The organism is Mycobacterium sp. ACS4054, assembly GCF_001667275.1.
Classification (GTDB): Bacteria; Actinomycetota; Actinomycetes; order Mycobacteriales; family Mycobacteriaceae; genus Mycobacterium.
Genome location: NZ_LZHV01000014.1, coordinates 113,112 through 166,923 on the forward strand (window position 1 = coordinate 113,112; position 53,812 = coordinate 166,923).

Sequence of the window (53,812 nt, forward strand, 5' to 3'; positions counted from 1 at the left end):
GGGGAAGCTCAAGCCGCTCGAGACCGTCGTCGAGGGATTCGAGCAGCTGCCGACGGCGATCAACATGCTGTTCGACGGCAAGAACGTCGGCAAGCTGGTGGTCAAGCTCGGCTGAGGTCAGCCGAATTCCAGGAGGGCGTAAACCCCGCGGTACGGCTTCGCCGGCGGAAACCGCCAGAACGCGGGGTACAGCGTCCCGAAGAACAGGCCCCGCCCCGCGGGCATCGGTACGTCGTGCACCGCGCGGATTCCGGGGATGGTGCGTGGCAGCTGCGCCAGTTGACGCACCGAAAGGCTGAACGGCATCGGCGGCACACGGTAGCGCTTGGAGGAACGCAGCCCCTTTCGTGCGACCTTCTTGACCACGGTCGGCGGTAGGTCGAAGAACATCTGGCCGCCGGGAAAGCTCTTGGCGCACTGGGCAATGAGCCCCAGCGCCTCGTCGGGCCGCAGGTACATCAACAGGCCCTCGGCGGTGATGAACACGCCGTTGCGGTCATCGACCGCATCGATCCAGCTGTAGTCGAGCGCGGATTGGGCGAGATAGGTGATTCGCGGTGAATCCGGCAACAGCCGCCGCCGTAGGTCCACGACCGAGGGCAAATCCACCGAGACCCAGTTGAATTGTGGGTCGGGCAGTGCGCGGTCCAACCGCCAGAAGGACGTCTGGAAGCCCTCCGCGAGCGCGACGACGGTCGCCCGGGGGTGGGCGGTGAGGTAGTCGATGGCGCACCGGTCGACGGCGAGCGAGCGCAGCGCCATCTCCTGGCCCCGGCGGCCGAACTTCTCGAAGTCGAACTCGATGGAGTCGACGAGCTGGGTGGCCATCGGGTCATCGATGATCGCGTCGGGAAGCGCCGCTTGGTGTGCCCTTCCGTAGAGCGTGAGCAGCGCCGTCTCCGAAACGCCGGTGAGCAGCCGCGCGTCCACCTTGTTGTCGTCACCCATCACGCGAAACCGTAACCGCCGACGCCGGGTCGATGGGAATTGCGACCTCATTGCGTCGCCGCATCGGCAGCGTCCACGGCGGGTCGTAGAACCAGGCCTCCGCCTCTCCGATGGGCCGAATCCCCCTGTCCCGCAACACCTTCACCAATTCGCCGGTTCGGGAGGCGACCGCCTTGGGGCTGCGGTCGCCGCTGAACCGCAGCACCGCCACGGTCGCGGGCGGCACGGTGACGAGCCGGACCTGATCGTCGTTCGGGGCGGGCAGCGTCTCCATCGTCCACTTCGCGGGCATGAAAAAGCGGATCGTCCAGCCTGCTTCGGCGCCGGCGGACTGGACGACGGGCGCGGTCATCGCGATCTGCTGGCCGCGGCTCGGCTGCTGGCTGACGGGCGCGGTCATCGAGATCGATGAATTGTCCCGATTGCCGCCGAAGATGTAGCCCGCCAGCCGTCGGAACCCGACGTCGCGGGCGCGGTGCTGGTCCGCGTCGACGACTGTCTCGGCGGCAATGCGCGGACCGTAGTGGCGTATCTCGACGTCGTCGGTGATCCGTTGGTGCGTGTACGTCGGCTCCTCGAGGCCCACCCGCACACCAACCACCGCCAGCAGCGATTCGGCCACCTGAGTGGCGATCTTGATCGGGTTCATCATCTGGGCGTTCTCCTTCCAGTGCCGCGAACGCGGGGCGGTGCGCCTCGACCGCATCGACCCACCTTCGCCATGGTGCCGCAAGCGCGGCCTGGCCGACGCCTTCGTCGTCGCGACAACGTTGGGATCGGTAGCCCGCGTCGCGGTTTGTACTTGGCGCAACGACGACGCCAATCCGGCGGCGCCCCACGAAAGGAAGTCAGAAATGAAGATCGTCCCGGCCAGCATCGAAGAGCAGATCAATCGGGTCGACCGGCAGCGCAGCCTCTACATCGGAATCAGCGCAGGCGCGGTCGCGCTGTGGAGCGCCTTCCGGCTGATCTGGGCCCTCTACATCGGCATGACGTTCGGCTGGTTCCTGGGGTCGATGGTCTTCCAGCTGGTGCTGTGGGGCGTCATCGGTACCGTCGCGGCCGTCGCTGCCGTCGGGTTCCTGACCCGCTACAGCAAGGGGTCTTGAACGCGGGCGTGCCGGCGGAGAGTCCCGAACCTGGTGCGGTTCGGGACTTTTCGCTGTCGGCCGCGGCGACACGCCGAGAAGACCGCACCGGGTTAGAGCTGAGCCCAGACCGATTTCGTCTTCATGTAGGCCTCGATCCCCTCGCGCCCGAACTCGTGACCCCAACCGGATTGCTTGTAACCGCCGAACGGCACATCGTGGTCGAACACCAACTGGCAATTGACCTGGACGCTGCCGGCCTGCAGCCGCTTGACGATGCGGTGGGCGCGGCCAAGGTTTTCCGTCCAGGCCGTGGCGGCCAGGCCGTAGGTGGTGTCGTTGGCCATGGCGACGGCCTCGTCTTCGTCGTCGAAAGGCAGGATGCAGACCACGGGCCCGAAGATCTCCTGCTGATAGAGCCGCATGCCGGGATCGACGTTGGTGAGCACCGTCGGGTGGACGAAGTAGCCCTTGCGATCCAGGCGGTAGCCGCCGGTGACCACTTCGACGCCGTCGCCGCGGCCCTCGTCGATGAAGCCCATGACGCGCGTCAGCTGCTTCTGGCTGATCAGCGGGCCGCTGACGCAGCCTTCCTCGCTGGGAGCGCCCAGCTTGAACGTATTCGCCATCAGCGCAATGCCTTCCACCACCCGGTCGTACACCCCGCGCTGCACGAAAATCCTTGAGCCACAGACGCATCCCTGCCCGGAGTGCACGAAGATGCCTAATGACGCCATCATGATCGCCTTGTCCAGGTCGGCGTCGTCGAAGATCAGCACCGGCGACTTGCCCCCGAGTTCGAGCATGACCTTCTTCAGGTTGCCGGCCGAGGCGCGCACGATCTCCTTGCCGACCTCGGTCGACCCGGTGAAGGCGACCTTCTCGACGTCGGGATGGGCGGTGATCGCGGCGCCGGCGGTGTGGCCGTATCCGGTCAGCAGGTTGACCACGCCCTCGGGGACGCCGGCCTGGTGGATCAGCCTGTCCAGCAACAGCGCCGACAGCGGGGTTTCCTCGGCGGGTTTGACCAGCATGCTGCAGCCCGCGGCCAGCGCCGGCGCGAGCTTCGCGCTGGCGTTGAAGATCGGGCCGTTCCACGGGAATATCAGCCCCACCACGCCGAAGGGTTCCTTGAGGGTGTAGGCGTGCATGTTGACGAAGGCGTCCGTCGCGATGCCGTCGGTCTTCACGTCGTAGGCGACGCCGTTGAGTTTGGAACACCAACCGGCGTAATAACGGAAGAACTCCGAGCAGGTGGACATCTGCAGCTGCGCCTGCATCAACGGCATGCCGGTGTTGAGCGAGTCGAGTCGGGCGAAGTCCTCGGCATGTTCGTCGATCAAATCCGCGATGCGCCACATGATCTTCGCCCGTTCGCGTCCCGGCAACTGGGACCAGACCCCCGATTCGAAGGAATCCCTGGCCCGCCCGGCGGCGTCGTTGACGGCCGCTTCGCCGCAGTCGGTGAACTCGGTGATCGTCTCCTCGGTGGCGGGGTCGATGACGGTGATGACCTCTCCCGTGCCCGGGCGCTTGCGGATGTCCTCCAATACGGCCTGCAGCGTCATCTCGTCCCTTCCGTGTCCCGGTCCCCCGCGCCCTCGATGCACCGAAAATGCTGAGCACTTGCTTAGCATTGGGGGTGCGGTGCGGTCAAGCGCGGGCGGAGTGCGGAGGCGTAGCGTCCTCAGCCATGGCCGACATCCGCTTCGTCGAGGCGAACGGGTTGAGATTCGCCTACCTCGAACAGGGCTCGGGGCCGCTCGTGCTGATGCTGCACGGGTTCCCCGACACCGCGCACACCTGGGATCACCTGCGCCCGCGCATCGCCGACAAGGGTTACCGCGCCGTCAGCCCCTTCATGCGCGGCTACCACCCGAGCGGGATTCCCGCTCGGGACCCCGACCAGGAGACCTTGGCCCGTGATCCGCTGGCGCTGATCGAAGCGCTCGGCGCGAGCGACGCCGTCGTCATCGGGCACGACTGGGGCGCGTCGGCCGCCTACGGCGCGGCCGCGATCGGGCCCGATCGCGTCCGCAAACTGGTCATCATCGCCATTCCGCATCCGGCGACCCTCAGGCCGTCGCTGAAGAAGCTCTGGGGGGCGCGCCATTTCGCGGCGTACAAGCTGCCGGGAGCGGCGAATCGCTTCGCGCGCAACGATTTCGCGGCGCTGCCCGCGATCTACCGGCGATGGTCACCGCTGTGGCGGCCGGACCCCCGGGAGTTCGACGCGGTGCGGGCGAGTTTCTCCGATCCGGCGAGCCTGAACGCGGCATTCGGCTATTACCGCAAGCTCTCCCCCATACCCAGCGCGTCGCTGAAGGCGCGCATCACGGTGCCGGTGATCGCCTTCGCGGGCCTGGACGACCCGATCGTCGAACCAGCGGACTATCGGCACGCCGCCCGGATGTTCGAGAACGAGTACACCGTCGAGGAGGTGCGGGGCGGACACTTCATGCACCGCGAGCACCCCGACGCGTTCGCGGAGCGGCTCTTGGCGCACCTGTAACGCCTAGGCGCCGACCAACTCCGGATGGAACTTGGCCGCCATGCGGCGCAGCCCGTCGCGCCAGTCGACGGTGGTGCCGCCGACGAGCTCGTGCATCCGGCCGCTGTCGGTCGGATTTCCGCGCAGCGCCTGCGCGCTCACCTCGAACACCGGCTCCTTGCCGACCAGTGAGCCGAGGTAGGCGCACCACTGTTGGATGCTGACCGTCTGGTCGCCGCACCAGTTGACCGTCGTCGCCGGGACGGACGCCACCTCGAGCAACTTCGGGATGGTCGCGATGATGTCGTCCTCGTGAATCGGGTTGTAGCGCGCGTCCTCGCCCGGCGGGACCGGGATCGGGATGCCCGCCAGCATCATCTCCATGTGGTAGAACGGCCATCCCCCGTTGTCGCCGTAGGGCACGTTGAGCCGGGCGATGGTGGTGGGCACCCCGAGGGCCCGCGCCATCGAGCGGGCCACCACCTCCCCGGCGATCTTGGAGATGGAATACGTGGGGAACAGGCATTTGTGGTTGTCGCCCAGCGCGGCGCGTTCGGTACGGGGATCGTCGTCCGGCGGGTCGTACACCGCCGCCGAGGAGCAATGCAGAAAGGCCTTCGCGGCGCGGCAGTGCGCCATCAGCAGGCCCACCGACTCGGCGTTGGCCGCGAGATCCTTGTCCCAGTTGCCGCTCTTGGCCACCGCGAGGTTGAGGACGTACTCGAAATCGGTTGGCAGATCGGAGAAGTCACCGGCCGCAAGGTTGACCGTCTGGCAGCGGACGCCGGCCTTCTCCAGGCCCTCCCGCGCGGCGGGGTCGGTGAACCGGGCGATGCCCCACACCTCGTTGTCGGACGCCAGCGCCCGCGCGATCGGGGTTGCGATTTGGCCGGTCGGGCCGGTGATCAGGATCTTTGAGCCACGCATTGGCTGATAGTAGGCGACGACCGGGCGGGGCCGGATGAAAGTGTGCGCACCACACCACCGGCCCCCTTAGACTTGATGTCATCGCCCAGCACAGCTGGTCCTTCGACGTACCGGCGCTCAAGGCTCGCACAGGAGCAGTACGCACATGGAATCGATGTCACATGACCCGGCGGCCGGTGCCATCGGGTTGCACGTGGTCGACATCGCGACCCGCGGTCTGACTTCCGGCGCGGCGGCGTCGGCGCCGGTGACCGCGCTGGTTCCGGCCGGGGCCGACGAAGTCTCGATCATGGCGGCCGCGGCGTTCGCCGCCGAAGGTACCGCCATGCTGGCGTTGAACACCGCCGCCCAGGAGGAGGTCGCGCGCACCGGGGTGGCGCTGACCGACATCGCCCGCATGTACTCCCAAGTCGACGGCGAGGCGGCCGGCGCCCTGGACTCCTCCGGCGCCCGAATCGCCAGCCATGCCTTCGTCGGACCGACGGGCGGTGGACTGACGGGCGCCAAGCCGCCCGTCGCGGCGGGCGGCTCGGTACCCCGCACGCCGCCGCTGACCAACCTGGTCCAGGGCGGCCCGGTCGCGGCCCCGGCGCCGCCGGCGCCGGTTACCGCGCCGACGGTGCCGAGCCCCTGCGCGGCGATGCCCGGTGCGGTCAACGCCGCATCGACGTTGCTGGGCGCCGGCGCCGCCCCGTTGAGCTCGCTCGGCTCGATCGCGCAGGGCGCGTCGGCCGGCGGGGCCTCCGGGCCGGGACTGGCCTCGTCGGTCACCGAGCAGAACGACGACGAAAGCGCCGGCAGCCAGCAGCCGGGCCAGAGTTTGGTGTAGCCGCCCGCCGTCAGCGATTCACAGGCCGGGCTGGTCCTCGATGATGCCGAGCCATATCTGCGCGACGTCGATCGCGACTTTCTCGCTGATGAAGGCGTGCTGCGTCCCGGTGTAGATGTCCCGGAAGGCGCGCTCGAGGCGGCTGCCCTCGCGGATCGAGCTGGTGCCCGCGACCAGGTGGGCCCATTCGGCGCAGCCCCGCGCCGTGTCGGTCGCGAAGACCGCCGCCACCCGCATGTCGGCGCGCAGGGCCGGTGTGAGCTCCTCGCCCGACGCCACCGCGGCCTCGGCGGTGGTAAACGCGTCGAGCACCAGCAGGCGAGCGGCCCGCCAGGCCGCGCGGTGGTGGGCCAGCCCCTTCTGGAATGTCGGGCGGCTGGCCAGCGACGCCATGTCGCTCATCCGGAACTTCGTCGCGGCCAGCTCCTGGACATCGTCGAGCATGCTCTTGGCGACGCCGAGCGCCCAGGACGCATGGCCGGCGGCGGTGACCGGCATCAGCCCCATCCGGGTGGCCGGCGACGTTCCGCGATAGGGCTGACGCACGAACAGCTCGAACGTGCGGCTCGCCGGCACGAACACCTCTTGGGCGCTGTAGTCGTACGAGCCGGTCCCCTTGAGCCCCTGCACGAACCAGCCGTCGTCGAAGCTGATCTGGTCGCGGGGAATCACCGCGACCCGCATCTCGGGGAAGCCCTCACTGATCCAGCGCATTTCGCCGTCGTCCATGGGCAGGAATCCCGCCGCGACGTACTGCGAGTGACCGATGCCCGAGCCGAAGTTCCACGCCCCGCTCACCAGGTAGCCGCCGTCGACGGCGGAGCCCTGCCCGTTCGGGAAGAATTGGCCGCCCATCGTGACGCGGTTGTCGTGTGCCGTGAACACCTCGGCGAAACCCTCGTCGGGCAGATACGCCGCCGCGGCGAACGAGGACGGCAGGTTGGCGATGCCGACCCAACCGAAAGAGCCGTCCTGCCAAGCCATTTCGATCCATGTCTCGATCATCTCGGTGAACGACGGCTCGACACCGCCGGCCTCGACCGGGTTGAACGCGGACATCAGTCCGCTCGCCCACATCTCGTCGACGATCGCCGGGGTGAGGGTGCGCGCCCGCTCGGATTCGGCGGCCTCGGCGCGCACCAGGTCGCGCATTCCGCGGGCCAGCGAGACAACCCGGTCATCGGTGTCGGCTATCAACGTCATTCACCTGTCCCATCGGCGGCAGCAGCGGAAACGGATATCGGTGACCGTACCAACCGGTTCGCGTCGAAAAGCGTGAAATTCGCGGGTGGGCGTGCGCGCTCGCCTTACCGTAGGGGTCGTGCGGTGGATCGTGGACGGCATGAACGTGATCGGAAGCCGCCCCGACGGTTGGTGGAAGGACCGCGGCCGCGCCATGGTCGCGCTGGCCGACCGCCTCGACCGATGGGCCGCCACCCACGGGGACCGCGTGACGGTCGTGTTCGAGCGGCCACCGTCGACCGCCATTGCCGCGTCGGTGATCGAGATCGCCTACGCGCCCAGGGCGGCCGCGAACTCGGCCGACGACGAGATCGTCCGCCGCGTGCGGGCCGACCCCCGTCCGCAGGACATCCGGGTGGTCACGTCGGACAAGGGGCTGAGCGACCGCGTCACCGGCCTGGGCGCGTCGGTCCATCCCGCCGCCGCCTTCCGCGACCTCATCGACCCGAGGGAATCATGACCACCACCAACCGGATCTGCGACCTGGCGCGCATCGACATCCCGATCATCCAGGCGCCGATGACCTACATCGCCGGTGCGAGGCTGGCCGCGGCCGTGTCCAACGCGGGCGGGCTGGGCATCATCGAGACGACGTCCGAGCAGGGCCGCGCGGACCTGCGGCGCGTGCGCGACCTCACCGACCGGCCGGTGGGCGCGAACATCGCGCTGATCATGAACCGCGACCCGGCCACCGTGGATCTGCTGGTGGACAACGACATTCGCTTCGTCACCACCTCCGCGGGCGATCCGGGACTGTTCACCGGCCGGCTGCACGATGCCGGCATCACCGTGTTCCACGTGGTGGGCACGCTCGCCGCGGCCCGCAAGGCCGTCGACGCCGGAGTCGACGGCCTCGTCGTCGAGGGCGTCGAGGGCGGCGGGTTCAAGAACCGCTTCGGCGCCTCGACCATGGTGGTGCTGCCCCTGGTCGCCGCCCACGTCGATGTGCCGATCGTGGCCGCGGGCGGGATCTGCGACGCGCGGTCGATGGCGGCCGCCTTCGTCCTCGGCGCCGAGGGCGTGCAGATGGGCACGCGCCTGCTGGCCTCGGCGGATTCCCCGGTGCACGGCAACCTCAAGCGGGCGGTCGTGGCGGCCGACGAAACCGCCACCGTGCTCCTCCCCCTCGACGGCAGACGGATGATGCGCGTCATCCGGACGGCCGCCGCCGAGAGACTCGACGCCGCAACGTCTTCCGGTGAGGGCGCCGCGGCGCTGCAACGCGTGCAGCGGCTCTACTTCGACGGGGACATGGACGCCAGCGTCGCCAACACCGGTCAGGTGGCCGGACGGATTTCGGATCTCCCCCCGGCCGCCGACATCATCGAGGAGATGTGGGCCGGGTGCCGCGAAGTGCTGGCGGCCACCGCGGATCGCCTCGGACCGCCGGGGCCTAGCTCGGCCGGCTCTTGACGTCGAAGACGACCTGCTCGCCCTCGACTTTGGTGATGCGCATGTGCGCGGTGTAGGGCTTGCCCTCCGGGCCGGTGAAGTGGCAGTCGAACTCCTGGCCCACCTTGGCCTCGACCCCGGATGGACAGTTCACGTCGGCCGGGTGGAAGCCCGTTTGGCTCGAGACGACGTCGACGACCGATTGCGCGGCGCCCTCGGGCTTGACCGTCGACTTCGCGTGGCATCCCGCGACCTGCAGGGCCAGCACACTCACCAGCACGCCCGCGGCAACCCGAACCTTGCCGTCATCCATCGCAGGCACTCCTTTGCGGCCGACCACCCTGTGGATGGGTCAGGCTAACACGGGCGCGCTGCGATGCGACAGCTCAGCGCGGCGAACACCGGCGGCTCGCAAACAAGCGAGGGGTCAGCCCGCCGCCGCCAGCGCCGCGTCGTAGTTGGGCTCCTGGGCGATCTCCGGGACCAGCTCGGTGTAGGTGACCTTGCCGTCGGCGCCGACCACCACGATGGCCCGGGCGAGCAGACCGGCCATCGGGCCGTCGGTGATGGTGACGCCGTAGTCCTCGCCGAAGCTGCTGCGGAACGCCGAACCCGTCTGGACGTTGTCGATGCCCTCGGCGCCGCAGAACCGGGCGAACGCGAACGGCAGGTCCTTCGACACGCACACCACCGTGGCGCCGCTGGCGGCGGCGCGCTCGTTGAAGGTCCGGACGCTGGTCGCGCACACCGGAGTGTCCACCGAGGGGAAGATGTTGAGTACCAAGGCTTTACCACCGAGCTGGTTACTGTCGACCGGCCCCAGGTCGCCGCCAGTCAGGCTGAAGGCCGGCGCCGGAGACCCGACGCTGGGCAGCTCGCCGACGGTGTTGATCGGGTTTCCACGCAACGTTATCTGTGCCATGCGGACAGTCTGCCAAGCCCGCTGCGGCCGCCACGGGCCAGGTCCCCATGTCCTAATTGGTGGGCTGCACGGCGTAGACGACATGCCGGTGGGTGCCCAACACTTGAGTTCATGGTTCGCAGGGTCGTGATCGCCGGGTTCCCCGGTGTGCAGGCGCTCGACGTGGTGGGACCGCACGACGTCTTCACCGGCGCGGCGCTGCTCACCGGGGGCGGCTACGACGTCGCGGTGGCGTCCGTCGACGGTCGGGCGATCACCACCCCGACCGGTCTGGGCTTCGTCGCGGCGCCGCTGCCGGACCCGGGCGACCCCACCGCACCGATCGACACCGTCGTGCTGCCCGGCGGCGCCGGTGTCGACGCCGCCCGATCGGACGCCGCGCTGATCGGCTGGATCAAGGCCGCCGCCGCAACCGCCCGCCGCGTGGTGACGGTCTGCACCGGCGCGTTCCTGGCGGCCGAGGCGGGGCTGCTGGACGGGCAGCGGGTGACCACGCACTGGGCCTTCGCCGGGAAGTTGGCCCGCGAGTTTCCCGGGATCGACGTCGACGTGGACCCGATCTTCGTCCGCAGCTCGGACTCGGTGTGGACGGCCGCGGGCGTCACCGCGGGCATCGACTTGGCGCTCTCGCTGGTCGAGGACGACCACGGCACGGAGGTCGCGCAGACGGTCGCCCGCTGGCTGGTGCTGTATCTGCGCCGCCCCGGCGGGCAGACGCAGTTCGCGGCGCCGGTGTGGATGCCGCGCGCCAAGCGCAACTCGATCCGCGCGGTGCAGGAGGCGATCGAGGCGGAGCCGGGCGGCGAGCACAGCATCGACGAGCTGGCGCGCCGCGCCGCGATGAGCCCGCGGCACTTCACCCGCGTCTTCACCGCCGAGGTCGGCGAGGCGCCCGGCCAGTACGTCGAACGGATCCGGACCGAAGCCGCGCGCCGCCAGTTGGAGGAGACCGATGACACCGTCGTCGCGATCGCTACCCGGTGCGGCTTCGGCACCGCGGAAACCATGCGGCGCAACTTCGTTCGACGGGTCGGCATCCCGCCCGACCAATACCGCAAGGCCTTCGCCTGAAACGAAAGGACGACACCCATGACCCAGATCGCGATCGTGGCCTATCCGGGATTCACCGCGCTCGACATGATCGGCCCGTACGAGGTGCTGCGCAACCTTCCCGACGCGGAGGTTCGGTTCGTCTGGCACCAGGCGGGGCCGATCACCGCCGACTCCGGCGTGCTGGTGATCGGGGCGACCCACTCGTTGGCCGAAACCCCTTCGCCCGACGTGATTCTCGTGCCGGGCGGCCCGTCCACCCCGGTGCATGCCCGTGATGACGCGCTGCTGGACTGGCTGCGGCAGGCGCATCGCACCGCCCGGTGGACGACGTCGGTCTGCTCGGGATCGGTGATCCTGGCGGCCGCCGGCCTACTGACGGGCCGGCGCGCCACGTCGCACTGGCTGACCATTCCGGCGCTCAAGGCGTTCGGCGCCGTCCCGGTGGGTGACGAGCGAATCGTGCACCAGGACAACGTCGTAACCTGCGCGGGGGTGTCGGCGGGCCTCGACCTCGCGCTGTGGCTGGCCGGCGAGATGGGCGGCGAAGGCCGCGCCAAGGCGATCCAGCTGGCGATCGAATACGACCCCCAGCCGCCGTTTGACTCGGGCCACCTGTCGAAGGCGTCGGCGACCACCAAGGCCGCGGCCACGGCGCTGCTGTCCAGGGAGAGTATGAAGCCGGCCAACATGAAGGCCGCCACGATGCTGGCGTGGGAGCAGGCGCTGGCGGCCGTGCGGTCGCGGCGGCGCGGCCGACAGCCGCACCTGTCGTCCGCTTAGTTCTGGGCGACCTCAGGCGCCCGGCTGCAGGATCTCGTCGGACTCCAACCGACCGCCGGCCTGCAGCCAGGCGGCCACCACACCCGGCGCGTCGCGGTTGGGGTTGTAGATGTCCTCCTCGCTGGAGAACAAGCCGTTCCCGGCGTAGACCAGCCGGGTCCAGTTCGGGAACCAGAACGGCTCGCCGTCGGGATCCGTCGGGTGGTCGAGCAGGTTCTTGATCATCACGACGACGGCGTCGTTGTCCTCGTCGTAGGCGGTCCAGTCGGACGGAAATCGCATGTGCGGGAACGGCGCCATCACGGCGACGATCCAGTCCCGCACGGCCTCGCGGCCGTGGAACACTCCGTAGTGATGTTCGGTATAGACGACATCGTCGGTGAACAGATCGGCAAACGGCCGCCAATCGCCCGATGCGCTGCAGCCCTCCACGACCCGCGTGTAGTTCTCGACGGCTTGCTCGATTTCTGCCCTGGTGTATTTGCCCATGGCGGACACACTAGAACGTGTTGCGGTTGACGGCGGCTCGTCTGAAAAGGGATATCGCATGAACGTCTTGGAATTGTTCGATCTGCGCGGCAAGCGGGCGCTGGTAACTGGCGCATCCAGCGGCATCGGCAAGGTGGTGGCGCGGGCCTACCTGCAGGCGGGCGCCGACGTGGCCATCGCGGCGCGGCGCACCGACGACTTGGAACGGGTGGCCCGCGAGATCGCGCCGGACGGCGCGGGCCGGGTGGTGCCGATCGGCTGCGACGTGACCCAGCCCGACCAGGTGACCGCCATGCTGGACCGGGTGACCGCGGAGTTGGGCGGCATCGACATCGCGGTCTGCAACGCCGGCATCATCACCGTGAACGGGATGCTGGACATGGGACTGGAAGAGTTCGAGCGCATCCAAAAGACCAACGTCACAGGCGTTTTCCTGACCGCGCAAGCGGCGGCCAGGGCGATGGTCCAACAGGGGCAGGGCGGCGCCATCATCACCACCGCCTCGATGTCGGGCCACATCATCAACATCCCGCAGCAAGTGGGCCACTACTGCGCGTCGAAAGCGGCGGTGATCCACCTGACCAGGGCCATGGCCGTGGAGTTCGCGCCGCACAACATCCGGGTCAACAGCGTCAGCCCGGGTTACATCCGCACCGAACTGGTGGAGCCGCTGACCGAATACCACCGCCTGTGGGAGCCCAAGGTGCCGCTGGGGCGGATGGGCCGGCCCGAGGAGCTCGCCGGCCTGTACCTGTACCTGGCCAGCGCGGCCTCCACCTACATGACCGGTTCGGACGTGGTGATCGACGGCGGCTACGCCTGCCCGTAACGCACGACGGAGGGGCGGCCGAACCGGGTTCGCACGCCGGGCGAGAAGAGCGCCCGCAATCGCTGGCCGGCGGGCCGCACCATGCTGGCGGCCACCAGCTCGTCGTCCAGCTCGACGATGTCGGCCGCGTGCAACGGCCACGTCGCGTGCTCGTTCGGTATCCACCAGGTCCGGCCGGCCTTGCGGGTGTGCGCGCCCCATCGGGCGGTGAGCCACACTTCCAGCGGTGTCGGTTCCACCCGGGCGCCGACGGCGACCTCGATCCGGCTGCGCAGGCCGCGGCGGGGCCACCGGCGCACGCTGCGGTAGGTGACGCGGTCGCCGTAGCGGTTCGTCCGCATCCGCGCCCAGGTGTACGGCACGCCCAGGGCGCCCCGGATGACCGGCACGACGGCCAGCCGGGCCGTTTCCAGCGACCGGAACAGCACGCCGTGGCGGCCGGAGTCGTCGACCGAATACAGCCGCACGTTGGTCTCTGGAAAGCTGCCGAAGTACGGAAGTCGCAGCGCCGAGCCGACTTTCGTGTGGCCCATCGCAAACGGGATCAGCCCCACATAGGTCATGCCGTCGAACACGTCTGGGCGGGTGCCGGGTGGGTACAACGGCTCGACGGTGTCGGGCCGCACCGGCCAGTGGATGAAGGTGAGGTCGCGCCAGTACTGGTCGAAGGTCACCGGGCCGCGCAGGGGTGGTGGAGTGATCGGAAACCCGGCGAGGTCGTCGCCCGCCGCGCTCACCCCTCCAGCTCCCCGGAGATCCCCCGCTCGATCGCCGCTTGCATCGTTGCCGGCAAGACCACGAGGCCGTCGAGTTCCTGACGCGCCAACTCATAGGCGTGCCGGCGCTCCTGCGGCGCGGCGGCCGGGTCCGACGCGACCCGCAATAGGCTCTGGGCCCGCGCGATTCGCTGCTGATCGGCGTGGGAGAAGTCGCTGCGGCGCCTGCGCGTCGCCTCGGTCTCGGCGGCGTTGAAGGCGGTCACGTAATCCTCGACGGCGGACAGGTACTGCGCGGCGGCTTCCCTGTCGTCGAGCAGGTCCTCGGCCTTGACGGGGCGCAGCAGGTCGGCCCGGAGCTTGGCCTTATGGAAGGCGACCGTCAGCGGGTCCCGCATGTCGGTCATGAGCGGAAAGTCGAGGAGCTTGGCCACGTCGAGTTCGTACTCGAGCCACCGCGCGTCGGTGCGGCGGTGCTCCTCGAGGATCCGGCGCAGCGAGCGCCACTGGGCGACGTGATTGTCGCCGGTGTCCGGCCGGGGTTCCGCGCGGTCGGTCTCCGGCGGTTGCTCCGACCGTCGCCGGTTGGCGCCGAACGCGCGCACCGCGGCGACGGTCGCGCCCACCAGGGGCAGGACGACGATCATCAGCTCCGCCAGCCGGATGAGCAAACCCACACGGCCAGGATGCCACCCGCGGACACATCCGGTGCGGGCCCGCATCCGCCTGCACCCGAGTCGCCCGCCGGTGGGCCCGTGGCATGTACCCCCACCCCCACCACGCCCTCCGGTCGACGCTTGCGGCGCTAAAGAAATCCGAAGCCGCGCAGAGCTTTAATCGCGAACCAGATTCCGAAAAGCACGCTCACCACGATCACGATCGGTCGGTCGTGCTCCTGCAGCCAGCGCAGCACCCGGTCCAGCAGGGCGCGCGATCGCTCCGGGAAAACGGCTGCCGCACCGACGATAAGCAGATTCACGCTCGCCGCGAGCGCCACGAACACGATGTAGGAACCGATGTTGGCCGGCCGGCTGAGATTCGCATCGCCGATAACACTGATCGCCGCGAGCGTGAAAACCCAGGCTTTCACCGACACGGTGATCACGCCCGCGCCGATGAAGAAGGCCTTCGTGGGTGTGGCCGAGGTCAACGTGTTCATCCACTTCGGCGGTGGGGCGTTGGGATCGTCCCCGCTGAACAGCTCACGCGCCGCGGTGACCAGCAACAGCAGGGCCACCACCAGCAGCAGCGTGGACACGATCCAGTGGTGCGGGTGATCCGAGCCTGCGCCGCGGGCCCCCCAATGCAGGATGGTGCCGAAGACGAGGCCTTGAATCAGACGCGTGCTGACGTGCCCCAGGACCCAGGAACCGGCGGCCCGCACGCCCGACGGGCCGCCCAGCAGCATGATCGTGATGACGACCTCGATCGGTTCCAGTGCGCAACCAAGTAGCAGCGGGATGAGGCTGCCCCACATGGTGAGCACTATTGCGCTCCCAGCGCCGCGCGCACCTCTGCTTCGGCGATCGCCGCGGCCAGATCCGTGTGATGAGGGTGCACGGTGGCGTCGACCCGGTCGATCCGGCCCGTGAACCGGAAATCATGGCCGTACGGCGCAACCGGCGAGCCGGTGTCGGTGCCGACGTCCAGGGTCTCACCGCTCATCGAGAATCGGAACGGCACCGTGCGTTCGATGCGGCCGCCGGCCACCTCGGCGTCGTCGACGCGGAGCGACACCGCGGCGCCCTTGCCCAGTCCGCCACCGTCATAGTCAAACGAAAGCCCCAGGGCGACTGGGCCTTCCGGTATCGGCTCGGTGGTTGCAATGGTGGTGAGCTCACGGCCGAAGTAGTTGTAGACAAAGTGCGGAGCGCCATCGCGCAGGTACAGACTCCAGCCGGCCATCGCGCCGCCGATGCAGATCACCACTCCCTGAGCGCCGCCCGGCGGTATGGCAAGTTGCGCCCGCAGCTCGAAGGACGTGCTGGTGTAGCTCAGTGTCACGGGTTCGGGGATGCGCACATTCCCGGCGTAATAGGTGACCGAGGTGCGGTCGGCCAGCGGGCTCGGCCGGTTGCCGGGCAAGGCGCGCGCGAGCGTCGCGTCGCTGAGTGGGTAGACGTCGTATTTGTGTGCCTCCGCGGCGAATGCGGCCTTCAGTTCCGCGAGTTTGTCGGGGCGTTGCGCGGCCAGGTCGGCACTCTGGCTGAAATCGTCTGCGAGGCGGTAAAGCTCCCACCTCTCGGTGTCGCCGAACGGGGTTGCGCGCTGGGCGCGGACCCAGGGCAGGCGCCCGTGAAAGCACGAGGCGATCCAGCCATCGTGGTATATAGCCCTATTGCCGAAGATCTCGAAATACTGCGTGGTTCGCCGGCCCGCCGCCGCGGCGTCGTCGAACGAGTACCGCATGCTGACACCCTCGATCGGTTTCTGCTCAACACCGTTGACAACAGCGGGCATTTCGATGCCGGCGGCCTCCAGGATGGTGGGGACGATGTCGATGACGTGGTGAAACTGGGTGCGCTGCTCCCCCGCCGCCGCTATGCCGTGCGGCCACGAGATCGCCAATCCGTTGCGGGTTCCCCCGAAGTGGGACGCCACCTGCTTCATCCACTGAAACGGCGCGTCGAGCGCCCATGCCCAACCGACGTTGTAGTGGTTTTCGCATCTCGGCGTTCCAAAGTCGGCGATGTGAGCCAGCAGCCATTCGGGATCTTCGGGCATCCCGTTTTGGAATGCCGGTGAGCTCCAAGCACCGTGCAGCGTCCCCTCCGCGGATGCGCCGTTGTCGCCGCACACATAGATGAATAACGTGTCGTCCCAAAGCCCCAACTCGTCGATGGTGTCGATGAACCGGCCGATCTGGGCATCGGTGTGGGCCAAGAATCCGGCGTAGACCTCCATCAGCCGCCGGGCGACCGGCTTGTAGCGATCGTCGTAGTCCGCCCACGCGGGAATCTGTTCGGGACGCGGGGTCAATTTGGCATCGGAGGGGATGACTCCCATTTCGAGCTGGCGGGCGTATATCCGGTCCCGCAAGGCGTCCCAGCCGTCGTCGAAGTGACCGGCGAACCGCTCGGACCATTCCGGCCAGACTTGGTGAGGACTGTGCGTGGCGCCGGGCGCGAAGTAAACAAAGAACGGTTTCTCCGGCGCCGACGCTTTCTGCAGGCGAATCCAGTCGATCGCCTTGTCGGCCAGGTCCTCCGTCAGGTGATAGTCGTTGCGCCCCAGATACGGCTCAACGGGCGTGATCTGGTCATACAGCGCGGGCTCGTACTGTGACGTGTCACCACCCAGAAACCCGTAGAAACGTTCGAATCCGAGTCCGGTGGGCCAACGATCGAACGGGCCGGCGGGGCCGATCTCCCAGGTCGGGGTGAAGTGCGCCTTGCCGAACAGCGCGGTGCTGTAGCCGTTCATCTGCAGCACTTGGGCGACCGTGGCGGTGCTCCGCGGTATCACGCTGTCGTAACCCGGAAACCCATAGGCGATCTCGCAGATGGTGCCCATGTGCGCGCTGTGGTGGTTGCGTCCGGTCAGCAGTGCGGCGCGCGTCGGTGAACACAGCGCGGTCGTGTGGAATTGGTTGTAGCGCAGCCCGGAACCGGCGACGCGGTCCAACGCGGGTGTCGGCACCGGCCCGCCGAACGTCGATGCGGCGCCGAATCCGACATCGTCGAGCAGGACCACCACGACGTTGGGAGCGCCGGCGGGCGGATAGTCGATTGACGGTCTTGCCGGCGTGGACTCACCGGCCGAAGGGTGAATGGTCCCGTCGAACCGCTGGTCCCCGCGGGGCAGGTGGACCATCGCGCCTCCTGGTGTTGGTGCAGCGGAACTATCCGGCCGTCCCCCACGCAATTCGGCTTCTCCACCGTAATCGGGCGGCGAATCCCTAACGGGCTCAGGTCTGCGGTCGCACCCCGAGCACATCGCGGAACAGGGCCTGCCGCACGGCGAGTTCGCGCGGGTCGCTCCACAGGTGAAACCCGAGCCGGTTCATGACATAGGCGAATCCGACGCCGGTGTCCGGGTCGGCGCAGCCGAACGATCCGCCGAAGCCGGGTGTTCCGAAGGCGGCGTCCGAGGAGCCGAATGCGAAGTGCGGCACGGGCTTACAGAGACCGAGCGAATACGCCACGTCCACGTTCATCACCTTGTCGCGAACGCCGCGGCTCGGTGAGAGCGCCGGCGCCACCAGCGCGCCGACGGTCTCGGCGGCGAGGCCGAGCTCCGCTCCCCCGGTGGCCGCGCTGCCGTACATGCGCGCCACCGACCGGGCGGTGCCGATGCCGTTGGCCGACGGGATCTCCACGGCCCGGACGTCGTCGCGGTTGTAGTCGCCGTTGAACGCGTTGACGCCGCGCGGGACGGCGATGGCGCGCGCCGTCAGGCCGACCGGGTTGAGCGAGGCGCCCACGAATCCCGGCGGCATGACGTTGAGGTGCAGCAGCGTTTCCGCGCGCACCCAGTTGTGGACGTGCGCGACCCGCTGCCGGTCCACCGAATCCGGCAGCCCGATGTGTAGGTCGAGCCCCAGCGGCCGCACGATCTCGTCGGCCATGAAGCGGCCCAGCGTGCGGCCGGCCGGGTCGGTCCGCCGGATCAGTTCCGATTCGTACCAGCCGAGCGTGATCGCGTGGTAGCCGTGCCGGGCACCCGGTGGCCAAGCCGGCGCTTGGGCCGCCAGGATCGGCGACAGCTTCTCGGGGTCGGCGACGTCGGCCAGCGTCGGCTTCGGTTTGAGCGCGCACAGCCCGGCCTGGTGCCCCAGGAGCTGGCGGACCGTGACCTCACCCTTGCCCGCCTGCGCGAATTCCGGCCAGTAGTCGGCCACCCTGGCGTCGTAGGAGAGCAGTCCGCGGGACACGGCGACGGCGACGACCAGGGCGGCGACCCCCTTGGTCGTAGAGAACATGTTGACCATGGTGTCGGGCCGCCACGGTTGCTTGGCCACGCCGTTTCGGTAGCCGCCCCACAGGTCGACGACCTTGACCCCGTCGCGGTAGACCGCCAGGGCCGCACCCACTTCCGCGCCGCCGCGGAAATTGGCGCGAAAGGCGTCCGCGACCTTCCCGTACCCGGCGTCGACATCGCCGCCGATCAGGTCGGCCGCCACCGCAACCTTGAGCACCATCGTCGCCTCCGAATGGAGACTAAGCCAGGCGCGCCGACGCGCAAGGCTTTTCGGGCCGTCTGGGTCAGTGCGCCAGGTCGCCGCTCAGGTATTCGGCGCGGCAGGCCCGGCGCGCCAGCTTGCCACTGGTGGTGCGCGGAATGGCGCCGGCCGGCAGCAAACGCACGTCCGCGACCGGCACGCCGTGGCGGCGCATGACCGCGGCGCGGATGGCCTCGATGGCCGGCTCGGGGTCGACGCGGCTGGTGCCCGCCGCCCGCTCGGCGACAATCACCAGTTGCCGACCCGTGTTGCCGGCCGGCACCGCGAAGGCGGTCACATACCCGCGGCGGACGATCCCCGAGGCTTCGGCGACGGTGGCCTCGATGTCCTGTGGGTAGTGGTTGCGGCCGTCGACGCTGACCATGTCGGCGATCCGGCCCGTGACGTACAGCTCGCCGTCCAGATAGGTGCCCAGGTCCCCCGTCCGCAGCCACGCGCCCTCCAGGGTCGAACCCCCGGCGTGGCTGCCCTCGGCCAGGTGGGACCGCAGCCGGGCGCCGAACGCCCGCCGGGTGTCGTCGGGCAGCCCCCAGTAGCCGCGGCCGACGTTGTTGCCCTGCAGCCAGATCTCGCCGACGCGGCCGTCGGGCAGTTCGGCCCCGGTGTCCGGGTCGACGATGACGGCCCATTCGCTGCGGGCCACCTGACCGCAGGACACCTGCGGCACGGCCCCCGGGGCGTCAGCCGCGACCCGCACCGCGCGACCGGCGCCCAGCTCGTCGCGATCGAAGTAGGCGGGGGTCGCCTCGGCCGCGGGCGCGATGGTGGCGACGAACAGGGTCGCCTCGGCGATGCCGTAGGACGGCTTGAACGCCGTCGGCGGTAACCCGTAGGGGGCGAACGCGTCGTTGAAGGTGTTGATCGCCTCGATGCTGACCGGTTCGGAGCCGATGATCAGCACCACGTTGCTCAAGTCGACGTCGTCGCCGGGCGCGGGCAGGCCCCGCTGGGCCGTCCATTCGTAGGCGAAGTTGGGCGCGGCGGTGACGGCGCGGCCCGCCTCGGCCGACAGGGCCTTGATCCAGCGTTGCGGCCTGCGGACGAACGCGGCGGGCGACATCAGCGTGGAGTGTCCCCCGTAGACCGCCGGGAAGCCGATCATCGACAGGCCCATGTCGTGGTAGAGCGGCAACCAGCTCACCCCGTGGGTATTGCGGTCGAGCAGGTCGATCGAAAGGATCATCTGCACGAGGTTGGTGCCCACCGCCCGGTGCGTGATCTCAACGCCGACCGGGGGTCGCGTCGAGCCCGAGGTGTATTGCAGGTGGGAAACATCGTCGTGGCGTAACTCGTTGGGCGCGAACGATTTTCGTGCCGAGTCGGGGATCTCGTCGATGACGACGACCCGCGGCCGTTGCAATTGCGGGAGCGTGCCCAAGAAGTCCTCGACGGCGCCCCGTGCCGCCGCCGTCGTCAAGACCGCCGTCGGTTGCGAATCACGCAGCGCCGTGTTCAGACGTTCCGCGTGCCCGGGCAACTCCGGCGCGAACAGCGGCACCGCGACGGTTCCGGCCTTGATCGCCGCGTAGAAACCCATCACGTAGTCGAGGCTCGGCGGCGCCAGGACCGCGACCCGCTCGCCGCGGCCGGCGACGCGTTGGACACCCGCGCCGATGGCCTCCAGCCGGACACCGAACTGGTTCCACGTCACCTCCTGGACATGCCCCTCGTCCCCGCGGCTGTAGTCCAGAAAGCGGTACGCCACCGCGTCGCCGACGTTCGCGATGTTGCGGTCGATGAGCGAGATCAGCGTGACGTCCGGCGGCGGCATGACGTTGCCCTCGGCATCCAGGCAGTCCTCGATGTCGAGCAAGCCGGGGGTCTGCTGCCGGGGGGCGATCTCCATGGACCCACTGTAGGGAAACCGTCCCGGCAACCGGCGCGGCCGCGAAGGTGATCATCGGCACGTTGCGCCCGAAGGCGTTGATTCGGAGCCGAATTCGCGGGTTACGCCCAGAGCTTTTGCAACGCGTCGGCGAGGGCCTCCGGGTCCTGCTTGTCGGTGTTGCAGCTGACGGCCACCGAGGTGGACCGGTCCTTGCTGACCCGAAATGCGGTGACGAAGCCGCCCCAATCACCGTCGTGGTCGAGCGAGCCGTCGGCCAGGAGGTAGATTCCCGCCCCGTAGCGGTCACCGCCGCCCTTTTGGGTCGGTACCGCTCTAGCCAGTTGGGCATTCAGCAGCGCGGGTCCACCGACTCGGCCGGTCCGATAATTGTCCGCCCAGACGACGAGTTGGCTTGGAGTTGTCTGAATCCCGCCGTCGCCGACCTGCTCCCAGCCGGATGCGATCGCCTCGCCGCTCTTCTCGTAGCCGACGGCCTTGCCCCGAATCGGCCCGGTCGGATCGACGACCATGCTCAGGCCGAGGGGCCGGAAGAATTTCTCGGCGAGGACTTGCGACAGCGGTTGCCGTGCTACCCGGTGGACGATCTCGCCGAGCAGCAGGTAGTTGGAGTTGGAGTATTCGAATCGCGAACCCGGGTCGAATTCCAGTGCGGTCACCGCGGCGAGCGCCTGCAGCGCCTGCTCCTCGGTGGTTCGGTCGCCGGCCTGGAACCCCTGCGCCTCCAGCAGCCCGACGTAATCGGGGATCCCGCTGGTCTGGTGCATCAACTGTCCGAGGCTGACCGACCGCGCCCACGCCGGCAACTCCGGCGCATGCCGCGAGAGCGGGTCATCGAGCGTCAGCCTGCCCGCGTCCACCAGCAGCAGGATGGCACCCGCGGTGAATTGCTTTGACACCGATGCGATGTCGAACACGGTGTCCGGGGTGATGGCCGCGCCCGTCGACATGTCCGCGACACCGCGCACACCCGTCCAGGCGACCTTTCCCTGAATGCCCACGGCTGCCGAGCATCCCGGCGCACTTGCGCCGACAGCGTCGTCGAGCACGCGTTGACTGTGGACCTTGGCGGCGGTGCGATTCGTGGTGGGGCTTGCGCCGGTGGCACCGTGACCGCCACAGCCGCTGAGCGACAACAGGACGGCAAACAGCGAGATCGGCCGTCGCATCCGCTGATTGTAGGCATTCCTCGCGGTCCAGTCGGCGCTTCGGGTGAACCCCCGCCGGGTGGGGTGGGCCGTGAGCTGTAGCCTACGCGCGAGCGGCATGCACGGTCGCCGATGAATTTTCCGGGGAGTTGGTCATGTCAGGACGAACGTTTTCATTCGAGGTCAATCGCACCAGCACGGCGCCCGCCGCGACGCTGTTCCGGCTCGTGACCGACGGCGCCAACTGGTCGAAGTGGGCCAAACCCATCGTCGTTCACTCGAGTTGGGCGCGGCAGGGCGATCCGGCGCCCGGCGGGATCGGGGCGGTTCGCAAGCTGGGCATGTGGCCGGTGCTCGTGCAGGAGGAAACCGTCGAGTACGAACAGGACCGCCGGCACGTGTACAAACTCATCGCGCCGTCGAATCCCGTGAAGGATTACGTCAGCGAGGTGGTCCTCACGCCGAACCCCGCGGGCGGCACCGACCTGCACTGGACCGGCTCGTTCACCGAGGGGGTGCGCGGGACCGGTCCGCTGATGCGAGCCGCCATGGGCGGTGCGGTGCGGTTCTTCGCCGACCGGTTGGTCAAGACGGCCGAGCGCGAATCGAGCGGGGCGGGCGCATGACGGCCGCACCGCGCGGCCGCCACGCCCGCCGACAGGGTCTAGGGGTTGTTGGCCTGCTGCTCGGTTAGCTGAGCCTGCTGCATGCTCTGCTCGAACTGCTGCTGGGCCTGTTCGTTCTGTTGTTCGGCCTGCTGCATCGACTGTTGCAGCTGTTGCTGATTGAGTTGCTGCTGCAGCTGGGCCTGGTCGTCGTCGTCATCGGCGGCAAAGCCGTTGCCGCCGAAAAGGTTTGGCGGTGTCTGGGGCGACACCGCCACGTCCGCCGGGCGCACTGATTCGTGCCCCGCGCCGAACAAGGCGAGAGCTGCGACGGTGGCGGCGCCCGCGAAAGCGAGTTGCACCATTCGGAGCCGGTGGTCAGCGGTGCTGGTCATCCATCAGTTGTGCGCCGAGAATCTAGCTAACAGCTGGGAAGCGGCTGTCGCTCGACTATGAAGCGGTCGCTACTTGGACTCGACCTCGTCCTGATACTTCTTGGTCATGTGCGCGACGGCGTCCAACTGCGATTGCGCCAGGCTGTCCCGGGCCTGCCCCGCACGCGCGGCGGCATCCAGGGTTGGCTGCGCCTGGCCCTGGAAATGCGGCATCACCTCGGCGGCAAACAATTCGGCGGATCGGCGGGTGGCGGCCGGGTTGGCCCACTCGTGGCCCATCTGCAGCATGCAGCCGAACCCGCCGGATTGATCCCACAGCCGCTGCACCTGCTCCCGCGCGCGCTCGGGCGTGCCGATCACACCGGCCCCGTTGTCGTTAATGACGTCGATCATCTCGTCGAGCTGCTCACCCGGCATCGTCATCTGTGGGAAGGCGGCCACCTTCTGGAAGTACCGGAACCACGGCTCGATGCCGAACTTCACCTCTTCGCGGGCCTGTTTTTCGGTTTCGGCGAGGTGGAACAAACCCACCAGGCTCCAGTTGGAACGGTCGACCCGGGTGCCGAAGGCCGCCGCGCGCTCCTCGACGATGCCCCAGTGGTACGAGAGGGCGTTGAAGCCCTCGACGGTCAGCGTCGCGCCGATGGACAGCAGGCCGATGCCGTGCTTGCCGGCCAGCCGCGCGCCCGTCGGCGACGCGACCGCGGCGACCGACAGCGGGATTCCGCCATCCGAGTAGGGGGCCAGCTGCAACTTGGCGTCGAACAGCTGGTGCGTGGCCGTCTTCGCGCTCACCGTCTCCCCGGCCAGTAGCCGCACGACGATGTCGAGATTCGTTTCCAGCAGCTCGCGTGTGTCCGTGGGGGTGAGCCCGATCATGGCGGAGTCGCTGGGAAGCGAACCCGGCCCCACGCCACCGATGATGCGGCCATGGGTGAGGTGATCCAGCAGCATCAGCCGGTCGGCGACCCAGAGCGGGTTGTGGTACGAGAGCGAAATGACCCCGGTGCCAAAGCGAATCCGCTTGGCGCGTTCGGCCGCGGCGGCGATGAACACCTCCGGCGAACTGATGATCTCGCTGCCGGCCGAATGGTGCTCGCCCATCCACACCTCGTCGAAACCGAGGGCGTCGAGGTGCTCGATGAAAGCGAGGTCGCGCTGTAATGCGAGCGTCGGATTGGTGCCGGCCCGGTGAAACGGGGCGATGAAGTATCCAAACCTGAGCTTCGACATCGAGTTTCCCCTTGCATCGGAGTTGGCCAGAACCATAACCCGAATGCGGTGCCCGGCCTAGGCCGTCACGTAGGAACGCTCGATGGGTAAGAAGTTTTCAGCCGGCGGGGCCAGGTGACCCCGGCCCCGCCGACTTGGGGCGGCAATCCTTGTTTGTTTGGGTGCGCTATCCCGGGATGTCAGTAGCCGCCGCACACGTTGCCGACGCACCCGCCGCCACCGCCCGGGCCGCCGCCGCCGGTCGGGCCGCCGGGGACACCGCCACCGCCGCCGCCGGGCCCGCCGCCACCCGTGGGGCCGCCGGGGGTGCCGCCGCCACCACCGGGTGTGGACGGAGCCACGCTCGACGTGGGCGTGGTCGTCGGGGTGGTGGTCGTGCTGCTGTTCGGTCCCTTGTTGCCGCCGCCGCAACCGACGGCGAACACGAGCATGGCCGCGCCGCCGAACAGCGCGAACGAGGTTCTGGCTGCCGATCTCATCGCAATCCCCAATCCCCGCTTGCGCGTATGCAAGTGGTTCACTTCTCCTTACCCGGGCGCGCGCCCGGGCAAACGGGGATTGCGGGGCGGGGACATCCGCCGACACAAACGCCGATGGCCCATCACCGGGATGGGCCATCGGAAAGCGATTCGACTAGCAGTCGAGCCCGGACACGCAACCGGCAAGGGTGGCCTGGTGGACGCCGGCCGCGGCGTGCGCCGGCGCGATGCCGGAGGACGAGTGTGTCGCCGGTGCCGCCGCCGTCGTGCCAACCGCCACCCCGCCGAAGCCGAGCGCCAAGGTCACCGCTGCCATCCCGCCGAGCGCGGCAACCGCCGTAGTGATTCGAGTTTTCATCAGTCGCTCCTTCTCCTCGAGCGCGTCGGACGAAAGTGGCGCGCGTGTAACACAATGCTACACCTGTGCAACTATTGCTACAAGCAAGAGTTTTCCGACCGCGGTCGAGCGGCGCGGGTGGTCATTCGGGGGTTAAGAGAAAGCGCGGCGGACGGCGGCGCGTTAAGGGCCGATGGCCCATCTCGGGCTAATGGACCATCGGCGAGCCAAATCGTATCCTCGGACAACTGTTGCTATGCGGGATTCCGCCGAAATCGCCTGGTAAGAAATTTTCTTATTCGTAAATTGGACAACTCGCCGCGGCGGCATCGAGCCCAAACCGGCGGGTGGCCGCCGCTTGTCCCCAAAGCGAATGGACGCGCCCGGGCCCCTAGGCCTCCTTGGTGATCAACTTCCGCAGCGCCACCCTGTCCGGTGTCAGCAGTTCGGCGATGCGGGGCTTGTTCACCTCGGCGACGATGATCTCGCCGACCTCCTGATAGACCTCGCTGAAGATGCCGTGCGACTTCATCTTCTCGGTCTGATACAGGTTGTCCTCGGTGGGCGTCACGTAGTAGACCGCGTCGGCCTTGAACCGGTGCACCAGCCAGAGGTGGATGAGCGTCATCAGCCGCTTCTGGCGTAGCTTCTCGGCGAAGGTGTTCTGGTCACGCACCTGCAGGATGCTGCGGCCGTGGCGGTCCTTGATCGGATCGACCACCACGTTGGCCAGCTGCTCGTCGCCGTTGCCATAGATCCCGAGCTCGAGAACGTCCGAACCGGCGCGGCGGGGCCGCAGGGTCACGCGCAGCTTCTCGCCCAGGTGGTAGTTGTCGCTCCACAGCGCCAGCCACTCCTCCAGCAGCTTCTTGGGCACCTCGGTCTGCGCGAGGTGCTGGTGCTGGGTCGAGCCCTTGCCCATCGCCTTGGTGGTCGCGGTGCGGCCCGACGACGCGGCCAGCGCGGCGTCGCTGCGCGGCCCGCCGACCAGGGTCTGCGGGGTCCGGTAGGGCGACTCGACCAGGCGCATCTTGCGCTGCAGCCGAGCCAGCGCCAGCATGCCGTCCTGCTGCAGCGACGTGGCGAACTCCTCGGCGGCGACACCGTCGATCTGGTGACCGCCATAGGTGATGAAGTTGAAGACGAAGCCCATCTTGCCGAGCTCCTCGGGGAAGCGCTTCATCTCCTCGTCCGTCATCCCGGTGGTGTCCCAGTTGAACGACGGCGAAAGGTTGTAGGCCAGCATCTGGTCGGGGAATTCGGCGTGGATCGCGTCGGCGAACTGGCGCGCGTCGGCGAGGTCGGCGGTCTTCGTCTCCATCCAGAGGATGTCGGCGAACGGCGCGACCGCAAGCGATTTGGCGATCGCGTAGGGAATCCCGCCGCGGATCTGGTAGTAGCCCTCCGGGGTCTTGGACAGCTCCGGGTCCCACGGCGGGTCGACGCCCAGATCCTTGGCCTTCTCCCGCGCGGCGTACAGCGACGCGCGCGCCGCGAACTGCGTCCACTCGTCGGGAGTCATGCTCGGCGGCTCGTCGTCCCGGTCGTCGAACGAGAGCACCTCGGCCACGGCCTCGCCGTAGGTCATCAGGCCCGCGTCGTCCTCCCAGGCCGCGACGAACCGCGACTCCACCTGGTCGAAAAGGTCGTCGATGGAGTTCTGCCCGTCGTCGCGCCACTGGGTGACGGCCTCGGTGACCAGGGCCATGATGCCCTGGCGCTCGAGCCACGCGTTGGCGAGGCTGTATTCGCTTTCGGCCAGGGCGTAGAGCAGGTGGCCGTTCAGTTCCTTGACGCCCAACTCGTAGAAGCGCCGCACCAGGGCCAGGAAGCAGCCCTTGTACGACGGGATGTTCAGGTTGGTGGCGCCCAACAGGAACGGTTGGTCGCGCTCGTCGGCGCGGCTGTCGATGAGGTTGGCCGCCTCGGCGTCGGTGCGCGCGACGATGATGCCGGGAACCTTCATCACGTCGAGCTGGAATCGGGCCGCGTTGAGGCGCTTGATCTGTTCGTCGGAAGGCACCAGCACCTTTCCGCCCTGGTGGCCGCACTTCTTTGTGCCGGGGCGCTGGTCCTCGATGTGGTAGCCGGCGACACCGACCTCGACGAAGCGGCGAATCAGGTTGCGCACGTGCGGGTCACCGCCGTGGCCGGTGTCCGCGTCGGCGATGATGAACGGCCGGTAGTCGTACTGGGGGGTGGTCGCGCGCTGGCGGTCGTTCATCTGCAGCCGCAGGTACTGCTGATTGCGGTCGGCGGTCAGCAGGGCGCGCACCAGGACCGCGGCGTCGTCGGGCACCTGGCTCAACGGGTAGCTGGCGAGGTCGGGGCCGGGGTCCTCGGTGGTGGAGCCCTTGGCCGACGTCGCCCAGCCGCCCAGATAGATGCCCTCGATGCCCATCCGCTTCATGGCGACCGCCTGGCCCGGCGAATAGGGGCCGAAGGTGGTGATGCTCTTCTTGGCGGCGAACAGCTCGCGTAGCCGGTCATAGAAGGCCACCGCCGCGTTGCGCGCAACGGCGTAGTCGGTGGGGATCGTGCCGCGCTGCTCCACTACCTGGCGGGCCGTGTAGAGGCGGGTGATGCCGGCGAAGCGCGGACCGTCGATGTACCGCTGCGTGGCGGCGAGCTCGTCTTCGAACGATGTCCGGACTTCGGTGTCCGTGTCAATGATGGCCATGGCCTTACGCTCCTGTTCGGCACGATTTCCCTGACCGAGAGTCTATCCCCGGAGATGACCGTTCAATCAGGGGTCGAAAGACCCGTGCCGAAACCGTGATCGCCGGGGCCCCGGCCCGTTGCGGCACACATCACCCTCCGCGGGCGGCCAGGCCAAGCTTCGGGGCCGACGACCCGGGTTTTGGCTTCGATGCGCTTGGCGCCCAAAGGTTTTGAAGCCAACACGGTCGTCGCTCCGGGCGGGTCGTCGCGGGAATGCGAAGAAAACCCAGCGCGGCCAGCAAACTCGGTGTAGGGTCAGCGCCGTGCCCACAGATTTGCGGTATGAGCGGTGGTACCTCCCCCTGTCGGTTCCCGTCGGGCTGGGCCCGAAGCGCAGCGAGCTACGGGTGGAGGCGGGAACCCTGCACGTGAAGATGGGCTGGGCCTTCGACGCCCACATCCCCCTGGCGTCGATCACCAGCGCCGCGCCGGCGCAGGACAAAGTGCTGACCATGGGCGTGCACTACGCGAAGGGCCGCTGGCTGGTCAACGGGTCCGGTAAAGGCTTGGTGACCTTGACGATTGAGCCTCCGGTGGAGGCGAAGGCCGTGGGCCGAACGGTGTCGCTGCGCGCATTGTGCGTCAGTGTCACCGACCCGGCCGCGCTGATTGCCGCCTGCACCGGGACCCGCGCTTAGCCCGGTTCGGCGCCCGCCCGGTGGGCCAGCCAATCCCGCTGGCGCCGGACGAATCCCGCGTCGACGACGTTGCCGTGCCCCGGCACGTAGCGGGCATCGGGTCCGCCGATCGCGAGCAGCCGATCGAGGGTGGCCGGCCAGGCCGCCAGATCCGAGTCCGCGTCGATGAAGGGGTCGGCGGACTCCTCGATGAGGTCGCCGGTGAACACCACGTCCGGGTCGGCGTCCCCGCCCGGAGCGATCACCACCAGATCCGAGGTGGTGTGGCCGCGGCCCGGGTGGGCGACCGTCACGGTGCGGCCGCCGAGGTCGATCGCCGCGTCATAAACCCCGTGGCGTGGGGGCCGCAGGGCCGCGATCGCGCGGTCCAGTGCCGCGGCGTCGGCGCCGTGTTGCAACGCGTGCTCGCGCATCCGGTCGGTACCCGACGTTAGGTATTCGACCACCTCGGGCGCGCAATAGACGTCGGCGTCGGTGAACAACGCGGAGCCCAGCACGTGGTCAAAGTGCTTGTGCGTCAAGACGATATGGCTGACCGGGCGGCCGGCGAGCCGCCGCACGCCGGCGTCGATCGCGGCGGCCTCGGCCAGAGTGGTGCCGCTGTCGATCAGCATCACCCCGGTGCGGCCCCACACCAGTCCGACGGTGACATCACAGAACCGCAGCCGGCACCGATGCACGGTGGCCGTCAAACGCTCCCACGCGATATGCACATCCTGAAAGGTAGCCGCTCGGCGGTGACGCCGGGCGGAATAGTTGACACGCCCCGAATGGCCGACATAGTGGACGGCACCAGGATGGTCTGAGCGGCGAGAGGAGCTGGCGGTGCGCGCAGTCGTCATCACCAAGCGCGGTGATCCGTCCGTGCTGCAGGTCCGGCAGCGGCCGGATCCCCCGCCGCCGGGCCCGGGACAGCTGCGGGTCGCGGTGCGCGCCGCTGGGGTGAACTTCGCCGATCACCTCGCCCGCGTCGGGATGTACCCCGACGCGCCGAAGCTGCCGGCCGTGGTCGGTTATGAGGTCGCCGGGACGGTGGAGGCCGTCGGCGACGGGGTGGATACCGGCCGCGTCGGCGAGCGGGTGCTGGCGGGCACCCGATTCGGCGGTTACGCCGAGGTTGTCAACGTGGCTGCGAGCGACTCGGTGCCACTGCCTGCGGCGATGAGCTTCGAACAGGGCGCCGCCGTGCCGGTCAACTACGCGACCGCGTGGGCGGCCCTGCACGGTTACGGGTCGCTGCGCGCGGGTGAGCGCGTGCTGGTGCACGCCGCGGCCGGGGGCGTGGGCATCGCGGCCGTCCAGTTCGCGAAGGCCGCCGGGGCCGAGGTGCACGGCACCGCGTCGCCCGCCAAGCATCGCAAGCTCGCCGAGCTCGGGGTGGACCGCGCGATCGACTACCGCCGCGACGGTTGGTGGCGGGGCCTCGAGCCCTATGACCTGGTGCTCGACGCACTGGGCGGCACGTCGCTACGGCGGTCCTACGATCTGCTGCGCCCCGGCGGAAGGCTGGTGGGGTACGGGGTTTCCAACCTGCAGCATGGCGAAAGGCGCTCGCTGCGGGCGGCCGCGCCGCACGCGCTGGCGATGCTGCGCGGGTTCAACCTGATCGACCAACTCTCGGACTCCAAGGCCGTCATCGGCCTGAACATGCTGCGGCTGTGGGACGACCGCGGCACGCTCGAGCCCTGGATCACGCCGCTGACCGAGGCGCTCGACGACGGGACGATCGCGCCCGTCGTGCATGCGGCGGTGCCGTTCGACGACGCGCCGGAGGCGCATCGCATCCTGGCGGCGCGGGAGAACGTCGGCAAGGTGGTCCTGGTGCCGTGACTTCGCGCGAGTTTTCATCGGCCCCGTAGCGGTTATCTTTCCCCCATGGCTATCACCGACTCCCGCGACGTTGTCATCGAGGCGACCCCCGACGAGATCATGGACGTGCTCTTCGACATCGAGTCGCTGCCCGAGTGGTCGTCCTTTCACAAGAAGGTCGAAATCCTCGAGCGGGACGATCAGGGGCATCCCAGCAAATCGCGGCAGGTCGTCAAGATCGTCGGGGTCAGCGACGAGCAGGTGCTCGACTACTCCGTCGAGGACGACGGCGTGGGCTGGACGCTGGTGAGCTCCAAACAGCAACGCGCACAAGAGGGTCGGTACACGCTGAAGCCCGATGGCGACAAAACCCAGGTCCACTTCGAGCTGACCGTGGACCTCACCGTGCCGGTGCCCGGGTTCCTCATCAAGCGAGGGTCCAAGGGGCTGATGGACACGGCGACCGACGGCCTGCGCAAACGGGTGCTCGAAGTCAAGAAGCGCGGCGGTTAGCGGCGGCGCTTCCCGACCGCCGCCGCGCGAGCCACACTGTTCGGTATGAACAGGTTTCAACGAGTCACCTCGGCGGTCGGGGGGCTGGTGGTGCTCGCCGCGCGGGCGGCCTGCGGCGGCCATGGTGACAGCCGGGTGACGGCGCCGTCGACCCCGAAGGTGACGACCCTCGGGCGGACCGTCCCGGCCGCGCCCGCCGGCGGCCCGCTGACCATCAGCAGTCCGGCGTTCGCCGACGGCGCGCCAATTCCCCTGCAGTACACGTGCAAAGGGGCGGACACGGCGCCGCCGCTGACCTGGTCGGCGCCGTTGGGGGCGGCGCTCGTGGTCGACGACCCGGACGCCGTCAACGGGTTATACGTGCACTGGGTGGTCACCGGAATCGCTCCCGGTGCGGGCAGCACCGCCGAGGGGCAGACGCCGGCCGGGACGACCACGCTGCCGAACACGGCCGGCCTGCCCGCGTACAAGGGGCCCTGCTCGCCGGCGGGAACCGGCACGCACCACTACCGGTTCACCCTCTACCAGCTTCCCAACGACTACCAGTTGCCCGACGGCCTCGCCGGCGTGCAGGCGGAGCAGACGATCGCGGGCGCGGCGACCGCGCAGGCGCGGCTCACCGGAACCTTCGGAGGCTGAAGGTTCTAAGCCATGTCCTCCAGCGCCTGATAGCCGGCGTTGTAGCCGGGCGTGAACGTGATGCCCGGCCCGCCATGACATCCCGCGCCGCCGAGGTAGAGGCCCTCGATGGGAATCGGGAAGTCGAGAAATCCCTTGGGCCCCGGCCTGTTCGGGCCCATCAGGTCCGGATGCAGCAGGCCGTGGCAGAAGTCGCCGGCGGGCGCGCCGAACATCGTGTTCATGTGGTAAGGCGCGAACGTGATGTGCCGGATGACGATGTCCTTGAAGTTCGGGGCCAGCCGGGTGATCTTGTCGATAACGCGTTGGGCCATCTCGTTTTTGAGCCGGCCGTGCTCCTGGCGGTCGACTTCCACCGGGAAGGCGTAGGCGTACGCGCTGGCGGCGTGCTTGCCGGGCGGAGCCATGCCCGGGTCGTGCACGGACGGGATCTGCATGCCCATCGACGGGTTGTCCGGCACGATGCCCCGGCGGCAATTCTCCCAGTGCAGCTGTTGTTCTTCCGGATCGCCGAAGATGCCGACCGACTGCTGCATGCCTTCCTCGTTCAAGAACTCATACGGCGGGGCGAATTCGGGCAGCCCGTCGAGGGCGAAGTGGATCTGGACAAAGGAAGCCCGGTGATCGCGTCCGGACAGCCGCGAGACCAGCTCCGTCGGAACATGTTCCGACGCGATCAGGTCGGTCAGCGTCAGATCGGGCGCGAGGTTGGAGATCACGATCGGGGCGGTGATGCTCGATCCGTCGCGTAGCCGCACGCCGGTCACCGCGCCGTGGTCGACGAGGATCTGCTCCACCTTGGCGCGGTAGCGAATCTCACCGCCATGCGAGACGAACAGCTCGCGCAGGTGCTCGGTGAGCGCGCCGATGCCGCCCTTGAGCTTGGTCATCATGGCCGTGCTGTCGTCGGGCACGGCCAGGGCGAAGGCCAGGCAGGTGGCGCTGCCCGGCGTGTAGGGCCCCCGGTAGGTCGAGTTGATGGCCAGGAACGCGAGCATTCCGCGCATCACCGCGTGCTTGTCCTTATCGGGCAGGTAGCGGTCGATGACGTCCATCGCCGATCCGAACAGCATTTCGTGAATGGCCCGCCGCTCGGCGTCGTTGGCAGCGCAGGCATACATCTCGTCGATGGTCTTGGGCGGCGTGCGGACATCGAAGCGGCCCAACGCCTTTGCAGGCCCCTGGCTCCACCCGATCAATTCGGCCATGCCGGTGACGGCTTCCATGCCGTGCCTGGAGCCCAGGTGCGTCATCAGCTGCATCGGGTCGCGGTAGAAGATCATCGGTTCCTCGCCGTGGTCGCCGATGTTGGTGGACATCACCTCCGGCTCCACCGTGGGCAGGGTGTCCAGCCCCAGATCCTTGGTGATCTGGCTGGCGGTCGGGAACTGGACGGAGCCGGCGATTTCGTAGCGGAAGCCGTCGATCAGCTCGACGGTCGCCGCCATGCCACCCGCATAGGTGTTGGCTTCCAGGCACAGGGTCCGCAGGCCCGCGCGCTGCAGGATCGCGGCGGCGGTCAATCCGTTGTGGCCCGCTCCCACGACGATCGCGTCATAGTCCGGCATGGCTTCCTCCCTCGGGTCGGCGCGTGACAAGAATATGTCAGTACTGACATAATTGGAAGATGTCAGTCCTGACCCCTCGGCTGGGATACCATTCCGGTGGGATGACCGCGCCGACGAACCGCCATCAGCTACGCCGCCGATCAACGCACGAGGCGCTGCGCCGGGCAGCATTGAAAAGCTTTGCGCGCAAGGGCTTTACCAATGTCACCGTGACCGAGCTGGCCCGGGAGGCCGGCGTCACCGAGCGGACCTTCTTTCGCCACTTCCCCACCAAGGAAGCGGTGCTGTTCCAGGACTACGAGACGCAACTGGAATGGCTGGCCGAGGCGCTCGCCGGCCGCCCCGCCGACGAGTCACTCTTCGACGCCGTGCTGGCGAGCGTGGCGGCCTTCCCGCACGACCTCGAAGTGGTCCGCCAGGCCGCGACCGCCCGTGCGGAGCTGATCAGCGCCGACCGGATCGAGGGCCATCTGCGGGTGGTGCAGGCGTCGTTCGCCCGAGTGCTGACCGACTTCGTCCGGGCCCGCAACCCGGACGTGGCGAACGTCGACCTGCTCGCCGAAGTCGCGGGCTCGGCCCTGGCGGCCGCCCTCGTTGTGGCGGTGGAGAATTGGGGCCGCAACGGCTGCACCGGCGACCTCGGCGAACTCGTGGCATCCAGCCTGCAGGTGCTGCGCTCGGGTTTGGTGCCGCTCGCCTGACTGAGTGTGCGCTGACGGTGGCGACACGCCGGCAAGTGCCGCCGCTGGCGCACGCTCGAAGCCGTGGGCGCACATTCAAGCGTTCTGCGCGCTCTCGACGGCGGCTTCGACGAAGCGGCGCAGCACGGCGTTGTGAGCGCGCGGCAGAAACGCCAGGGCCACCGGGCTCACGGGCGCTCCGCGCAAAGCGACGAACCGGACGCCGGGGTGAATGTTGCGGCGCACGGCGACGTCGGGGATCACACCGATGCCGCGATCCGCCGCGACGGATTCGAGCCACTCGTCGAAATTGGTTGTCTCCACGATGGTTTCCGGCCCCTCGCCGGGGGGCCACGACCAGGGCCCGGTGGTGCCGCTGGCGGTGTTGACGACCAGCGGCCAGCGCGGGACCTCGGCCCAGTCCAACTCCGATCGGCCGGCCAGCGGTGAGTGCACCGAACACACGGCCACTCGGGACTCGTCGAAGAGGTGCACCACCCGCACGGCGGTCGACGTCACGTGCCCGCGGACTACGGCGACGTCGACCTTGCCCTGTTGCACGGCGCTCAGCGCATCGTCGGTGCGTACCAACCTGACCCGCGCCCCGGTGGTTCGTTCGAAACGGGCGACGGTGTCCTGCGCCCACGGGTCGGGCAGCAACCAACTGAATCCGAGGCCGATGCTCGCCTGCCGGCGCACGGCGCCGACCGCAAGTTCCAGCTCCGCGAGGATCCGCTCGATGTCGTGCAGGAACGCCCGGCCGGCCCGAGTGGTCTCGACGTGCCGCGAACTGCGATCCACGAGCGCCGCGCCGAGCGCGTCCTCCAGTTGGCGGATGGTGCGGCTGAGCGCCGGTTGGGTGATGCGGAGTTCGTCGGCGGCCTGGGTGAACGACTTGAGCCGCGCCACCGCCTCGAACGCCCGAAGGTGGCGCAGCTCGACTCGGCCAGCGTCCAACGCGCCCATGCCTGAGAAGCATAGATCGATGACAGCAGGCATTTCACAGCCGAGGTGGGCGGACCTAACGTCGAAGCCAGGAGATAGATCAGAGGAGACAAGATGCCACTGCTGTACATCGACCTCGTCGAGGGCCGCACGCCGTCGGAGGTGCGGGCGTTGCTCGACGCCGTTCACGAGTCCGTCGTCGACGCTTTCGGCGTGCCGCCGCGCGACCGCTATCAGGTGGTGCGCACCCACCCCGCCCACGAAATCGTCGCGCTGGACACCGGATTGGGCATCAACCGTTCGGCGCGCCAGGTTATCGTGCACATGGTGAGCCGGCGCCGCACGCGGGTGATGAAGGAGAAGTTCTTCGAGTTGCTGGCGGCAAATCTGGCGGAACGGTGCCAGCTCGACCCGGCCGATCTCATCGTCTCGATCACCGAAAACACCGACGAGGATTGGTCTTTCGGCCACGGCCGGGCGCAGTTTCTCACCGGGGAGCTGACATGACCCTGAAAACTGGGCTGACGAAATTTTTCGGTGTCCGCTACCCCGTCGCGCTCGCCCCGATGGCGGGCATCTCCGGAGGGCGCCTGGCGGCGGCGGTGACATCGGCCGGCGGCCTGGGACTCATCGGCGGCGGTTACGGCGACGCCGATTGGTTGGGACGCGAATTCGACCGGGCCGCGGGCGCCCGGGTCGGATGCGGGTTCATCACCTGGAGCCTGGCCCGCCAACCCGAGCTGCTCGACGTGGCCCTGCAACGCCGGCCCGCCGCGATCATGCTGTCATTCGGCGAGCTGCAGCCGTTCGCCGACCGCATTCGCGCCGACGGCACTCCCCTCATCGCGCAGGCGCAGACGCTCGACCATGCGCGTCAGGCCCTGGACGCCGGCGCGGACGTCATCGTGGCCCAGGGCGGCGAAGCCGGTGGGCACGGCATGACCGCGCGCTCCACCTTCACGCTGGTGCCCGACGTCGCCGACCTCGTCGCCGAACGCTCACCGGACACGCTCGTGCTGGCGGCGGGCGGCGTCACCGACGGCCGGGGGCTGGCGGCCGCGCTGGCGCTCGGCGCCGACGGCGCCCTGGTCGGCACCAGGTTCTGGGCCTCCCCGGAGGCGTTGGTGTCGCCCCGCGCCCACGAGCGGGCGCTGGCGGCCAGCGGCGACGACACCTTCCGCACCCGCGCCTTTGACCTGGTTCGGCGCCTGGATTGGCCGGCCGGCTATAACGCGCGCGCGCTGGGCAACACCTTCCTCGGCACCTGGCACGGCAACGAGGACCGGCTTTCTTCCGTGCTGCCCGAAGCGGTCGCCGCCTACGAAAAGGCAGTCGCCGCAGAGGATTTCGATACCGCCGCCATTCTCGTCGGCGAAGGGGTGGGGCTGCTGCGTCAGGTCCGGCCGGCGGCCGACATCGTGGCCGACATGGTCGAGCAGGCCGCCCGGATCCTCAACCGACCGGCCTCAGTACAGCGGTGACCAGTCCGACGTTCGCAGCAGGCGGCTTTCCCACTGATCGCGGTATTTCAGCGCCTCGACCATGTAGCTGCCGGGCCGCCGGTGCTCGGGCGCCGTCTCGGTGGTCAGCAGGTGGACCAGCGCGGCGTAGTTGTTGAAGTCCTCGATCTTCTGCCACAGCATCGCTTCTCGTCGGCGGTGACTGCCGTGCGCGACCTGAAAGCACGCCTGGATATCGAGGATCCGCCTCTCTTTTGGGGCCTTGGACAACAGCCGGTAATAGATCTCGTCCCACATCCGGATGTAGTCATCGAGCGCGGCGTCGGGCCAGCCGGTGTCTTCCATGAACAGGCTCAGCGGGTGGGTCGCACCGTCGGTGGGCACCGTGGCCAGGTCGACCGTTTGCAGCGGTGACCAGTCGACGGGAAGCAGGAGCTTGCCCGTCACCTCGTGGCGCAGGTTGTCCAGCTCACGCATCCAGGGCCTCAGGTCGCCGCCTTGTGTCCGGCGCGCGAGCCTCTCCCAGGCCGCGCCGTCCACGATGCCGGTGACGGTGACCACGTTGTAGGACAGCCCGGACCCGTGGGCGTGATTGGTGTACCAGAGCAGTCGAGCGTCGTCCCCCTCGGCCAGCGTCGGCATCCAGCCCTCGCGGTACGCAGCCTCGAATTCGTCCTGCCGGGCGCCGACCACCTTGTGCGTCTCGTGAAGGAAAAGCATCGAAACTCCTTGCGGTCAAGCCTGTTCGGCGATCAGCGCGGCCAGCCGGCGACGGTTGACCTTTCCGGTCGAGCTGTAGGGGATGTCATCGACGATCGCCAGCCGCTCGGGCAGCTTGAAGTAGGCGATCGACTCACGACAGTGCGTTCGCAGCTGTTCGAGGGTCACCGGGGCGCGGGTGACCACCGCCGCCCCCACCCGCTGCCCGAGTTCGTCGTCGGCGATTCCGGCGACCGCGGCGTCACGCACCGCCGGGTGTGAACGAAGCGCTTCCTCGACTTCGATCGGACCGAACTTCTCGCCCCCACGGTTGATGGTGTCGCTGAGCCGCCCGCTGGGAAAGATGTAGCCGTCGGAATCCCGGCGGGCGAGGTCACCGGTGCGCAGCCAGCCCTCGGTGACGTTCTGGGTGGTTTTCACCCACAACTCGCCGACCGCTCCGGTCTCGACGTCTTTCCCGGTCTCCGGGTCCACGACGCGCACGTCGACCCCGGGCAGCGGCCGGCCCACCGATCCGGCCCGGGCGGGATCGCGGTGATCGGCCGGCAGCAGCGTCGTGTACGCGCCGAGGGTCTCGGTCTGGCCGAACACGTTCGCGAAAGCCACGTGCGGGAGGGCGGCCATCGCCCGGCGCACCAGATCGACCGGCGCGGCCGCCGCCCCGTACGCGACGGCGACCAGTGAGGACAAATCGGCGTCGGCGAAGCCGGGATGGTCGAGGATGCGCTGCAACATCGTGGGGACCAGGAACGTGGTGGTCACCCGATGCTCTGACACCAGGCGCAACCAGTCGCCGGCGTCAAATCGCTGCTGTATCACCGACGTATTGCCCGAGTAGAGGCTGCCCAATATTCCCAGCGAGCCGCCGACATGGAAGAACGGAACGCACATCATGCCCACCGAGGGTTGGGCGTCGGCCCGGAACGGCGCCGCCATCCCCTCGATCCGCCTGGCCAGCTGCCGGCCGCTGATCCCGACGGCCTTCGGCAATCCCGTTGTGCCGCTGGTGAACAGGATCAGGGCATCGCCCTCGACGTCGTCAGCGGGCGGCGCCGATGAGCCGACGCCGTGCAGCAGCTCGGCGCCCGTCACCACCGTCGGCGCACCGGCGTCGCGGACCCGATCGGCGTACGGCTCCCCCGCGACGGCCACCTCGCCACACCCCGCGCCCGTCAAAAGCCCCTGCAACTCAATCGGTGTCAGCGCCGGGTTCATCAGCGCGGCCGCCGCGCCGATGCGGGCCGCCCCCAGCACCGTCGCGATCGAGAGCACGCTCCCGCCGTCGACCACCGCGACGCGCTGGCCGGACGTCACGCCGCGGTCGGCCAGGCCGGCGGCGCACCGGCGCGCGGTCGCCGCCAGCTCGCCGTAGCCGATCGACCGCCCGTCGACGATGAGCGCGACGCGGCCGGGATCGCCCGTCGCGGCCGCCTCGAGCATCGTCGAAATATTCATCGCCGGCTCAGTACAGGGGTGACCACGCGGAGGTGCGCAGCAGCCGGCTGGTCCACTGGTCCCGCAGGTCCAGCGCGTCGTGCATCCAGGTGCCCGGGGCGCGGTATTGAGGCGGAATCGGGGTCTTCAGCAGTTCGAGCAGTTGCTCGGGCCGCTGAATGCGCTGCATCAGGACGACCTCCCGGTGCAGGTGGCTGCCGAGCGCGGGCTGAAAAGCCGCCTGTATCAACAGCATTGACGACGGCCGCTGCAGGCTTTGGGCGTACACGTCGCCGCTGCGTTCGATGTACTCCTCGAACTTGTCCGGGTACGGCCACATGGTGCATTCCATGTACAGGCTGAGTTCGTGCTCCCGCCCGTCGACCGGCACGTCCGCCCACGGCATGTCCTGCAGCGGCGACCACGGCAGGGGTGCGAGCAGCTTCGCGTCGACGTCGTAGCGCAGCTCGTCCAGCTCACGCATCCACGACTGCAGGTCGCCCCGTTGCACCCGGAGCGCCAGGCGTTCCCACGCCGTTCCGTCCCGGACGGCGGTGACGGTCACGACCGTGTAGGACGGACCGCTGCCCTGCGCATGGTCGGCATACCAGAGCAGCCGCGCGTCGTCACCGGCGGCGAGCATGGGCAGCCAGCCTCGCCGGAACGCGGACTCGAAGTCGTCTTCGCAGCGGCCGCGCACCTTGTGCACCTCGTGCATGAACAGCACGTCGAGACGGTAACTCCGAACGCGTGGCCGGGTCTACGGGTGCGCAACTGCGCCCTGGACAGCCGGGGGGCGAACTGGTTTGCTCGACTCAGTAATTACCTCACCGGCAGGAGTCGCCGATGGCCCGTCTGAACGTGCCGGATGGCCCGGGCGGCGAAGCCGCCATGATCTGGACGCTGCGGCCGCAACTCGGCGACATGGTGGAGCGGATGATCCGCGGCGCATACCAGCAGAGCGTTCTGCCGGCCGACGAGCGCGAGCTCGCCAGGATGCGCATCGCGCAGATCAACGACTGCGCGGCGTGCTCCGGCTTCCGGGCCCAGTCCGTGCTGGACGCCGGCCCGAAAGCCCCGGCGCCGGAGCTGTACGACAACGTCGCCGCGTACGCGACCTACCCCGGCTACACGCCGCGTCAGCGGCTCGCGATCGAATTCGCCGAGCGGTTCGCGACCGACCATGCGTCGCTGGACGACGCCTTCTTCGGGCGGCTGCGCGAGTCGTTCTCCGACCCCGAGATCCTCGACCTAACGCTGTGCGTGGCGGTGTTTTTGGGCCTGGGGCGCTCGTTGAGCGTCCTGGGTGTCGATCAGTCGTGCGCAATCGATCTCTAGTGAGGAACGCCGAATGGACCTAGCCACGGTCGACGAACTGCTTAGCACCACACGCTCGGTGCGCAAGCGCCTCGACTTGGACCGGCCGGTCGGCCGCGACGTGATCCTCGAATGCATCCGGCTCGCGATGCAGGCGCCCACCGCCAGCAACACCCAGGACTGGCGCTGGCTGGTGATCACCGACGCCGACAAGCGCGCCGCCATCGCCGAGATCTACCGCAGCGTCGGCGCCGAATACCTGGCCTACGCCGCCAAGGAGGCGTCGGACCCGCAAACGCAGCGGGTGTACGCCAGCGCCCTGAGCCTCACCGACACGCTGGGCAAGGTTCCCGTCCACGTCATCCCGTGCCTGGCGAACCGCATCGACAACGCCAACCTGTTGATCGCCGCGTCGGCCTGGGCGTCGATTATCCCGGCCGGCTGGAGCTTCCTGCTGGCCCTGCGGTCCCGTGGCCTGGGATCGGTGTGGACGACGATGCACCTGGCCAAGGAGCGGGAAGTGGCCGAGCTGCTTGGCATTCCGGACACGGTCACGCAGGCCGCGCTGTTCCCGGTCGCCTACACCATCGGCACCGACTTCCGGCCGGCCGCGCGGCCGCCCGCGGAGACGGTCACGTTCTGGGACAGCTGGGGAGACGGCTGATGCAGTCCTACACCGTGCGATTCCACGTCGACGCGCCCCCGGCGAAGGTGTGGCGGGTCCTTCATCCGCCCCCGCCGCCCGACGCGCCGCGACCGCGAGTGCTCAGCTGGCCGAACGGCAGCATGGAGATCCTGAACGAGGGCAACGAAGCCGGCGAGGGGCTGGTCCGCACCTGCGTCTTCGAGGTGCCCAAGTACCTGCTTTCCGGGGGCAGGGCGCGGTCGTGGGAAACGGTCACGGAGGCCGAAACCAACCGGCTCTCGCGCTACGTGGCCGTCGGCGCGCCGCTGTGGTCGCGCGCCGAGGGATATCACCGCCTCGAGGAGCAGCCGGACGGGACCACCGTGCTGACGTTCCACGAGACCTACCACGCCTACAACCCGGTCCTGCGCTTCCTGCTCGAACGGCCGGTGCACGCGCGGATTTCCCGCGACAACCTCAAGGTTTACGAGCACGCGCTGGGCTATGCCGGCCGCGTGCGTCGGCTGGATTAGCGGCCGCCGAGCCCACCGACGTACGACGCATTATGTGATTTAAGCTGCTCACCCCGGTACGCTGGCGTGCTATGGGGATTGAGGCTGGTGCACCTACCGCGGCGCGGTTGGCCGTCGCGGGGCTGATGATCGCGGGCTGGACCGCGTCGGCGGGCGTTGCCTGGGCCGATCCGGACCAGACGCCGGCACCGTCGCCTTCGCCGGCCGCGTCGCAGGGGCCCCCGCCCGGGCCGCCGCCGTCGTCGGCCTCACCGGCGCCGTCGCCGGGAGCCACTCCGGCCGCCGCACCGGCGCCGAAGACGACCATGGACAAGGACGGCATCTACAACGTCGGGACGGACATCGCGCCGGGCATCTACAGCTCGGGCGGACCGCTGGACAACGGGACCTGCTACTGGAAGCGGACGGGCAATCCCGACGGCAACATCATCGACAACGCGATGAGCAAGAAGCCTCAGGTCGTGCAGATCGACCCGACCGACAAGGCGTTCAAGACGTCGGGCTGCCAGCCCTGGCAGCTGACCCCGGACGCCGCGCTACCGCCCACGACGCCGCCCGCCGGTGTGCAAGGCACGCTCGGCATCCTCAACGGGCTGCTCGGCGGCCAGGGCGGACAGCAGCCCCCTCCGCATTCCTGACGGATCCTGACCGGCTCCGCGGCCGGTCCATATTCGCTACGGTGGCGCCGTGGCCAGTGCGCAACAGATCGTCGTCGTCGGTGCCGGGGTCAGCGGTCTGACGTCGGCCGTGTGCCTGGCCGAGGCCGGCTGGCCGGTGCGGCTCTGGACGGCGGCCACGCCCCTGGCCACGACGTCGAAGGTGGCCGGCGCGGTATGGCTGCCGCCGCGGCCCGCGGAACGTGCCGGCGGCACGCTGGATTGGACCCAACACTCGCTGGGGGTGTTCCGCGAACTCGCCAACGATCCCGGCTCCGGCGTCCAGCTGGCGCCCGCCCTGGCCGTCGGCGAATTGACTGCCACCGAATCGATGTCGTCGGCCGCGGCGTTGATCCCCGACATGCAACCGGCCGACCCCGCCGACCTCCCGGACGGTTTCGGCAACGGCTTTCGCGCCACCCTGCCGATGATCGACATGCCGTCCTATCTCGACTACCTGACCCGGCGGCTGGCCGCGGCCGGCTGCGAAATCGAGGAGCGCCCGGTGCGGTCGCTCGCCGAGGTCGCCGACGCCGCGCCGATCGTGGTCAACTGCACCGGCCTGGCTGCGGGATCCTTGACCGGCGACGACACCGTGCGCCCGTTGTTCGGCCAGCACGTCGTGCTCACCAATCCCGGTCTGCGGCAACTGTTTGTCCAGATCGACGGCGGCCCGGAGTGGACCTGTTATTTCCCCCACCCGCGGCGCGTGGTGTGCGGCGGCGTGAGCGTAGCCGGCCGCTGGGACACCACCGCGGATCCCGAGGTGACGGAGCGAATCCTGCACCGCTGCCGCAAGATTGAGCCGCGACTCGCCGAAGCCGAGGTGATCGAGGTCATCACCGCGCTGCGTCCCGACCGCCCTTCGGTGCGGGTCGAGGCCGAGCCGCTGGGCCGGGCCCGCTGCATCCACAACTACGGGCACGGCGGCAACGGTGTGACGTTGTCCTGGGGCTGCGCGCGGGACGTGGTCCGCCTGGCCGGTCCGCGGGGGACGCCGTGAGCATCGACTACACGCTCGACGCGCACGTCGCCACCATCACGATCAACCGGCCGGAGACGCGCAACTCGCTGGACATGGAGCATTTCCGCGACCTGGCCCACGCGTGGGCGGCCTTCCGCGACGACACCGGCGCCTGGGTCGCGGTGATCACCGGTGTGGGACAGGACTTTTGCACCGGCGCCGACCTGAAGAAGTTCATCCCCGAACTCACCGGCGACCTGCCGCAGCCCGAGGGGTGGAACAAGGACGACGCCATTCACGCCGTCCTGCACCGCTTCCCGGTCTACAAGCCGATCATCGCCGCGATCAACGGCACCTGCGTCGCGGGGGGCTTCGAGATGTTGAGCTCCACCGACATTCGGGTGGCGGTGCCCGCCGCACGATTCGCCGTGATGGAGCCCAAGCGGGGCCTGTTCGCGGGCGGCGGTAGCACCGTTCGGCTGCCACGGCAGATGCCCTACCCCCTGGCGATGGAGTTGCTGCTGACCGCCGACATGGTGGACGCGGACCGGGCCCTGGCGATGGGGCTGATCAATCGCGTGGTCCCGCCGGAGCGGCTGATGGAGACGGCCTACGACTACGCCGAGCGCATCACGGCGAATGCGCCGCTCGCGGTCTCCGCGACGAAACAATCCGCCGTCGAGGGTCTGGCGCTCGACCTGGCGTCGGCATACGAAAACGAAACCCGGCACAGCGACCGCATTTTCGAGACCGAGGATGCCAAGGAGGGGCCGCGGGCCTTCGCCGAGAAGCGACCGCCGCGATGGCGGGGCCGCTGAACGTCAGGCGCGCGTGCGGCGGCCGACGTCGCGAAGCACCAGCGACAGCAGCCAGCTCACGATCGACAACACGATCGCGGCCCAGATCGCCGTCCACCAGAAATGGTCGATCTGCAGGCCCCAGTGCGTGGTGTGCTCGGTGATCCGCGCGGTGATCCACAGCATCAGCGCGTTGACGACGACATGGAACAGGCCGAGGGTCAGGATGTACAGCGGGATCGACAGGAACTGGACGATCGGCTTGATGAACGCGTTGACCAGACCGAAGATGACGGCGACGACGAAGATGATGCCGACCCGCTGCAGCCTCGTGTCCCCGCCGACGAACGTGATCCCGTGGACGAACTTCGTGACCAGCCAGAGCGCAAACCCGGTCAGTGCGGCGCGAATCAGAAAGGGGCCCATGCGGGAGATCCTGCCACCCGGCCGCCCTCGCGGGTAGGCGCGGTGTTCAGCGACTCAGCCGTTTACGCGTCGGTTCACCCGGTCGACATCGGGGGTGGTTTCACGATCACGACGGGCAGGGGGCGGTGCTGGGCGGTCGCGCCGCCCGCCGGGCGTCCCCCGACGCTCGCGCCATTCATCGCGCGGGCCGCCATGCACGCCAGGGCCGTCTCGCCGAGCAGACTTCCCTCGGCGCTTGCCGCGACGGTGGGGACGGAGCCAAGGCCGGGCAGCGCCTGGGCGGCAAGCGTGATCTCCGGCGCGGCGGCGGTCCATCCGTACGGCACCGACAGGGCCCCCACCGAGGACGCCTGGTTCAGACCCGCCGTCACGGCGCCGCCCGGACCCGTTGACCCCAGCGGGGCGACCGTGGACGCGAGCTCGGCTTCGAGCGATCCGGCCGCCGCGGCACCACCCGCGTCCGTAGCTCCCCCGGCGCCCGCCATGCCGGCGAAATCGGTCATCGTGCCCAGGTAGTTGCCCGGCATGTAGAACCCGGACGACAGGGTGTTCAACAAGTTGCTGTTGAGGAGGGCCCCCAGCGGGGAGCCGTCCGTGCCGGCCAGGAAGCTGAGAAATCCCTTCGGGCTGAAGAAGTCCGCCCCGCCCATTCCCAGCCAATCCATCAGACCCGACGGCTCCGAGACGGATGGCGCGGCGAGGCTCTGCAGCGTGGCCGGCACCGCGGACTGCAGTTGCGACAGTGCCGTCTGCGCGTTCGCCGCGGCCGACTGGCCGGCGGCCTGGGTGACCGCGTCGGCCTGCGCGGCGGGCCCCGCCGGATCGGCGGTCCGCGGTGGCGGCTCGAACGGCGTCACCGCCGACGCGACCGCCGAATCGGCGGCGTAGTAATACATGGCGGCGGCGTCCTGCGCCCACATCTCGCCGTAGTGAGCTTCCGTGGCCGCGATGGCGCCGGCGTTTAGTCCCAGATAGTTGGTGGCGATCAGCTTCGTCAGCAGGACCCGATTGGCCGCGACCACCGGCGGCGGCACGGTCGCGGCGAAGGCGGTCTCATACGCCGTCGCCGCGACCGTGGCCTGGGCGGCGGTCTGCTCAGCCTGAGCGGCGGTCGCGGTTAGCCACGCCGCATACGGTGCGGCGGCGGCGGCCATCGAGATCGCTGCCGGGCCGTGCCATCGATCGACGAGCGCCGCGATCACCGAGCTGTGGGCCAGCGCCGTCAACCGCAGCTCGGTCGCCAGCCCCGACCAGGCCGCCGCGGCGGCCAGCAGCGGGGCGCAGCCCGCACCGGAATACATGCGCCCGGAGTTGATCTCGGGCGGTAACAGGCCGAAATCCAGCGATGTGCTCATGACAAACGGCCCATCCGCTCGGCCCCGGCGGGCACGGTGCGGCTAAAGCCAGGTACGGCAACGTGATTCGTGCTGAACAGCGGTAGTGTCATCGAACGTCCTTTGTGCGACGGGATGCTCGTCGCCCACAGAGCGTTCAGCCGCAGAGCCGACCGGCGCACCGCCAATCGGCACGCTCGGTGTCCTGCTACGGCCATCGGCCCAATCCACGAGGCGACGCGCACGCCGGACGCGGCGCGCCCGGCACGGCTGGCAGGTCTTCGGACTCGCAGGCACGCACCGTGAACGGTGCTCCTAGTAGCCGTCGCTTCCCAGTCCCCGAAAGGACCAGTGCGATTGACGGCGGTCGTTCCTGCATACCGCTGCGGGACAGTCCCGGATTCCCACCGGGTTCCCTCTCGCGACGGGCCTCTGACAGCGCCCGCCGCTCGATGCCGAGGGCCAAATTGCGACCCTGGCAAACCAGCTGCGCACTGCACATTACCGCAGCTTCAGCGGCCTGAGAATCCGCTGAATCGAATGCGACCCAATGGCCTAAGCCGAACCGGGGGAATCAGTTGAGGTTGTAGAAGCGCTGCGCGTTCAGCCCGCCGATCTTTTCGCGGGCCTCTTCGCTGATATCCGCGCGGGTCCGCAGGTGCTTGGTGCTCTCCGGCCATTCGCCGTCCCAATGCGGGTAGTCGCTGGCGAACATGATGAAGTCGGCGCCGAGCACGTCGATGACCCCGGGCAGGATCGGCTCCTCCGGCTCGCACGTCACCCAGATGTTGCCCGCCGCCAGGTACTCGTGCGGATCGCGCCGCCAGCCGCGCTCGACCCAGTCGCCCCGCTTCTCGTAGTGCTCGTGCAGGCGATCCATGAAGAACGGGACCCAACCCGCGCCCGCCTCGAGGAACGCGACCCGCAACCGCGGGTGCCGTTCGAAGACGCCGCCGGACACCAGCGCCGTCATGGCCGTCATCTGGTCGAACGGGAAGCTGATGCAGTGCACCTGAATGTAGTTGGTGAAGCGGTCGACGCCGATCTTCGGCAGGTGGATGCCCGGGGCGCCGTGAATTCCCAGGGGCATCTCCAGGTCGACCGCGGCGGCGTAGAAGGGGTCGAGGTCGGGGTGGTCGAGGTTGCGGGTCTTGAGCGCCGGCGGGACCAGGGTTGCCACCAGCCCAAGGTCTTTCGCCTCGGTCATGACGTCGATCGCCGCCTGGCCGTGCTCGATCGGAGTCACGGCGACGCCCTTCAGCCGGCCGCCCGACGGGGCGCAGTAATCCGCGATCCACTGGTTGTAGAGCCGGGCGAATCCCGCCGCGAACTCGGGATCCTCGAGGCTGGGGGCGCACAGGCCCAGGCTGGGGTACAGCACCATCGTGTCGATGTGGTCGCGGTCGGCGTCACCGAGCACACCTTCGGTCGACCGGCAATTGATGTCGGGCGCCTTGCTGATGCCATGCTCGGGCGGACACCCGGCACCCGGGCCCTGATCCTCCGGATAGTTGCGGCCTTCGAACGTCAACCGCATTCGCCCGTCGGTGCTGGGCTTGACGTGCTCCGGCCACCGCTTGATGGCTTCGATTGCCAGCGAGGGGTTCTCGGCAACGTGTCCGTCGGCGTCGATGATGCGCATGTATCCGCAACTTACTCTCGCGGATTGGAAGTTGAAACGGCTTGGGCGGACGCGTCGGGGCCCGCGCTCCCGGCCCGTCCGTGATGAACCCGTGACCCGAAATGCTTATCGGCAATCTGCTTTCGGCTCGCCAGCGCTCGCGCCGATTTCAAAAGAGTGACAGAAGTACAACGGTTCAGGTCGACGACGGTTTGTCCCCTTACCGTATTCATGTCATACCTAGAAAGGAAATCGATGAGCGATTCTCCTTCGCGGGAAATGGCGCGGCGAGACTTCGTGACTAAGACGGCTTTACTGGGTGGATCCGTAATTCTCGCGCCATGGCTCTTCCCGGTGGAAGCGAACGCGGCCCCGGTGGGCGTGGTCACCCAGCCTTCGCCGCCGGGATTCGATCCCGCTTTCGCGCTCAATGTGGGCATTCCGCTGGCTTTTTCCGCATACAACGCGATGTCGGGCCTCCCGTTGAATCTCCCGCCGGGATATCAGGCGACCGCGCTGATCCAGGGCGACCGGGTTCTCGCGGCCGCACTGGCCCCCCAACATCCCGTGGCGGCGAAAATGGTTCTGCAAGACAACATCTTCGGCATTATCCGCAATAACCCATCCACTCAGACCGCGTTCCTGGCGTTTCGCGGCACCGCCGACTTCGACGACGTCCTCACGGACCTGGACATAATTCCCACGCCGTATGGATTCGTTCCCAAGTTCGGATACGTGCACAGTGGCTTTCACGCCGTCTACCGCATGGTCCGCGCCAGCATCGTGGCCAACCTCGCCGCCGCGTGCGTGGGGTGCAACAACCTTCTGATAATCGGGCACAGCCTGGGTGGGGCGCTGGCCGTTATGGGCGCGCCCGACATCTTCGTGAACATCCCGCCGAATTTCGCGCCTCGACTCATCACCTTCGCCGGCCCGAAGGCCGGGTTCGGCGATTTCGTCACCGCGTTCAACGAGATCATCGCCTCCTGCTCACGGGTGGTGAACTATTGCGACATCATTCCGCCGCTACCGCCGTGCCCCTACGAACACGCCGGCAGCGCGATCTACGTCGACAGCGGTGGGATCGGACCCGGGTGGCGGCACAGCCTCAAGGCCTATCAGCGCGGCCTGCAAAGGCTGGTGGGATGACCGCCGCAGCGCCGCGCGGACAGAAAGGCTCGCCATCCCGCGCCGCGTAGGCAACGATGCTGACGTGAGCACACAACGGTTGACCGCCGACCAGCGAAACTCTTTCGTTGCCGCGTTGTTGGGCTGGACGATGGACGCGTTCGATTACTTCATCGTCGTGCTCGTCTACGCCGACATCGCCAAGACTTTCCACCACAGCAAGGCCGAGGTCGCGTTCGTCACCACGGCCACCCTGATCATGCGTCCGGTGGGCGCCCTGCTGTTCGGGCTGTGGGCAGACCGCGTCGGGCGGCGGCTGCCGCTGATGGTCGACGTGATGTTCTACTCCGTCGTCGGCTTCCTGTGCGCGTTCGCGCCCAACTTCACGGTGCTGGTGATCCTGCGGCTGCTGTACGGGATCGGCATGGGCGGCGAGTGGGGGTTGGGGGCCGCGCTGGCCATGGAGAAGGTTCCGGTCGAGCGGCGCGGGTTCTTCTCCGGGCTGCTGCAGGAGGGCTACGCATTCGGCTACCTGTTGGCCAGCGTCGCCTCGCTGGTGGTGATGAACTGGCTCGGGTTGTCGTGGCGGTGGCTCTTCGCGCTGAGCATCATCCCCGCGCTGGTCAGCCTGATCATCCGGTACCGGGTCGAGGAGTCCGAGGTCTGGGAGGCCGCCCAGGATCAAATGAAGTTGACCAGCACCAGGATTCGGGACGTGCTGCGCGACGGGGCGATCATCCGCCGGTTCTTCTACCTGGTGCTGCTGATGACGGCCTTCAACTGGATGAGCCACGGCACCCAGGACGTCTACCCGACCTTCCTGACCTCGACCGCCAACCACGGCGCCGCCCTGTCCAGCGCCACCGTCAAGTGGATCGTCATCGTGTACAACATCGGCGCCATCATCGGCGGGCTGGTGTTCGGCACGCTGTCGCAACGGTTCAGCCGCCGCTACACCATCATCTTCTGCGCCCTGCTGGGGCTGCCCATCGTTCCGCTGTTCGCCTACTCGCGCACGGCCGCGATGCTGTGCCTCGGCTCGTTTCTGATGCAGCTGTGCGTGCAGGGTGCCTGGGGCGTGATCCCCGCCCACCTGACCGAGATGTCGCCGGATGCCATCCGCGGCCTCTACCCCGGCGTGACCTACCAGCTCGGAAACCTGTTGGCCGCGTTCAACCTACCGATCCAGGAACGCCTCGCCGAGTCACACGGCTATCCGTTCGCGTTGGCGGCCACGATCGTGCCGGTGCTCATCGCCGTCGCGTTCCTCACGCTGATCGGTAAGGACGCCACGGGGATTCGCTTCGGCACGGCCGAAACCGCTTTCCTGCCAAGCGAAGCGAAGTAACTCAGGTTTCTACGTCGAGATTGCCGCTGCGGTTGTGGTTTGGACGCCAATCGCGACCATGGCGGCAATCTCGAAGTCGGGCCTAGTCGCCAGCGGCCAGCAGGCGCCGCAGCAGGTGCATGGCCACCGTCGTCGAGCGCTCCCGGATGTCCGAGCGATTGCCGGGCAGCCGCAACGTGCGGGTGTAATTTGCGCCGTCACTTAGCGCGACGGTGAAACAGACTGTGCCCACCGGCTTTTCGGTCGTCCCTCCGCCCGGCCCGGCGATTCCGGTAATCGCGACGGCGGTGTCGGCGCCGAAACGGCTCAGCGCGCCGGCCGCCATCGCCTCGGCCACCGGCTCGGACACCGCGCCGTGCGCCTCGATCAGCCCCGGGTCGACGCCGAGCAGCTCGGCTTTCGCCTCGTTCGAGTAGGCGACCACCCCGCCGGCCACGTAGTCCGACGATCCGGGCCGGTCGGTCAGCCGCGCCGCCAGCAGCCCCGCGGTGCAGGATTCGGCCGTCGCGATCCGGCGGCCGGCCAGCGCCCTGGCGACCAAATCGTCCACCGTGGAACCGTCTTCGGAGAAGACCTGCTCGCCGTGCCGGTCGCGCACCAATTGCATCAGCTTGGCGTAGCTGTCGGCGTTGTCCGGCTCGTAGCGGGTGACCATTTCGACCTCGCCGCGGCGCAGGCAGGTGGTGATCTCGAGCGACTCGAAGCCGGGTACCGACGCCTCGGCGTCGCGCAACGTCTCGGCCAGACCCGACTCGGGCAGCCCGAACATTCGCACGGTCTCCTGCCGATAGGCCGTCCGGCCGGCGATCGCCTGCTGCGCGGCGGGCGTCTCGATGGCGCGGCGCCACATCGGCTGCAGCTCGCGCGGCGGGCCGGGAAGCACGACGACCGTCGGCGTCCCGGGGACCACCACACCGGGCGCGGTGCCGACCGGGTCGAGCACCTGAGCGCCGGCGGGGATCATCGCCTGCTTGCGGTTGGCGGCGCGCACCGCCTCGAAATCGACACCCTCGAAGCGGGCCATCAGCTTCTTGAGGATGTTCGCGATCTTGGCTTCGGTCTCGTCGTCCAACACCAGCTCGCGGCCGCAGAACCGGGCCACCACCTCGACCGTCATGTCGTCGGCCGTGGGTCCCAGGCCGCCGCTGGTGACGATCAGGTCCATGCCCTGTTCGGCCATGAAGCGCAGCTGCGCCTCGATGTCGGCGGGCCGGTCGCCGCAGATCGTGATGTGCGCCAGCTCGACGCCCAGCTCCAGCAGGCGGTCTGCGATCCACGGCCCGTTCGCATCCTGGACGCGCCCGGTGAGGACCTCGGTTCCGGTGACGACGATGCCTGCGCGTGCGCTCACCGCCATGAGCCTACTGGCAGGGCCGGGAGACAATGAGCCGATGATCGAGCTGGAGGTCGTGCAGGCAGACGTCACCAAACTCGAACTCGACGCGATCGCCAACGCGGCCAACACGCAACTGCGCCACGGCGGCGGTGTCGCCGCGGCCATTGCCCGCGCCGGCGGTCCGGAGGTGCAGCGCGAATCGACGCGCAAGGCGCCCATCGGCCTCGGGGAAGCCGTCGAGACCACGGCCGGCGCCATGCCCGCGCGCTACGTCATCCACGCCGCCACCATGGAGCTTGGCGGCCCGACCTCGGCGACGATCATCGCGCGCGCCACCGCCGCCACGCTGCGAAGGGCCGACGAGCTCGGCTGCCGCACGCTGGGACTGGTCGCGTTCGGCACCGGCGTCGGCGGCTTCCCGCTGGACGAGGCAGCGCGACTGATGGTGGACGCGGTCCGGCGACATTCCGCGGGCTCGCTGGAGAAGGTGGTGTTCGCGGTCCACGGTGACGCGGCCGAGCGCGCGTTCACCGACGCCGTTCAGGGGTTGGACAGGTAACGCTCGACGTTGGCTACCTTCTGCGTCATCGCGTCGCTGACCCCGGCCCGCCAATCCGCCTTGATCACCGTGCTGACCCGGGGCGCACGGGCGGCCACCGCCTCGACCGCGCGCTGCACCACCGCCATCACCTCTTCCCAGGTTTCGCCCTCGATCACGGTAAACATCGAATCGGTCCGGTTCGGCAGCCCGGAATCGCGCACCACCCGAACCGCTTCCGCGACGATCTCGCCGACACCCTCGCCCACCCCCATCGGGGTGACGGAGAACGCGACGAGCACTGACACACGGCGAGCCTACCGATTCTCCGGCGGGGCCGGGCTGGCAGCATCGAGCCCATGCGCATTCTGGTCCAGCGGGTCGCGTCGGCGACGGTGTCGGTCGACGGCGAGGCGGTGGGCGCCATCCGGCCGGAGGGCCAGGGCCTGCTGGCCTTCGTCGGCGTCACCCACAGCGACGACCTCGACAAGGCGCGGCGGATCGCCGAAAAGCTCTGGTATTTAAGGATTCTCGATGATGAACGGTCGGCCGCGGACGTCAACGCGCCCATCCTGGTGGTCAGTCAGTTCACCCTGTACGCCGACACCGCCAAGGGGCGGCGACCGTCGTGGAACGCCGCCGCTCCCGGCCCGGTGGCCGAGCCGCTGGTCGCGGCTTTCGCCGAGGCGCTGCAGCGGTTGGGCGCCGAGGTGCGGACCGGGGTGTTCGGTGCGCACATGCGGGTCGAGTTGGTCAACGACGGCCCGGTCACGGTGTTGTTGGAACTCTGAGTACGTTGAAGCTGTCGGCTTCGGCGGCCGATTCTTCTGACGTGAGGAGCGGACATGAGCACGACGCCCGAGTTCGGCTCGCTCCGTTCCGACGATGACAACTGGGACATCGTCAGCAGCGTGGGCTACACCGCCTTGCTGGTGGCCGGGTGGCGCGCGGTGCACGCCCTGAGCCCGCAGCCGCTGGTCCGGGACGATTACGCCAAGGTCTTCATCGCCGCCTCGCAAGACCCGTATCTGGCCGCCGCGGTTGCCAATCCGGGCACGTCGGAAGACGAGATGGCTTTCCCCCGCCTCTACGGCGTGCAGACGCGATTCTTCGACGACTTCTTCGAGGAGGCCGGCGCGGCGGGCATACGGCAGGCGGTGATCGTCGCCGCCGGGCTGGACTCCCGGGCGTATCGGCTCGAATGGGCTCCGGGCACAACCGTTTTCGAGATCGATCTGCCGAAGGTGCTGGAATTCAAGGCGCGCGTGCTCGACGGGGAGGGCGCGGCGCCCAAGGCCCGCAGGGTCGAGGTGGCCGCCGACCTGCGCACCGACTGGTCCAGGGCGCTGGAGGCCGCCGGCTTCGACTCCGAGGGGCCCAGCGCCTGGTCGGTGGAGGGGGTGCTGCCCTACCTGACCGACGAGGCCCAGAACACGCTCTTCACCCGGATCAGCGGCCTCAGCGCGCCCGGCAGCCGGATTGCCATCGGCGCGTTGGGATCTCGGCTGGACCACGACCAGCTCGAGGCGTTGGAGACGGCGCATCCCGGCGTCAACATGTCCGGTGACGTCGATTTCTCCGCGCTGACGTACGAACCCCAGACCGATCCGGCGGAACGGCTGGCGGCGCACGGGTGGACGGTCCAGCCCGTGCGCAACACGCTCGACCTGCAGGCCGGCTACGGGATGACCCCGCCGGACGTCGACGTCAAGATCGACAGCTTCATGCGGTCGCAATACATCACGGCGACACGCTGAGGGCGACCTAGGGCGTCAACAGAACTTTCACGTCATCGCCCGACCGCGACGCGGCGGTCGCATAGCCCTTGGCCGCTTCGTCCAGCGGCAGCGTCGTGGTGAAGATGCCGTCGGTGTCCAGGCGCCCGGATTGCAGCAGCGGGATCAACTCCGGCCACGTGCGCTGCACCGGCGCCGTGGTCATCCGCAGGGTGATGCTGCGGATCAGGCAGCCCAGGGCGTTGAGCGGGAACGGGTTCATGTCGTGCACACCGACGACCGACACGGTCCCCCCCGGCCGCACCGCGTTGAGCGCGTCGGTCAACGACGCGTCCGTGGCGACGGCGTCGATCACCGCGTCGGCGCCGCGCCCCCCGGTGGCCGCGAGGATGGCCTCGACCGCCGGCGCCTTGAGGGGCGTCGCCCCCCACCGCGCCGCGCGGTCCAACCGTCCGTCGACCTGATCGACCGCGAAAACCGTTGCGGCGCCCTGGAACAGCGCGCTGCGCAGCGAACACAGGCCGACGGCGCCCAGGCCGATGACCGCCACGGTGCCACCGGGCGGGATGTCGGCGCGTTGCGCCGCCGCCCAGCCCGTGGCGAGGTTGTCGGTGAGCAGCAGCGCCTGTTCGACGCTGATGCCTTCCGGCATCTTGAGCAGCTGAAAGTCCGCCGCCGGCACCGCCAGCAGGTCGGCCTGCGCCCCGCCCAGGACGCCACCGCCGAAGATCTGGAAGCCGTTGTGGCACATGACCGGATCGCGGGTGGCGCAGCCGGCGCACGCGCCGCACCCGGTCACCGATGACACCATCACCTGGTCCCCGACCTTGACGGTGCGCACGTCGGGTCCCGCCTGGACCACGGTGCCGATCGCCTCGTGGCCGAGCGCGATCGGGTCGGCCATCGGAAAATCCGCCTCGTAGAAGTGCAGGTCGGATCCGCAGATGCCGGCGGCGGTGACCTCGACGATGGCCCCGTCGGGGCCGGGCAGCGACGGGTCGGGCCGGGTGTCGACCCGGATGCTGTGGGGGCCGTCGACGACTACCGTACGCATGCTGGTGTGCTCACTTCCCTTGCCGCACAACAAAGTTGGACCAGTCGGGCTCGCGCACCGCGGCCCAGTATTCGTTGAGGCGCCACGGGCTGACGGTGTGGATCTCCCCGTCGGCGTTCTTGAAGTAGGAGTGCTTGACCGCGGGGTGTGCCCACACCATCTTCTTGATCTGGTTCTGGGTCCGCTCATGCCAATCGGTGGCGGCTTCGGGCTTCGGCTCCAGCGAATGCACGTCCCCCTCGGCCAGCCGCGCCAGGCACTGGTCGATGTACCGCATCTGCAATTCGGACTGAAAGATCAGGCTGCCTCCGTGGGCGAGATGCGTTCCGGGCCCGTAGATG

At 68.7% G+C, this 53,812-nt stretch carries 60 protein-coding genes, 1 pseudogene and 1 riboswitch (2 of these 62 only partly in view); of the genes and pseudogenes, 28 read left to right on the forward strand and 33 right to left on the reverse strand.

The annotated features are described in order from the left end of the window. Window positions 1-115 carry the 3' end of an NADP-dependent oxidoreductase gene (locus A5730_RS02330; RefSeq protein WP_055402256.1) on the forward strand. It extends 896 nt beyond the left edge of the window, so 115 of the gene's 1,011 nt are visible here — the last part of the coding sequence; its start codon lies beyond the left edge, outside the window; its stop codon occupies window positions 113-115. A 2-nt stretch (window positions 116-117) separates the two neighbouring features. On the opposite strand, the gene A5730_RS02335 is transcribed toward A5730_RS02330, so the two are convergent. Beyond that, on the reverse strand, window positions 118-948 hold the full coding sequence (locus A5730_RS02335; protein ID WP_067895082.1) for a class I SAM-dependent methyltransferase: 831 nt from the start codon (window positions 946-948) through the stop codon (window positions 118-120). Then, window positions 941-1,600, reverse strand: coding sequence for a heme-binding protein (locus A5730_RS02340; protein WP_067895085.1), 660 nt, complete (start codon window positions 1,598-1,600; stop codon window positions 941-943). The genes A5730_RS02335 and A5730_RS02340 overlap by 8 nt, the downstream gene beginning before the upstream one ends. A gap of 202 nt (window positions 1,601-1,802) precedes the next feature. On the opposite strand from A5730_RS02340, the gene A5730_RS02345 reads away from it, so the two are divergent. Next, window positions 1,803-2,057: a hypothetical protein gene (locus A5730_RS02345; RefSeq protein WP_067895349.1), complete on the forward strand. Its 255-nt coding sequence runs from the start codon at window positions 1,803-1,805 to the stop codon at window positions 2,055-2,057. Window positions 2,058-2,149: 92 nt separating this feature from the next. On the opposite strand, the gene A5730_RS02350 is transcribed toward A5730_RS02345, so the two are convergent. Continuing rightward, window positions 2,150-3,604 (reverse strand): aldehyde dehydrogenase, encoded by a 1,455-nt coding sequence (locus A5730_RS02350; protein ID WP_067895088.1) that lies wholly within the window; start codon window positions 3,602-3,604, stop codon window positions 2,150-2,152. A gap of 125 nt (window positions 3,605-3,729) precedes the next feature. Between A5730_RS02350 and A5730_RS02355 the strand changes: the two genes are divergently transcribed. Next, entirely contained in the window at window positions 3,730-4,548 is an 819-nt protein-coding gene (locus A5730_RS02355; protein WP_067895091.1) for an alpha/beta fold hydrolase, read from the forward strand. A gap of 3 nt (window positions 4,549-4,551) precedes the next feature. Here A5730_RS02355 and A5730_RS02360 read toward each other — a convergent pair whose 3' ends face one another. Further along, window positions 4,552-5,454, reverse strand: a complete 903-nt coding sequence (locus A5730_RS02360) for an NAD(P)-dependent oxidoreductase (protein ID WP_067895094.1) — start codon at window positions 5,452-5,454, stop codon at window positions 4,552-4,554. A gap of 145 nt (window positions 5,455-5,599) precedes the next feature. On the opposite strand from A5730_RS02360, the pseudogene A5730_RS25370 reads away from it, so the two are divergent. Then, window positions 5,600-5,884 (forward strand): annotated as a pseudogene (locus A5730_RS25370) (PE family protein); the annotation flags it as partial. Window positions 5,885-6,301: 417 nt separating this feature from the next. On the opposite strand, the gene A5730_RS02370 reads toward A5730_RS25370, so the two are convergent. Beyond that, a complete protein-coding gene (locus tag A5730_RS02370) occupies window positions 6,302-7,486 on the reverse strand; it encodes an acyl-CoA dehydrogenase family protein (RefSeq protein WP_067895099.1) in 1,185 nt (394 codons plus the stop codon). Window positions 7,487-7,604: 118 nt separating this feature from the next. Between A5730_RS02370 and A5730_RS02375 the strand changes: the two genes are divergently transcribed. Continuing rightward, a complete protein-coding gene (locus tag A5730_RS02375) occupies window positions 7,605-7,985 on the forward strand; it encodes an NYN domain-containing protein (protein ID WP_067895102.1) in 381 nt (126 codons plus the stop codon). Further along, a complete protein-coding gene (locus A5730_RS02380) occupies window positions 7,982-8,938 on the forward strand; it encodes a nitronate monooxygenase family protein (RefSeq protein ID WP_067895105.1) in 957 nt (318 codons plus the stop codon). Before A5730_RS02375 ends, A5730_RS02380 begins: the two co-directional genes overlap by 4 nt. On the opposite strand, the gene A5730_RS02385 is transcribed toward A5730_RS02380, so the two are convergent. Both A5730_RS02385 and tpx read right to left on the reverse strand, forming a co-directional pair. Then, window positions 8,919-9,230 (reverse strand): DUF4333 domain-containing protein, encoded by a 312-nt coding sequence (locus tag A5730_RS02385; protein WP_067895108.1) that lies wholly within the window; start codon window positions 9,228-9,230, stop codon window positions 8,919-8,921. The two genes, A5730_RS02380 and A5730_RS02385, sit on opposite strands and share 20 nt — an antisense overlap. A gap of 114 nt (window positions 9,231-9,344) precedes the next feature. Further along, entirely contained in the window at window positions 9,345-9,839 is a 495-nt protein-coding gene (gene tpx, locus A5730_RS02390) for a thiol peroxidase (protein ID WP_067895111.1), read from the reverse strand. 111 nt (window positions 9,840-9,950) lie between these two features. On the opposite strand from tpx, the gene A5730_RS02395 reads away from it, so the two are divergent. Further along, window positions 9,951-10,910: a GlxA family transcriptional regulator gene (locus A5730_RS02395; RefSeq protein ID WP_067895114.1), complete on the forward strand. Its 960-nt coding sequence runs from the start codon at window positions 9,951-9,953 to the stop codon at window positions 10,908-10,910. Window positions 10,911-10,976: 66 nt separating this feature from the next. Beyond that, window positions 10,977-11,672: a DJ-1/PfpI family protein gene (locus A5730_RS02400; protein WP_231994612.1), complete on the forward strand. Its 696-nt coding sequence runs from the start codon at window positions 10,977-10,979 to the stop codon at window positions 11,670-11,672. Window positions 11,673-11,684: 12 nt separating this feature from the next. On the opposite strand, the gene A5730_RS02405 is transcribed toward A5730_RS02400, so the two are convergent. Continuing rightward, on the reverse strand, window positions 11,685-12,161 hold the full coding sequence (locus tag A5730_RS02405) for a nuclear transport factor 2 family protein (protein WP_067895118.1): 477 nt from the start codon (window positions 12,159-12,161) through the stop codon (window positions 11,685-11,687). Between the two features lie 58 nt (window positions 12,162-12,219). Here A5730_RS02405 and A5730_RS02410 point away from each other — a divergent pair, with 58 nt between their 5' ends. Next, window positions 12,220-12,990 (forward strand): SDR family oxidoreductase, encoded by a 771-nt coding sequence (locus tag A5730_RS02410; RefSeq protein WP_067895121.1) that lies wholly within the window; start codon window positions 12,220-12,222, stop codon window positions 12,988-12,990. Here A5730_RS02410 and A5730_RS02415 read toward each other — a convergent pair. The 7 genes from A5730_RS02415 to A5730_RS02445 form a co-directional block, all read right to left on the reverse strand. Beyond that, a complete protein-coding gene (locus A5730_RS02415) occupies window positions 12,975-13,727 on the reverse strand; it encodes a YqjF family protein (RefSeq protein WP_231994604.1) in 753 nt (250 codons plus the stop codon). The genes A5730_RS02410 and A5730_RS02415 overlap by 16 nt on opposite strands. Further along, window positions 13,724-14,383, reverse strand: a complete 660-nt coding sequence (locus A5730_RS02420) for a hypothetical protein (protein WP_067895124.1) — start codon at window positions 14,381-14,383, stop codon at window positions 13,724-13,726. Before A5730_RS02420 ends, A5730_RS02415 begins: the two co-directional genes overlap by 4 nt. Before the next feature lie 128 nt (window positions 14,384-14,511). Then, window positions 14,512-15,183 (reverse strand): GAP family protein, encoded by a 672-nt coding sequence (locus A5730_RS02425; RefSeq protein WP_067895355.1) that lies wholly within the window; start codon window positions 15,181-15,183, stop codon window positions 14,512-14,514. Window positions 15,184-15,191: 8 nt separating this feature from the next. Further along, window positions 15,192-17,519, reverse strand: a complete 2,328-nt coding sequence (locus A5730_RS02430) for an arylsulfatase (RefSeq protein ID WP_067895127.1) — start codon at window positions 17,517-17,519, stop codon at window positions 15,192-15,194. A gap of 94 nt (window positions 17,520-17,613) precedes the next feature. Beyond that, window positions 17,614-18,846, reverse strand: a complete 1,233-nt coding sequence (locus A5730_RS02435; protein ID WP_067895131.1) for a serine hydrolase domain-containing protein — start codon at window positions 18,844-18,846, stop codon at window positions 17,614-17,616. A gap of 64 nt (window positions 18,847-18,910) precedes the next feature. Then, window positions 18,911-20,734, reverse strand: a complete 1,824-nt coding sequence (locus A5730_RS02440; RefSeq protein ID WP_067895134.1) for a fatty acyl-AMP ligase — start codon at window positions 20,732-20,734, stop codon at window positions 18,911-18,913. Between the two features lie 101 nt (window positions 20,735-20,835). Continuing rightward, window positions 20,836-21,903 carry a serine hydrolase gene (locus A5730_RS02445; protein ID WP_156745653.1) on the reverse strand — a complete coding sequence of 356 codons (1,068 nt, stop codon included), beginning with the start codon at window positions 21,901-21,903 and terminating at the stop codon, window positions 20,836-20,838. Between the two features lie 134 nt (window positions 21,904-22,037). On the opposite strand from A5730_RS02445, the gene A5730_RS02450 reads away from it, so the two are divergent. After that, window positions 22,038-22,508 carry an SRPBCC family protein gene (locus A5730_RS02450; RefSeq protein WP_067895139.1) on the forward strand — a complete coding sequence of 157 codons (471 nt, stop codon included), beginning with the start codon at window positions 22,038-22,040 and terminating at the stop codon, window positions 22,506-22,508. A gap of 38 nt (window positions 22,509-22,546) precedes the next feature. On the opposite strand, the gene A5730_RS02455 is transcribed toward A5730_RS02450, so the two are convergent. From A5730_RS02455 to aceA, 5 genes are all read right to left on the reverse strand, one after another. Further along, window positions 22,547-22,882: a hypothetical protein gene (locus tag A5730_RS02455; RefSeq protein ID WP_156745654.1), complete on the reverse strand. Its 336-nt coding sequence runs from the start codon at window positions 22,880-22,882 to the stop codon at window positions 22,547-22,549. Between the two features lie 69 nt (window positions 22,883-22,951). Further along, entirely contained in the window at window positions 22,952-24,115 is a 1,164-nt protein-coding gene (locus A5730_RS02460) for an LLM class flavin-dependent oxidoreductase (RefSeq protein ID WP_067895145.1), read from the reverse strand. A 179-nt stretch (window positions 24,116-24,294) separates the two neighbouring features. After that, window positions 24,295-24,594: a hypothetical protein gene (locus A5730_RS24885; protein ID WP_067895149.1), complete on the reverse strand. Its 300-nt coding sequence runs from the start codon at window positions 24,592-24,594 to the stop codon at window positions 24,295-24,297. Window positions 24,595-24,748: 154 nt separating this feature from the next. Then, entirely contained in the window at window positions 24,749-24,952 is a 204-nt protein-coding gene (locus tag A5730_RS24890) for a hypothetical protein (protein WP_067895152.1), read from the reverse strand. 370 nt (window positions 24,953-25,322) lie between these two features. Next, window positions 25,323-27,611: an isocitrate lyase ICL2 gene (gene aceA / locus A5730_RS02475; protein WP_067895155.1), complete on the reverse strand. Its 2,289-nt coding sequence runs from the start codon at window positions 27,609-27,611 to the stop codon at window positions 25,323-25,325. A gap of 304 nt (window positions 27,612-27,915) precedes the next feature. Here aceA and A5730_RS02480 point away from each other — a divergent pair, with 304 nt between their 5' ends. Further along, window positions 27,916-28,290, forward strand: a complete 375-nt coding sequence (locus A5730_RS02480) for a hypothetical protein (RefSeq protein ID WP_067895159.1) — start codon at window positions 27,916-27,918, stop codon at window positions 28,288-28,290. Here A5730_RS02480 and A5730_RS02485 read toward each other — a convergent pair. Further along, the gene (locus A5730_RS02485) at window positions 28,287-29,003 is read right to left on the reverse strand and encodes an MBL fold metallo-hydrolase (protein WP_067895162.1); all 717 of its coding nucleotides are present in this window, start codon (window positions 29,001-29,003) and stop codon (window positions 28,287-28,289) included. The two genes, A5730_RS02480 and A5730_RS02485, sit on opposite strands and share 4 nt — an antisense overlap. Window positions 29,004-29,115: 112 nt before the next feature. Between A5730_RS02485 and A5730_RS02490 the strand changes: the two genes are divergently transcribed. From A5730_RS02490 to A5730_RS02500, 3 genes are read left to right on the forward strand one after another with little or no spacing between them, the layout of a single operon-like run. Next, window positions 29,116-30,120 (forward strand): medium chain dehydrogenase/reductase family protein, encoded by a 1,005-nt coding sequence (locus tag A5730_RS02490; RefSeq protein WP_067895165.1) that lies wholly within the window; start codon window positions 29,116-29,118, stop codon window positions 30,118-30,120. A 45-nt stretch (window positions 30,121-30,165) separates the two neighbouring features. Further along, window positions 30,166-30,612 (forward strand): SRPBCC family protein, encoded by a 447-nt coding sequence (locus A5730_RS02495; protein WP_067895168.1) that lies wholly within the window; start codon window positions 30,166-30,168, stop codon window positions 30,610-30,612. Window positions 30,613-30,657: 45 nt separating this feature from the next. Then, window positions 30,658-31,251, forward strand: a complete 594-nt coding sequence (locus tag A5730_RS02500) for a YbhB/YbcL family Raf kinase inhibitor-like protein (RefSeq protein WP_067895171.1) — start codon at window positions 30,658-30,660, stop codon at window positions 31,249-31,251. A gap of 5 nt (window positions 31,252-31,256) precedes the next feature. Here the strand turns inward: A5730_RS02500 and A5730_RS02505 are convergent, their stop codons facing one another. Then, on the reverse strand, window positions 31,257-32,819 hold the full coding sequence (locus A5730_RS02505) for an NAD(P)/FAD-dependent oxidoreductase (RefSeq protein WP_067895174.1): 1,563 nt from the start codon (window positions 32,817-32,819) through the stop codon (window positions 31,257-31,259). A 101-nt stretch (window positions 32,820-32,920) separates the two neighbouring features. On the opposite strand from A5730_RS02505, the gene A5730_RS02510 reads away from it, so the two are divergent. Further along, entirely contained in the window at window positions 32,921-33,520 is a 600-nt protein-coding gene (locus A5730_RS02510; protein WP_067895176.1) for a TetR/AcrR family transcriptional regulator, read from the forward strand. Window positions 33,521-33,595: 75 nt separating this feature from the next. Here the strand turns inward: A5730_RS02510 and A5730_RS02515 are convergent, their stop codons facing one another. Continuing rightward, window positions 33,596-34,465: a LysR family transcriptional regulator gene (locus A5730_RS02515; RefSeq protein WP_067895179.1), complete on the reverse strand. Its 870-nt coding sequence runs from the start codon at window positions 34,463-34,465 to the stop codon at window positions 33,596-33,598. 93 nt (window positions 34,466-34,558) lie between these two features. Here A5730_RS02515 and A5730_RS02520 point away from each other — a divergent pair, with 93 nt between their 5' ends. Both A5730_RS02520 and A5730_RS02525 read left to right on the forward strand, forming a co-directional pair. Next, entirely contained in the window at window positions 34,559-34,951 is a 393-nt protein-coding gene (locus A5730_RS02520; protein WP_067895182.1) for a tautomerase family protein, read from the forward strand. Next, window positions 34,948-35,925: a nitronate monooxygenase family protein gene (locus A5730_RS02525; RefSeq protein WP_067895185.1), complete on the forward strand. Its 978-nt coding sequence runs from the start codon at window positions 34,948-34,950 to the stop codon at window positions 35,923-35,925. The genes A5730_RS02520 and A5730_RS02525 overlap by 4 nt, the downstream gene beginning before the upstream one ends. Here the strand turns inward: A5730_RS02525 and A5730_RS02530 are convergent. The 3 genes from A5730_RS02530 to A5730_RS02540 are packed head-to-tail and all read right to left on the reverse strand — an operon-like array spanning window position 35,911 to window position 38,776. Then, window positions 35,911-36,624 (reverse strand): hypothetical protein, encoded by a 714-nt coding sequence (locus A5730_RS02530; RefSeq protein ID WP_067895187.1) that lies wholly within the window; start codon window positions 36,622-36,624, stop codon window positions 35,911-35,913. The two genes, A5730_RS02525 and A5730_RS02530, sit on opposite strands and share 15 nt — an antisense overlap. 15 nt (window positions 36,625-36,639) lie before the next feature. Next, complete coding sequence (locus A5730_RS02535) at window positions 36,640-38,079, reverse strand: class I adenylate-forming enzyme family protein (RefSeq protein WP_067895190.1); 1,440 nt, start codon at window positions 38,077-38,079, stop codon at window positions 36,640-36,642. Window positions 38,080-38,086: 7 nt separating this feature from the next. After that, window positions 38,087-38,776 (reverse strand): hypothetical protein, encoded by a 690-nt coding sequence (locus A5730_RS02540; RefSeq protein ID WP_231994613.1) that lies wholly within the window; start codon window positions 38,774-38,776, stop codon window positions 38,087-38,089. A gap of 128 nt (window positions 38,777-38,904) precedes the next feature. On the opposite strand from A5730_RS02540, the gene A5730_RS02545 reads away from it, so the two are divergent. The 6 genes from A5730_RS02545 (at window position 38,905) to A5730_RS02570 (ending at window position 42,971) form a co-directional block, all read left to right on the forward strand. Further along, entirely contained in the window at window positions 38,905-39,396 is a 492-nt protein-coding gene (locus A5730_RS02545; protein WP_067895194.1) for a carboxymuconolactone decarboxylase family protein, read from the forward strand. 13 nt (window positions 39,397-39,409) lie between these two features. Further along, window positions 39,410-40,039: a nitroreductase family protein gene (locus A5730_RS02550; protein WP_067895198.1), complete on the forward strand. Its 630-nt coding sequence runs from the start codon at window positions 39,410-39,412 to the stop codon at window positions 40,037-40,039. Continuing rightward, window positions 40,039-40,533 carry an SRPBCC family protein gene (locus tag A5730_RS02555; RefSeq protein ID WP_067895201.1) on the forward strand — a complete coding sequence of 165 codons (495 nt, stop codon included), beginning with the start codon at window positions 40,039-40,041 and terminating at the stop codon, window positions 40,531-40,533. Before A5730_RS02550 ends, A5730_RS02555 begins: the two co-directional genes overlap by 1 nt. Window positions 40,534-40,604: 71 nt before the next feature. Then, the gene (locus tag A5730_RS02560; protein WP_067819114.1) at window positions 40,605-41,171 is read left to right on the forward strand and encodes a hypothetical protein; all 567 of its coding nucleotides are present in this window, start codon (window positions 40,605-40,607) and stop codon (window positions 41,169-41,171) included. Between the two features lie 49 nt (window positions 41,172-41,220). Further along, window positions 41,221-42,192: an FAD-dependent oxidoreductase gene (locus A5730_RS02565; RefSeq protein ID WP_067895204.1), complete on the forward strand. Its 972-nt coding sequence runs from the start codon at window positions 41,221-41,223 to the stop codon at window positions 42,190-42,192. Then, entirely contained in the window at window positions 42,189-42,971 is a 783-nt protein-coding gene (locus A5730_RS02570; RefSeq protein ID WP_067895207.1) for an enoyl-CoA hydratase/isomerase family protein, read from the forward strand. Before A5730_RS02565 ends, A5730_RS02570 begins: the two co-directional genes overlap by 4 nt. Window positions 42,972-42,974: 3 nt before the next feature. Here A5730_RS02570 and A5730_RS02575 read toward each other — a convergent pair whose 3' ends face one another. The 3 genes from A5730_RS02575 to A5730_RS02585 form a co-directional block, all read right to left on the reverse strand. Beyond that, window positions 42,975-43,376, reverse strand: coding sequence for a phage holin family protein (locus A5730_RS02575; protein ID WP_055403461.1), 402 nt, complete (start codon window positions 43,374-43,376; stop codon window positions 42,975-42,977). 74 nt (window positions 43,377-43,450) lie between these two features. Continuing rightward, the gene (locus A5730_RS25335; RefSeq protein ID WP_067895210.1) at window positions 43,451-44,731 is read right to left on the reverse strand and encodes a PPE family protein; all 1,281 of its coding nucleotides are present in this window, start codon (window positions 44,729-44,731) and stop codon (window positions 43,451-43,453) included. A gap of 233 nt (window positions 44,732-44,964) precedes the next feature. Beyond that, a riboswitch (cobalamin riboswitch) is annotated at window positions 44,965-45,171 on the reverse strand. Window positions 45,172-45,284: 113 nt separating this feature from the next. After that, window positions 45,285-46,352 carry an amidohydrolase family protein gene (locus A5730_RS02585; protein WP_067895213.1) on the reverse strand — a complete coding sequence of 356 codons (1,068 nt, stop codon included), beginning with the start codon at window positions 46,350-46,352 and terminating at the stop codon, window positions 45,285-45,287. A gap of 333 nt (window positions 46,353-46,685) precedes the next feature. On the opposite strand from A5730_RS02585, the gene A5730_RS02590 reads away from it, so the two are divergent. Then, the gene (locus tag A5730_RS02590) at window positions 46,686-47,480 is read left to right on the forward strand and encodes a lipase family protein (RefSeq protein ID WP_231994606.1); all 795 of its coding nucleotides are present in this window, start codon (window positions 46,686-46,688) and stop codon (window positions 47,478-47,480) included. A gap of 64 nt (window positions 47,481-47,544) precedes the next feature. Next, window positions 47,545-48,807 (forward strand): sialate:H+ symport family MFS transporter, encoded by a 1,263-nt coding sequence (locus tag A5730_RS02595; protein ID WP_197499773.1) that lies wholly within the window; start codon window positions 47,545-47,547, stop codon window positions 48,805-48,807. An 82-nt stretch (window positions 48,808-48,889) separates the two neighbouring features. Here the strand turns inward: A5730_RS02595 and A5730_RS02600 are convergent, their stop codons facing one another. Then, entirely contained in the window at window positions 48,890-50,164 is a 1,275-nt protein-coding gene (locus tag A5730_RS02600) for a competence/damage-inducible protein A (protein WP_067895216.1), read from the reverse strand. Between the two features lie 34 nt (window positions 50,165-50,198). On the opposite strand from A5730_RS02600, the gene A5730_RS02605 reads away from it, so the two are divergent. Beyond that, a complete protein-coding gene (locus A5730_RS02605) occupies window positions 50,199-50,702 on the forward strand; it encodes a macro domain-containing protein (RefSeq protein WP_067895219.1) in 504 nt (167 codons plus the stop codon). On the opposite strand, the gene A5730_RS02610 is transcribed toward A5730_RS02605, so the two are convergent. Continuing rightward, on the reverse strand, window positions 50,684-50,989 hold the full coding sequence (locus A5730_RS02610; RefSeq protein WP_067895223.1) for an MTH1187 family thiamine-binding protein: 306 nt from the start codon (window positions 50,987-50,989) through the stop codon (window positions 50,684-50,686). The genes A5730_RS02605 and A5730_RS02610 overlap by 19 nt on opposite strands. Before the next feature lie 51 nt (window positions 50,990-51,040). Between A5730_RS02610 and dtd the strand changes: the two genes are divergently transcribed. Both dtd and A5730_RS02620 read left to right on the forward strand, forming a co-directional pair. After that, window positions 51,041-51,472 (forward strand): D-aminoacyl-tRNA deacylase, encoded by a 432-nt coding sequence (gene dtd / locus A5730_RS02615; protein ID WP_067895227.1) that lies wholly within the window; start codon window positions 51,041-51,043, stop codon window positions 51,470-51,472. A gap of 54 nt (window positions 51,473-51,526) precedes the next feature. Continuing rightward, on the forward strand, window positions 51,527-52,438 hold the full coding sequence (locus tag A5730_RS02620; RefSeq protein ID WP_067895229.1) for a class I SAM-dependent methyltransferase: 912 nt from the start codon (window positions 51,527-51,529) through the stop codon (window positions 52,436-52,438). Window positions 52,439-52,445: 7 nt separating this feature from the next. Here A5730_RS02620 and A5730_RS02625 read toward each other — a convergent pair whose 3' ends face one another. After that, the gene (locus tag A5730_RS02625; RefSeq protein WP_067895232.1) at window positions 52,446-53,471 is read right to left on the reverse strand and encodes an alcohol dehydrogenase catalytic domain-containing protein; all 1,026 of its coding nucleotides are present in this window, start codon (window positions 53,469-53,471) and stop codon (window positions 52,446-52,448) included. A 10-nt stretch (window positions 53,472-53,481) separates the two neighbouring features. After that, window positions 53,482-53,812, reverse strand: partial view of an NAD(P)/FAD-dependent oxidoreductase gene (locus A5730_RS02630; protein ID WP_067895235.1) — the 3' portion only. The gene runs 1,601 nt beyond the window's last position; 331 of the gene's 1,932 nt are visible here — the last part of the coding sequence; its start codon lies off the right edge, out of view; the stop codon is at window positions 53,482-53,484.

Bases quoted from the DNA above. Each gene is read 5' to 3' on its own strand.
- aceA (WP_067895155.1), bottom strand. From the start codon at position 27,611: ATGGCCATCATTGACACGGACACCGAAGTCCGGACATCGTTCGAAGAC.
- A5730_RS02575 (WP_055403461.1), bottom strand. From the start codon at position 43,376: ATGGGCCCCTTTCTGATTCGCGCCGCACTGACCGGGTTTGCGCTCTGG.
- A5730_RS02555 (WP_067895201.1), top strand. From the start codon at position 40,039: ATGCAGTCCTACACCGTGCGATTCCACGTCGACGCGCCCCCGGCGAAG.
- tpx (WP_067895111.1), bottom strand. From the start codon at position 9,839: ATGGCACAGATAACGTTGCGTGGAAACCCGATCAACACCGTCGGCGAG.
- A5730_RS02500 (WP_067895171.1), top strand. From the start codon at position 30,658: ATGAACAGGTTTCAACGAGTCACCTCGGCGGTCGGGGGGCTGGTGGTG.
- A5730_RS02495 (WP_067895168.1), top strand. From the start codon at position 30,166: ATGGCTATCACCGACTCCCGCGACGTTGTCATCGAGGCGACCCCCGAC.
- A5730_RS02620 (WP_067895229.1), top strand. From the start codon at position 51,527: ATGAGCACGACGCCCGAGTTCGGCTCGCTCCGTTCCGACGATGACAAC.
- A5730_RS02435 (WP_067895131.1), bottom strand. From the start codon at position 18,846: ATGGTGCTCAAGGTTGCGGTGGCGGCCGACCTGATCGGCGGCGATGTC.
- A5730_RS02405 (WP_067895118.1), bottom strand. From the start codon at position 12,161: ATGGGCAAATACACCAGGGCAGAAATCGAGCAAGCCGTCGAGAACTAC.
- A5730_RS02385 (WP_067895108.1), bottom strand. From the start codon at position 9,230: ATGGATGACGGCAAGGTTCGGGTTGCCGCGGGCGTGCTGGTGAGTGTG.
- A5730_RS02350 (WP_067895088.1), bottom strand. From the start codon at position 3,604: ATGACGCTGCAGGCCGTATTGGAGGACATCCGCAAGCGCCCGGGCACG.
- A5730_RS02395 (WP_067895114.1), top strand. From the start codon at position 9,951: ATGGTTCGCAGGGTCGTGATCGCCGGGTTCCCCGGTGTGCAGGCGCTC.
- A5730_RS02605 (WP_067895219.1), top strand. From the start codon at position 50,199: ATGATCGAGCTGGAGGTCGTGCAGGCAGACGTCACCAAACTCGAACTC.
- A5730_RS02525 (WP_067895185.1), top strand. From the start codon at position 34,948: ATGACCCTGAAAACTGGGCTGACGAAATTTTTCGGTGTCCGCTACCCC.
- A5730_RS02510 (WP_067895176.1), top strand. From the start codon at position 32,921: ATGACCGCGCCGACGAACCGCCATCAGCTACGCCGCCGATCAACGCAC.
- dtd (WP_067895227.1), top strand. From the start codon at position 51,041: ATGCGCATTCTGGTCCAGCGGGTCGCGTCGGCGACGGTGTCGGTCGAC.
- A5730_RS24890 (WP_067895152.1), bottom strand. From the start codon at position 24,952: ATGAAAACTCGAATCACTACGGCGGTTGCCGCGCTCGGCGGGATGGCA.
- A5730_RS02360 (WP_067895094.1), bottom strand. From the start codon at position 5,454: ATGCGTGGCTCAAAGATCCTGATCACCGGCCCGACCGGCCAAATCGCA.
- A5730_RS02520 (WP_067895182.1), top strand. From the start codon at position 34,559: ATGCCACTGCTGTACATCGACCTCGTCGAGGGCCGCACGCCGTCGGAG.
- A5730_RS02540 (WP_231994613.1), bottom strand. From the start codon at position 38,776: ATGCACGAGGTGCACAAGGTGCGCGGCCGCTGCGAAGACGACTTCGAG.
- A5730_RS25335 (WP_067895210.1), bottom strand. From the start codon at position 44,731: ATGAGCACATCGCTGGATTTCGGCCTGTTACCGCCCGAGATCAACTCC.
- A5730_RS02530 (WP_067895187.1), bottom strand. From the start codon at position 36,624: ATGCTTTTCCTTCACGAGACGCACAAGGTGGTCGGCGCCCGGCAGGAC.
- A5730_RS02425 (WP_067895355.1), bottom strand. From the start codon at position 15,183: ATGTGGGGCAGCCTCATCCCGCTGCTACTTGGTTGCGCACTGGAACCG.
- A5730_RS02440 (WP_067895134.1), bottom strand. From the start codon at position 20,734: ATGGAGATCGCCCCCCGGCAGCAGACCCCCGGCTTGCTCGACATCGAG.
- A5730_RS02625 (WP_067895232.1), bottom strand. From the start codon at position 53,471: ATGCGTACGGTAGTCGTCGACGGCCCCCACAGCATCCGGGTCGACACC.
- A5730_RS02355 (WP_067895091.1), top strand. From the start codon at position 3,730: ATGGCCGACATCCGCTTCGTCGAGGCGAACGGGTTGAGATTCGCCTAC.
- A5730_RS02370 (WP_067895099.1), bottom strand. From the start codon at position 7,486: ATGACGTTGATAGCCGACACCGATGACCGGGTTGTCTCGCTGGCCCGC.
- A5730_RS02345 (WP_067895349.1), top strand. From the start codon at position 1,803: ATGAAGATCGTCCCGGCCAGCATCGAAGAGCAGATCAATCGGGTCGAC.
- A5730_RS02400 (WP_231994612.1), top strand. From the start codon at position 10,977: ATGATCGGCCCGTACGAGGTGCTGCGCAACCTTCCCGACGCGGAGGTT.
- A5730_RS02335 (WP_067895082.1), bottom strand. From the start codon at position 948: ATGGGTGACGACAACAAGGTGGACGCGCGGCTGCTCACCGGCGTTTCG.
- A5730_RS02535 (WP_067895190.1), bottom strand. From the start codon at position 38,079: ATGAATATTTCGACGATGCTCGAGGCGGCCGCGACGGGCGATCCCGGC.
- A5730_RS24885 (WP_067895149.1), bottom strand. From the start codon at position 24,594: ATGAGATCGGCAGCCAGAACCTCGTTCGCGCTGTTCGGCGGCGCGGCC.
- A5730_RS02450 (WP_067895139.1), top strand. From the start codon at position 22,038: ATGTCAGGACGAACGTTTTCATTCGAGGTCAATCGCACCAGCACGGCG.
- A5730_RS02585 (WP_067895213.1), bottom strand. From the start codon at position 46,352: ATGCGCATCATCGACGCCGACGGACACGTTGCCGAGAACCCCTCGCTG.
- A5730_RS02550 (WP_067895198.1), top strand. From the start codon at position 39,410: ATGGACCTAGCCACGGTCGACGAACTGCTTAGCACCACACGCTCGGTG.
- A5730_RS02455 (WP_156745654.1), bottom strand. From the start codon at position 22,882: ATGACCAGCACCGCTGACCACCGGCTCCGAATGGTGCAACTCGCTTTC.
- A5730_RS02410 (WP_067895121.1), top strand. From the start codon at position 12,220: ATGAACGTCTTGGAATTGTTCGATCTGCGCGGCAAGCGGGCGCTGGTA.
- A5730_RS02380 (WP_067895105.1), top strand. From the start codon at position 7,982: ATGACCACCACCAACCGGATCTGCGACCTGGCGCGCATCGACATCCCG.
- A5730_RS02600 (WP_067895216.1), bottom strand. From the start codon at position 50,164: ATGGCGGTGAGCGCACGCGCAGGCATCGTCGTCACCGGAACCGAGGTC.
- A5730_RS02460 (WP_067895145.1), bottom strand. From the start codon at position 24,115: ATGTCGAAGCTCAGGTTTGGATACTTCATCGCCCCGTTTCACCGGGCC.
- A5730_RS02340 (WP_067895085.1), bottom strand. From the start codon at position 1,600: ATGATGAACCCGATCAAGATCGCCACTCAGGTGGCCGAATCGCTGCTG.
- A5730_RS02505 (WP_067895174.1), bottom strand. From the start codon at position 32,819: ATGCCGGACTATGACGCGATCGTCGTGGGAGCGGGCCACAACGGATTG.
- A5730_RS02515 (WP_067895179.1), bottom strand. From the start codon at position 34,465: ATGGGCGCGTTGGACGCTGGCCGAGTCGAGCTGCGCCACCTTCGGGCG.
- A5730_RS02445 (WP_156745653.1), bottom strand. From the start codon at position 21,903: ATGCGACGGCCGATCTCGCTGTTTGCCGTCCTGTTGTCGCTCAGCGGC.
- A5730_RS02545 (WP_067895194.1), top strand. From the start codon at position 38,905: ATGGCCCGTCTGAACGTGCCGGATGGCCCGGGCGGCGAAGCCGCCATG.
- A5730_RS02430 (WP_067895127.1), bottom strand. From the start codon at position 17,519: ATGGTCCACCTGCCCCGCGGGGACCAGCGGTTCGACGGGACCATTCAC.
- A5730_RS02560 (WP_067819114.1), top strand. From the start codon at position 40,605: ATGGGGATTGAGGCTGGTGCACCTACCGCGGCGCGGTTGGCCGTCGCG.